The sequence below is a fragment of the Acinetobacter sp. V91_7 genome, from assembly GCF_031799075.1.
GTDB classification, from domain to species: domain Bacteria; phylum Pseudomonadota; class Gammaproteobacteria; order Pseudomonadales; family Moraxellaceae; genus Acinetobacter; species Acinetobacter calcoaceticus.
In genome coordinates this window covers 115,003-158,927 of record NZ_JAVQNT010000030.1, presented here as the reverse complement: position 1 = coordinate 158,927, position 43,925 = coordinate 115,003, and the positions used below count along the sequence as shown (strand labels likewise).

Below are 43,925 nucleotides of genomic sequence, written 5' to 3'. Positions count from 1 at the left end.
CGCTTGCGGTGCGTTGTTGGCTCGCCAAGGCAAACTGGTCCTGATCTGCACGATTCACGTTGAACTGTTCAGCCACGTTTTCTGCAGTCTGGGGCATGGTGTCTACACCATACAATTCTTTAAGTTTTGGGTTAATGAAACGCCAGCCCATGGTGGTGTCTTCAATCTTCTGGCTACGGCCAAAAGCACTGTCTGACTTACCCATCACATAGGGTGCACGGCTCATGCTTTCTACACCACCTGCAATCACCAAGTTTGCTTCACCTGCTTTAATGGCACGAGCAGCAATGGCAATCGCATCGAGTGATGAACCACAGAGACGGTTAATAGTGGTTGCTGGTACTTGATACGGTAAACCTGCAAGCAGTGCTGACATACGACCGACATTGCGGTTGTCTTCACCGGCTTGGTTGGCACAGCCATAAATCACATCATCGACCTGTTCCCAATCTACATTCGGGTTACGCTGCATGAGGGCTTTAATCGGCACAGAGCCAAGGTCATCGGCACGGACAGGAGCAAGGCCACCGGCATAACGGCCAAATGGGGTACGGATTGCATCGATGATATAAGCGTTTTTTAATGTCATTTCCTACTTCCTTACCCTTGTGTCGCATCAATCAAAGTTGCACCAGTCAAAGCCTGTAACTCATCAAAGCTAAGACCTTCCACTTTCTCAATCACTTTCAAACCATCTTTGGTCACATCAATCACGCAAAGATCGGTGTAAATACGGTCCACACAGTGCTTACCCGTTACCGGATAGCTCAGCTCAGCTACAATCTTCGGTTCACCTTGCTTGGTCACATGATCTGTGGTGATAAATACTTTTTTAGCACCTACAGCTAAATCCATCGCGCCACCAACGGCAGGAATCGCATTTGGCGCACCCGTGTGCCAGTTCGCCAAGTCACCATTCGCTGCAACCTGAAATGCACCAAGCACGGCAATATCAAGGTGACCACCACGCATCATGGCAAATGAGTCGCCATGGTGGAAAAAGCTGCCGCCTTCAAGCATGGTCACAAATTCTTTACCTGCATTAATCAGTTCAGGGTCTTCTTCACCTTCCGCTGGTGGTGGGCCAAAAGCCAATAAACCATTTTCAGAATGAAGAAAAATATCTTTGTCATTAGGTAAATAGCTTGCAATCTTGGTAGGTAAACCAATACCTAAGTTCACATAGGCACCATCTGGTATGTCCTGTGCCACACGTTTTGCAATCTGGTCACGGCTGAGTTTCTGGTAGCTCATGTTATTTCTCCTTATTGCTTATTGTGCGGGCTGTACTTGAACAACATGCTGTACAAAAATACCTGGGGTAATAATGTGCTCTGGATCTAATCCACCTAGCTCAACCACCTCTGAAACCTGAACAATGGTGACATCCGCAGCCATGGCCATAATCGGACCAAAGTTACGTGCAGATTTACGGTAAACCAGATTGCCCCAGCGGTCGCCCTTGTAGGCTTTAATCAAGGCAAAGTCAGCCTTGATTGGATATTCGAGTACGTAATCTTTGCCATCAATCTCGCGAGTTTCTTTGCCTTCAGCTAAAAGTGTTCCAAAGCCTGTTGGGGTAAACACAGCCCCAAGTCCCATACCAGCTGCCTGAATACGGCAAGCCAGATTACCTTGCGGAACTACTTCAAGCTCGACCTTTCCAGCACGGTATAGCTCATCAAACACATAAGAGTCTGACTGACGTGGGAAAGAACAGATGACTTTTTTAACTGAACCAGCCTTAAGCAGTTTAGCCAGACCATAATCGCCATTACCGGCATTGTTGCTAACAATAGTCAGGCCTTTAACACCGAGTTCAATCAGTCCGTCAATGAGTTCAGCGGGTTGTCCTGCGGTACCAAAACCACCAATCAGGATGGTGGCACCATCTTTAATCTGCGATAGAACCTCGCTAAGAGAGGACTTACTTTTGTCAATCATTAGACAACTCCATTGTGCTCATTGAAGAAGAGATAGGTAAGAGAGTTAGGCACACTGAGGCGAGAAGAATAGATAAATTTTTCACTCAATCCCGAGTGTTTCCCTTAGATTTCCCTTTTAAACATTCTTGATAATTTTTATAATTTGATCTAGTTATCCCACTATGGTTTTGTTCGGTATAAGTGAAATTTGTTCGATGATCGAACATTATCTAAGATAGTTGTATAATCCTGATAAATCGTAAAACTTATCAATGTAAAAGAATATGAGTTGTTATAAATAGATATGTAGAAAAATTTGCTTAGACGATTTAATCATCCAAGCAATTTAGAAAACAATAGAATTAAGATTGAGATTGGAGAATCAAACGAGCAAGTTCTAAATCATCGGGATAGGTAATTTTTATATTATCAGAACGCCCCATCACGACCTGTACAGTTTCACCCATATATTCAAGTGCACTTGCTTCATCTGTAATAGTGACGTTATTTTCTAAAGCATGTTCAATTGCTTTTTTGAGTTTACCGATTTTAGTAATTTGAGGAGTTTGAGCTTGCCATAATGCATCTCGGCTTACTGTTTTATCAATATGATCGCCTGTCTTAACTTGCTTTAAAGTATCACGAACAGGAATTGCTAAAATAGCACTATTATTTGATTCAATTGCCTTTGCCACAAGTGCATTTAAACAATCAATTGTTACACAAGGTCGAGCTGCATCATGCACAAGGACCCAATCATTTTCATCGGCAAAATTTAAAAGATGATTTAACGCATTTAATACCGAATGAACTCGCTCAGCCCCACCAGTGCAAAAATGCGCCTTATCTATATTTTGAAATGCGAGAGTCTGAGCAAAGGTATCTTGTGTACCAATAGCCAAAACATAACCATTTAACGGAAGTTGACTTATACGCCGAATAGTGTGTTCTAAAACAGTCCTATCCTGAATATATTGATACTGCTTCAATTCAGTTTTAGAAAATCGACTTCCTGATCCTGCAGCTGGTATAACTGCCCATAATTTAGTCTGGGATATCTGGGGATGCAGGTGTCTCATTCGTTTCCAAATCAACTTTAGCGTTCGGGTCAATATAAATAGGCTTGTAATGGGTACTGATTGTACTCATTTGAACAAATGTCTCGTGAGGTTTAACTAAACCAAGATCAAGGCGAGCATGTTCTTCTATTGCTTCTGTACCATTTTTCAGGTCAAAAACCTCTGCTGCCAAAATACGGTTTCGTTCTTTAAGCTCTTCATTTACCTCAGCTTGTTGCTGAATTTGTTGCATGAGAGCTTGATGAGGGATATAGCCACCCTCACCTAACCAAAATTGATATTGCAGTATAGCTACTAAAACAATAACTAGTAGCAATATCAGTTTGCTTGAAGTGGATCGAAATACTTCTAACATATCATTAAGATTTTTAATTAAAAACTTTCGTTAAGAGTTTGTATTGTATAGTAATTAACAAACAACATGCGCAATTCCTGCAAAAATTTAAGCAAAATTATTAATGGGCATATTACTTTAATTGACCATTGTGACATGTTTCATTTTGTCAAAAATGAATGGAATTTGAAAGGGAAATAATATTTATAAGTACAATTGCTTATAAATCAATCTATGCACCTAAACACCAGTCTAAGTATGATGAAAGTATGCTGAGTAAATATAGAAAAGCCCTCATTAAAGGGCTCTTATAAATCGACTGCTTATGAGAGTCTAAATCAGAAATTATAACGAACACTCAACGTTGCATTTCGTGGTGTTCCCCAATTCATTGAGTTAGCACCAATACCCTCATAATATTTCTCATCAAAAATATTATCGATATTAAATTGAAGTTTGATATTTTTATCTACTTGATAGCCAAGCATCGCACTTGCTAAAACATAAGCATCCTGCTCAATACGGGAGCTTCCGCTACCTGTATAGTATTTACTCTTATAATTTAAGCCAAGTCCTGCACTCCATTGATCAAGTTTGTACTTAACAAATAGATTCGAGGTTGTTCGAGAATTTGTCGTATTAACCTTTGTGCCTTTTGCATCTTTTGCTTCAAAATTAGCAATACCAAAGTTAATACCCCAATTGTCGTTAATCTCGCCATCAGCTTCAAACTCAAAACCTTTACTTTCAACCCCATCTACAGCTCGATAGGCCTGCTCTGTAGTTTGTGTACCATTGCGAATAATGAACCTGTCAGGTATGAGTTCAGCAAAATTAGACTGCTCGATCCGGAATACTGATAATGCTGTATTTAAACGCCCTCCAAACCATTCGCTCTTTAAGCCAGCCTCATAACTCTTACCTGTAATCGGATCTATATATTGATCATTTATATCTTTACGTTCTTGAGGTTTGAAAATTTCTGTATAACTCGCGTATACAGAATGATCTTGGGCAAAATCATAAATAGCTCCAATATATGGTGCTAATTCATTGTTAAATTCACGGTTACCTTTATCATTTTCTGATTCATATTTCCAATTTGATAAGCGTGCCCCTGCAATAATTTTTAAAGGATCAAAAATTTGAAATTTTCCGGCAATATATGCGGCAGTTTGTGTAGTTTCATTGAGTGCATTTTTACCATTTAATACTACTGGTTGAAGCAACTCTTGAGCCATATCATTATAGTTAAGTGGTTCACCTAAATATTTTTCAATGTCTTGGTTTGTGTTAGATCCACCAAAAATATCTTTTGTCTTTTCATTCTTATTCCAAGATCCACCAATAATGATTTCTTGTGGACGATTAAATAACGTAAATGGTGCATTGATAAAAACATCAATATTGTTTTCCTCATTTGCAGCTTTTGCACCATATACTGAGACATTATCCTTCTTCTTGTCCTCTTCATTTTTTAATGGACTTGTATTGGTTGCCTTGTCTACTTTTCCAGCTGTATACAACAACATAGAAGCTGTATCTTCTTTACGGAAGGTATAAGCAATATTTAAATTAACGTCATTAAATAAATTCTGCTTTAAGTTCGCAAATACTGCCGTTGTATTTACATCCCAATAAGTCCAAGGTGCACTTATAGTTAAGTTCCTAGAAAAATTGGTCCGAGTCCCATCAGTATAAAAAGCCGGTGTGCCGCCCCAACGAATACCATCACGATGTAACTCTTGATAAGTAGCACCAAGTGACATGCTTGTTTTGTCACTCAAGTCATAATCAACTGCACCATAAAATACATTCCGCTCTTTCTCATAAAAATCCATAAATGATTTTTCATCAGAATGCTTCACAAACATACGGCCACGTAATGATCCATCTGCATTAAGCGGTGTGGAAACATCCGCTGAGCTACTCCAAGAATTCCATGAGCCTAAAGATGTGCTGACATTACCAGTGAGTTCTTTTGAGTTTGCATGTTTTCGAATCATGTTCAGCGCCATCGCTGGATTCCCCGCACCTGTGGTTAGACCACTGGCCCCCTTAACTACTTCGACACGATCATAAATATCTAAATCAAGGTCCCCTGTACCTAAATTAATCGTACTCGGCATTCCATCTATTAAGTAATAATCCACCTCAAAACCACGTGCATAAACTTTTTGGCGCTCATCAGTACGTGAGGTCGAAACACCCGTAATATTGTTCATTAAATCTTGAAAGGAATCGATTTTTCGATCATCTAAATACTCACGGGTTAAAACTTTCACCGATTGAGGAGTTTCACGAAGAGATAAATTTAGTTTTGTAGAAGTATTTGAACTTTTTGCTGTATAGCTTCCAGAACCTTCAGTAACAACCGGATTTTCTTGTTCTGCTTGTACTTTTATCGTTGCTAAAGTGGCTGTTTCGGTTTGTTCTGCATGAACAAATGAAGGTACCGTTAAAGCCATAGAAAGTACTAAAGGGTGAACTTTAAATGCTTTTCTAAAGGGTGGATTGTACATAAGAAAATTCCATAATAACTAATGTGCTGAACCATATTTTTAGCCTTCCACTACCTTGTTCCTTGTTACACAGTAGTAAAAGTTCGGCACAAAAATTAACACGAATGATAATTGTTATCAACTTTAAGTTAATAATTATTCTTATTTGTTTAATATGATTTACTAATCAATATTGCATAAATCACAGAATCGCTATCCACCCAAAACTCTGAATTTCTAACAAATTAGACACACATCCTGTTGACCAATAAAACTCAAACTATGATGCTTATATTATTGATTTAAAATATATAAAATAACTTTTAAATTAATATTGACTATGGAACTGCTCAAGAACAAGAGAAATAAAAAACTACACAGTATTTTCTTTTATATTTTATTATTCTTCATAAATCTCATAAAAGAGAATAAAGGTATAAACTGTAGTGCATAAAATTTTAGCATTTTCTTTAGCAAGCTTAGGTTTAAGCGCTTGTAATAACCCTACTGATGATAGCCCTTCAAAAATACTTAATATGGAGAGTAATCAGACACAACATACATCAGCTACCCCCTATATATTTGAATATAATGATATTGTATACACACTAAAAGCTGGACAAGATCCAAATACTGCCCATTTAAAATTTAAAAACTTATTAAAAAAAATTCCCTCTAGCGATAATAATTTAGATATTTTAAAAACCAAACGCAAGGTACTTATTCACTTAGGTTGCCTTAAAGGAGCATATAGAGTTACCGAAAAAATTCTAAATAAAACAGATAGTTCACAACTACAAGAGATGCAATGCATTTTCTTAAGAAAAATGAAAAAAGATGCTCATGAAATAAAAGAATGTTATGAAAAAACGGCCCATAGCTATTTAGACGAAATAAATTTAATTCCCAAGGCAGCTGTACGATATCAATATGTATTGTGGGGACATTATGCAGCAATGTTCCATGCCGGCCATATAGAATATAGAGATAAACTTCAAGAAATTATTGATTATCACAACATTGAAGATCACAAAAAAACATATCAACAAATGTATGAAAATATACTGAATGCCAGTGCTTTTCAAAAACGTTTAGATGCCATTCCGTATAGCCCGAATTGTCAGTAAAGCATATTAATGGATGTTAAGCCACCATGCTCCTCAAAATTTTGGCTTGCTCGTAATAGAACCTAAATAATTGAGATTAAAAATAAAACAGCATAAGCAAAATCTTCTGTATCATTCATAGCTAAATAAATTTTTCACAATTAACTCTAAACAAAGAAAAACTTTCTAATAAATTTTATATTTCTAAATATAAAATTTATGAAGACTAAATAATTAATCATCATAGATAAGATCATTTTCATCAACATTGATATAATCTGGCTGGGGATCTTTATCAAATTGTACAGCACATATTTTAACCTTGCCTAAAATTTTTGCTTTCCCCACCCTATGCATACCATCCATTATTCTACCCTGTGAACACATTATTATTGGATAGGCCAAATCTGCTTCTTGAATTAATAGCATATGATTAATAATATCTTGAGTAGTAGGATGAGAATCCGGATACCAATACGGTTCATCTAATTCTTTTATTTCTGATAGTAAAATTTCTTTTACTTTAAGATTTTTAGTTAATGCTACTAAATTATCCACATCCCAAATATAAGTATCATTTTCAATTTTTCTAAAATGATATTGTTTTCTCATGATATAAAAGTCCTCATAAAATGAAAATAATATTAAAACAAATTATATGTCTATTAATATTAGATATTATAAAAATGAAGTGCCGTAATTCCTAGCCAATATAGAAAAATAAATTTAAAACTAAAATTCTAATAAATAGCATTTTTATCCTATTTGACAACTTCAACAATCATTCTGTCTTGCTATTTATCTACAATTAAAACCCACGCTATATATTTATTCTAATGCATAGTTTGAAAATGAAATTTATACAAAATCACAGAGAGTTCGAATTTTTAACCAATAACTACTTAAAAAGTATATTTTTTCTATTTTTAATTTGCTAAGAATTTTATAAAGATTTCTTTCACCTATTAGAAAGGAGAAAAAATGGATTTTTTTAATATTTTCATAGGTGACACGACTTGGACCTTTATTTTGGAAATTTTGGTTCGATGTTTCGTCATGTTCATCATTATTATTAGTTTTTTAAGACTATCAGGTAAACGAGGTATTCGCCAACTCTCTCTTTTTGAACTCGCAATTATTTTATGTTTAGGTTCGGCGGCGGGTGATCCCATGTTTACCAAGGACTTACCTATAGTACATGCTTTAGTCGCATTTATCGTTATTCTTTTTCTCTACCGTCTTGTAACTTGGGCCATGGTGAAGCATAAGAAAATTGAAGATCTATTGGAAGGAAAAGCACTTTGTGTGGTCAAAGATGGACTTTTAGTCTACAAAGATTTCCAGAAACAATCATATTCACATGATGAGTTTTTCTCAGAGATGCGACAACAAAATGTTGAACATTTAGGTCAAGTGAGAACAGCTTTACTGGAATCCGACGGCATCCTTAGCTTACTGTACTATGAAGACGAAGAAGTAAAATGGGGATTACCACTATTCCCCGATGCTTATTGCAAAGCTGACATACTTAAAATCAATACTTTTTATTCATGTATGAAATGTGGTGAAACTAAAATTCTCAATAAAATTGATCAAGAGTGTTCTCGTTGCAAACATCATAGTTGGGCTGAGTCTTTAAAAACCCGTCGACTAGGATAGTAAAAGAACTGAGTATTATAAATATCAAAAATGAGTTTTTTGAAAATGCCGTAGTTATTAGATTTTTGCATTTTTTGAGGTGTAATAAAAGAATCACTAGAAAATGAAAAAGTAACTCATCTTTTAAGCATTAAAAAAGGTGCTATTTCCTATTAAAAATAGAAAAATAGCACCCTAAAATGTTAAAAAACTAATTTTAACTTTTTATTTAAAGATTAGTTTAAACCTTTAAACTCAGCTTTACCGCGGTAAGCAGCTTTACCGCGGTAAGCAGCTTTAGTCAATTCTTCAATACGAAGTAATTGGTTGTACTTAGAAACACGGTCAGAACGGCAAAGTGAACCAGTCTTAATTTGGCCAGCCGCTGTACCTACTGCCAAGTCAGCAATAGTTGAATCTTCTGTTTCACCAGAACGGTGAGAAATTACAGTCGTATAACCATTTTCTTTAGCAAGGTAGATTGCATCTAGAGTTTCAGTCAACGTACCAATTTGGTTGTACTTGATTAAGATAGAGTTACCTACTTTCTCATTAATACCACGTTGTAAAATCTTAGGGTTTGTAACGAACAAGTCATCACCTACCAATTGGATTTTGTCGCCAAGGATAGACGTCAAGTAAGACCAACCTTCCCAATCTGATTCATCTAAACCATCTTCAATTGAGATAATTGGATACTGGTTTACAAGACCCGCTAAATAGTCAGAGAACTGGTTGCTTGTAAATGCTTTATTGCCTTCACCTGCAAGGATGTATTGACCATTTTTGTAGAATTCTGAAGATGCACAGTCAAGCGCCAACATAATGTCAGAACCAGCTTTGTAACCAGTTTGACCAATAGCTTCAAGAATAACAGTGATTGCTTCTTCGTTTGAACGCAAGTTTGGTGCAAAACCACCTTCATCACCCACAGCAGTGTTTAAACCTTTTTTGTTTAAAACTGATTTTAGAGAGTGGAAGATTTCAGCACCTGCACGTAATGCTTCAGCAAATGAAGTGAAGCCTACAGGCTCAATCATAAACTCTTGAATATCAACATTGTTGTCTGCATGCGAACCACCATTGATGATGTTCATCATTGGTACAGGCATAGTCAAAATTGTTTGACCACGTAAGTCAGCGATGTATTGGAAAAGAGGAATTTTCTTTTCATCAGCAGCAGCGCGTGCAGCAGCCAATGACACAGCCAAAGTTGCATTTGCACCCAATTTTTCTTTGTTTTCAGTACCATCAAGTTCGATCATCGTATTATCGATGTCTTTTTGTTCAAATACTGATTTGCCCACTAAAGCGTCACGGATAATCGTGTTTACGTTGTTAACCGCAGTTTTAACACCTTTACCTAAGTAACGCGATTTATCACCGTCACGTAGTTCTAGAGCTTCACGAGAACCAGTTGAAGCACCAGATGGTGCACATGCACGACCAACAACCCCAGATTCTAAAATTACGTCTGCTTCGATGGTTGGGTTACCACGAGAGTCCAAAATTTCACGTGCACGGATGTCAACGATTTGGCTCATGAACAATTCCTCTGTTAAATGAATATGGGCTGCGATTAAAGCAGCGTAAGTGAGTAAAAACTCAATGGGTGTCTAACTTTTTGAATCCTTTAACCAAAGTATCCAATTCTTTTATTTGTGCCAAGAATGGCTCAAGCTGCGACATGCGTAATGCACAAGGTCCATCGCATTTTGCATGTTCTGGGTCTGGATGACCTTCCAAGAACAATCCAGCCAAGCCTGTTGCCATTCCAGCGCGTGCTAAAGTTGTAATTTGAGCACGACGACCACCTGCCGAGTCAGCACGACCACCAGGAGTTTGCAACGCATGTGTTACATCGAAGAAAACAGGAACATTCATTTCTTTCATGATGTCAAAGCCAAGCATGTCTACAACAAGGTTGTTATAGCCAAATGCTGAACCGCGCTCACAAAGAATTAGTTTATCGTTTCCTGCTTCTAAACATTTATTCAGGATATGACGCATTTCATGAGGTGCCAAAAACTGAGCTTTCTTAATGTTAATAATAGCTTGTGTTTTTGCCATCGCTTCAACAAGATCAGTTTGGCGACTTAAGAAAGCCGGTAACTGAATAATATCAGCTACTTCTGCAACTGCTTCAGCTTGGTGTGGCTCATGAACATCGGTAATGATAGGAACATTAAAATGTTTTTTAATATCGCCTAACCATTCAATACCTTTTTCAAGTCCAGGACCACGGAATGAATGTAGACTAGAACGATTTGCTTTATCGAAACTCGCTTTAAATACATAAGGAATATCTAAGCGTTTGCAAATATCAACATAAGTTTCTGCAATTTCGAAAGCTAAATCTTTTGATTCAAGTACGTTCATTCCGCCAAATAATACAAATGGCAAATGATTTGCCATTTGTATATCGCCTAAACGTACAACTTCTTGTGGTTTTAATTGTGACATTTAAACTTTCCCAGTTTATTTAAAATCGCATTATTTACTTTTTTGATGCTGTGTTTTCGCAGCGTCAATAAAACTAGCAAATAATGGATGTCCATCACGTGGTGAACTTGTAAATTCCGGGTGGAATTGTACAGCAATAAACCAAGGATGTTCAGGAATTTCTACAGTTTCAACCAAATGTTGTGCTGAAGAATAGCCTGAAATCTTCATACCAGCTTGTTCAATCGACTCAATGAAACGGTTATTCATTTCATAACGGTGACGATGACGCTCAGTAATTTCTGCTTTACCATAAACTTCACGTGTTTTAGTGCCTTCAACCAATTCAGATTTTTGCGCACCCAAACGCATAGTTCCGCCTAAATCAGACTCTACGCTGCGTTGTTGTAACTCTCCACGCTCATCTAACCATTCAGTAATTAAACCAATCAATGGATACTTCGTAGAACGGTTAAACTCTGTAGAAGATGCTTCTGGCATTGCTGCAACATGACGTGCATATTCGATTACAGCCAATTGCATGCCCAAACAAATACCCAAGAATGGAACTTTGTTTTCACGTGCATATTGAATAGCTTTCATTTTGCCTTCAGTACCACGCTCACCAAAGCCACCTGGGACTAAGATTGCGTCAGCAGTTTGCAAAATAGAAACGTCTTGGCTCTCAAGCTCTTCAGCATTAACATAGTCAATCTGTACTTTCACACGGTTTTTGATGCCTGCATGTAACAATGCTTCATTAACAGATTTATAAGCATCTGGTAATTCAACATATTTACCAACCATAGCTACACGTAAAGTGTATTCTGGGTTAAGTAATGCTTCTACTACATTGTCCCAATCTTCTAGGTTTGCTTCTGGAAGATCATTAAATCCAAAACGTTCACAGATCAAGTCATCAACGTTTTGTTCATAGAAAGTACGTGGAATTTGATAAATCGTTTTCGCATCTTTACATACCACAACGGCACGCGCTTCCACGTTAGTGAACAATGCAATTTTGCGTTTAGTATCAACATCTACATCATATTCAGTACGGCAGATTAAGATATCTGGCTGAATACCAATTGAAAGTAATTCTTTCACTGAATGTTGAGTTGGCTTGGTTTTTAACTCAGCCGCAGATTTGATATATGGCAACAAAGTTAAATGCATCAGCATGGTACGTTTATGACCAAGCTCAACCATTAACTGACGGACTGATTCCATAAATGGAAGTGATTCGATATCACCAACCGTACCACCAATCTCAACAATTGCAACGTCGTAACCTTCACCTGCGCGAAGTACGCGTTCTTTAATATTGTCAGTAATATGTGGAATAACTTGAACCGTACCACCTAAGTAGTCACCACGACGTTCTTTATTTAGAACATCTTGATATACACGACCACTTGTAAAGTTATTCAGTTTGGTCATTTTCGCACGACGTAAGAAACGTTCGTAATAACCCAAGTCTAGATCAGTTTCGGCACCATCCTCTGTGACAAAAACTTCACCATGTTGGAAAGGACTCATTGTCCCCGGATCGACATTAATGTAAGGATCCATTTTAACCATTGTGACTTTTAAGCCACGGGCTTCCAAAAGTGCAGCAACTGAAGCAGCAGAAATACCTTTACCTAGCGATGAAACCACACCACCAGTAACAAAAATAAAATGGGTCATTAAGTTTCTCGTACAATCAAGCCGAAATCGGCCTACAATGTTGGGCAATTTTACTTTACTCTGCCCCTATAAAGCAAAGTCAAACCGCATCAATTCAAAGATCATTAAACAACTGGTTATTCTATCAGCATTTTTAATAAAAAATTAGGTCCATCTCACATGATTTTTTCATTCTCTTTTGCTGTTATAATGCCAGTTCCTCAATTAAATGTTGTTTAGGACAATGGCAAATAAAAAACTTTTAATCTGTGCTGCAATTGCAGCTGGACTATTGTTAACCGCATGTGTCAAAAAAGAAACACCAGAAGAAGAGCAAGAAAAGGTTGAAACTGCTGTTTCAGAACCTAAGCCTGCTGAACCTGCAAAATTTGAGTCTTTAGAAAGCGTTAAAACTGAAGAAGCTCAAACGCAGGAACCAACGCAAGTTGAAGTTCATCACGAAGAAACAGCGAATACCACAACTGAAATTCGCCGTGAAACTCGTCCTGCCCAATCTGATCAAAGTTCACAAACAACAGCTTCTGAGCAACCTAAAGCAGAACCAAAACCGGAACCTAAGCCTGAGCCAAAACCAGAGCCTAAGCCTGAGAAAGCTCAATCAAAACCGGCTAAACCAGCTGAACCATCTCAAACTGAAGATGATGCTGTTGCCGCTGCGATTGCTGCTGCTACACCAGCGCTTAAAAACTAAGTTCCCGTATGAATATGCCCAAATTGAACAGTTGATTTGGGCTTTTTAAATATTATTAAAATTATCAATTCAATAATCAGCTCTACCTTTCTCTTTCTAATTTGTCTTTAAAGTTTTCCTAGATATCAATTTAGGACAATCTACTTATTCCCTCTGAAAAAGCATTGACGTTACTCACGCTGAGATGTAGCTTTTTAACAAGTTCCTTTTTGGAACCTTAATTAAAAGAAGATTGGAGCTTAAAATGACTACTGTATCAAATCGCGTACCCGCCTCATTTCCAGTCCGTCGTATGGACTATAATTTTGAAAATACACCTCGTTACTGGTGTAATAATGAACCCTCTCTTACCCATTATTTTACAGGCTTATCTACATTGTTCCCTGAGGGTGAATCATATTTTGTTCGTTCAGTTCGAGCGTTACGTGCCAAAGCAAAATCAAATGAAATTCTAGATCGCGAAATCAGCGCATTTATTGGTCAAGAAGCAATGCATTCAAAAGAGCATCATGCTTTTCATCTCAGCGCCCAACAGCATGGCCTTGACCCTGAATCTTTGGAAAAAGCAACTGGTATCGTTTTAAAAAGTATTGAAAAAGTTTTTAGTAAAAAATGGAATTTGCTCGTAACAGTTGGCTTAGAACACTATACCGCGGTACTTGTGGTTAACATGATGCAGTCTGTTAATGAACTGATGACAGACTCAACAATCCGTAATTTATGGTTATGGCACAGCATTGAAGAGACAGAACATAAAGCTGTCGCTTTTGATCTTTATCAACACTTATATGGAAGTGGACTGAGCGCCTATCTCCCTCGTATTACAGTCTTTACTTTAAGTTTATTTTTAATTACAGGCTTCACAACAATTTATCAATTCGTTCTTATGAAACGAGATCACCAACTTCTAAATTTCAACTCTTGGCGTAATTTCTTTAGTTTTGCTAACAAACAATATAGAACATTAATCCCTAAATTTTTTGACTATTATCGCTTTGATTTCCACCCTAACCAAACAGATGAAAAAGACCTCGTTTCTAGTACCAAAATCAAAATTGGACTGAAAGATCCAAAATTGCTTTTATCTTGACCTGATAAAATCATAAAGCCCATTCAATAGATGGGCTTTATTTAATTTATTACAGCAACACCGTCATTGTTTATGATTAACCATAAAATAATTCGCCATTAATTTGGCAGCCCAAGAGGTACTTTTCCAACCCTCGTAAAAACCACAATGACTTCCCTTTTTAGTGGTTACAACTGCAATATTACTCATTTGCTGAATAGTTTCTTTATAAGGCTCTAAATTTTTAATAGAACATACCGGATCATCTTCAGCATTAAGAATCATTAATGGAATTTTGACATTTTCAAATACATAAATTGGATTAATTGCCTGACAATAACTTTGATAATCCTGAAAGCCAGCCATTTCAAAGTATTCTTTTTCAAACTCTTCCAGACTAGTCGTCGCTAGAACTTTTTCTAAAGAAGAAATCTGGTTCCAAGTACTTTGATAAGGATGAATAAAATATTTGAATAACTTTTTAGTCATCATTTTGCTATAAAAGGGATGAACATTTTTAAAGCCAATCTCAGTGTTATAGCCGGGACACATTGCAAAAGCAGCTTTAAATGGTGTGTCAGTGCCTTGCTCTCCCAAATAACGAACTAACAATCCTGTGCCAGCAGAGGAGCCGACAGCGTACAGATCTGATTCAGGAAACAAATTTTGAATATGCGTAAGCTGCTCTTTAAGGTCACTTGTTGATCCAAAAAGAGAAATCTGTGGTACAGGCATAGGTAAACCAGCATGCCCACGGCGTAAACATAGTGCTATTCTCCACCCCGTATAGTGATGTAAATCTTTCACCAGTTCACGCATACTTTCAGGCGTACCTGTAATGGTATGCATGATGACAACTGTAGGAGTAGATTTTGGAAGATTATAGCCATACCATGCGATTGCAGTTACACCACCATCTTTCATGGTGAGCTGATCAATACGGTCATATTCAAGCTTGATGGTTTTTTTTCTAATAATATCGAAATATAAAAGATGAACATGATTGTTACTTAACCATGGCGTAGGACGATATTTTTGCTTAAGTTGGGGCAATTTATCCAAAACATCTTTAATTTTCCCTTGTGGGTCATAATAGACTTTTGGCTGTTCAGCACCGAGTACCGAATCAAACAATTCTGAACCGAAAGCTTTAATTTTATTTAAAGTAGATATGCCCATATCCAATCACGACCTCTGATTATGAGTTAAATGATTGCCGCACTAATGCTGCAACCTGCTGCCCCCAAATTGCATAAATTTCTTTGCTTGGATGAAAACCATCACTTGCCATAGGCAAATTCATCGCTTGAAAACTTTCAATATCATATTGAATGAATCTGAATTGGTTTTGTGATTCTAACCATTTATATAATGCCTGATTCATTTGCTCCGCATATTTTCCAAATAACCAAGCCAATGGATTCGGCAAAGCTGGAAAATGTTGCATTGGCGGCACACCAGATACGATAATGAGTTTAGGTTGAAAACGCGTCTGTATTTGCTGAAATAATTGCTTTTGTTGTTTTAACCATAGATTTGCTGAGGTTAGTTTTGTCACATCATTAACACCTATAGACGTGACTACAACATCATAATTTTGATGCTCTAAATGCTGTAGAGCTTGAAAAACCTGCTTGGTTGTATCGCCTGTTTTTGCATGAAGTTTCCAGCATAAAGAATACTCATCTTGCAACTCAGAAATAATTGCGCCAGATAAAGCATCTTTTTGTGTTTCAACTCCAACACCTGCCGCTGCAGAATCACCTAAAATAAGCAATGACAAAGGTCTTCCGTGTCCACACAGACCTTCACGCTCGCCAATGGCCTCTAATAGACGTGGTGTATTCTTACGAACCTTTGCCCCTTGTATAAATAATACAGGCAATAAGACTAATGTTGAAAGTTTTAACCACATTCTAATGACCTCAATAATATTACTTAGGCTATTTGCTAAAATTATTGCGGTTGAAACTTGGTGATTCTTTCACCCATTTGTTCAGCTAGAGCCGCTAAACCACTCATTGGACGAATCATTACCTCAAAATCAATAATTTTGCCTTGCTCATTAAAACGTATCATATCAATACCTTTTAATGACTTGCCGCTTACATTTGCACTGAACTCAAGTACCACATTTTCGCCATCTTCCGTATAAAACTCACGATGATAAGTAAAGTCTTGGAATACCTGAATAACATTGCTCAGAATGAAAAAAACGACTTGCCTTCCTTCATAAGGTTTATGGGCAACAGGAGAACGAAAAATGACTTCATCGGCTAATAAATCATTTAGATCGGACAAGTTACCTGTCTGAATCATGTGATGCCATTTTTCTAAAGACTGTTTTGTTGTTTCAAGTGCCATTGTTATTTTTCCTTTAATTTACTTAATGAAATTATGGGCATTTCCTTTTCAAAGAAATGCCCATATAGATTTATAATGTCGCTGCTAATTCAGCACCTTGTCGTATAGCGCGTTTTGCATCTAGCTCTCCGGCTTCTTTAGCTCCACCAATTAAATGAACATTTTTTCCGTCTTCTTTTAGTTGCTCATACATTGCAGTGAAAGATTCTTGGCCCGCACAAATCACAACATGATCAACTTCAAGTACACTCGGTTTTCCATCTACTGTTATATGAAGACCTTGATCATCAACTTTGTCGTATTGAACCCCGGCAAGCATTTTGACTTGACGATTTTTCAGACCTGTACGGTGAATCCAGCCAGTAGTTTTACCTAACCCCCCCCCTACAGCAGCTGCTTTACGTTGCAGTAAATAAATTTCTCGTTCCGAATCTTCAACTTTTGGCTGCTTTAATCCGCCAACATGCTCATATTGAGTATCAATTCCCCATTCAGCATAGAACTTTTCTGGGTTTAAGCTGCCACTTTCACCTTCGTGAGTAAGATATTCCGCCGTATCAAAACCAATACCACCCGCCCCAATAATAGCTACACGCTGCCCCACAGGCACACGCTCTCTTAGAACTTGTAAGTAGCTCAATACTTTAGGATGATCAATACCTTCAAATTGTAATTGACGAGGAGTTACCCCTGTTGCAACCACAATTTCATCAAAATTTGCTTGGCTCAATTCTTCATAAGTTGCTTTATGATTTAATACGAGCTCAATATTTGGTCGCAATTCAATTTGACGGCCAAAGTAACGTAAGGTTTCATAGAACTCTTCTTTTCCAGGAACAGTCTTTGCAATATTAAACTGACCACCAATTTGATGACTTGCCTCAAAAACTTTGACTTTATGCCCGCGATCAGCTGCATATACTGCAAAACTTAAACCTGCTGGACCCGCACCAATAACAGCAATATTCTTTTGAATCTGTGCTTCTTTAAAGATAAGTTCAGTTTCATAACATGCGCGAGGGTTCACTAAACACGTTGCGATTTTCATTGAAAAAATATGATCTAAACACGCTTGGTTACACCCAATACATGTATTAATTTCATCACTACGACCTTGGCTTGCTTTTAAAACAAACTCAGCATCAGCTAACATTGGACGCGCCATGGACACCATATCGGCATGACCCGAAGCCAACACATGCTCAGCCATTTCTGGGGTATTAATTCGGTTGGAAGTAATCAAAGGAATAGATACTTCACCTTTGAGTTTTTCTGTGACCCACGTAAACGCAGCACGAGGTACTTTCGTTGCAATGGTTGGAATACGTGCTTCATGCCAGCCAATGCCTGTATTAATAATAGTTGCGCCTGCTTTTTCAATTTCTTTTGCAAGCTGAATCACTTCATCAAAACTTGAACCACCTTCCACTAAATCAAGCATCGATAGACGATAAATAATGATAAAATTTTCACCAACCAAAGCACGCGTACGTTTTACAATCTCAATGGGAAAACGAATACGGTTTTCGTAACTACCGCCCCATTCATCATCACGGTGATTAGTACGAGCAGCAATAAACTCATTAATTAAATAACCTTCAGAGCCCATGATTTCCACACCATCATAACCAGCATACTGAGCAAGTTTGGCGCAGTTTGCAAAGTCATCAATGGTCTGTTCTACTTCTGCAGAACTTAAAGCTTTGGGCTTAATCGGGTTAATTGGTGCTTGAATTGCTGAAGGCGCAACGTTATTTGCCTGATAAGAATAACGCCCAGTATGTAAAATCTGCATAGCGATTTTACCGCCAGCTTCATGCACAGCTTGGGTAATCACTTTATGTTTCTCAGCTTCTTCAACTGTATCTAGTTTAGTACCGTGGCTAAATACAACACCATCATCATTTGGAGAAACACCGCCAGTTACGATCAATCCAACATCACCTTTTGCGCGCTCAGCATAAAATGCTGCCATACGCTCATATCCCTGCGGTGCTTCTTCTAACCCAATATGCATAGACCCCATAAGCACACGGTTTTTTAAAGTAGTAAAGCCCAAATCAAGTGGCTTTAATAAATGTGGATAAGCTGACATATTTTCTCCTTTGGCTAGCAATTAGCTTGCTAATGCAACTTGTTGCATTAATTTATAATCAAATTTTGACTTTTATGCAACATGTTGCATAATCTCATCAGTCACACTTTACTTTTGCTTACAAACGGATTGCCATGTCACTTCCTCATGTTTTATTGACCAGCCTGCTTGAACGACCAAGCACAGGGTTCGAACTTGCCCGCCGCTTTGACCGTTCAATGGGCTTTTTCTGGAATGCCACACACCAGCAAATTTATCGTGAACTCAACAACATGCTCAAAAAAGGTTGGGTTTCAACATTAGAAAATGAAATGGAAAATAGTCGAAAAAAGACCTATCAAGTTGAACAACTGGGACGTATTGAGCTAGCTTCATGGATGACGCAACAAAGTGAACCTGCGCAGCTTCGAGATGATTTAATGGTTAGATTGCGTGCTGAAGCACAATTGAGCAATAATCAGATATTACCTGAACTGTTACGACACCTTGGCCTACATCAGGAAAAGCTGAAACTTTATCAAAGTATTTATGACAAAGATTTTAAAGACAGCAATGATCTAAATGACCGTGTGTTATACATCCATAAAATGATCTTAGAACTTGGAATTACAATGGAAAGTGAATGGATCAAATGGTTGGAACAAGTCATCCCTCAATTAAAACGCTTTGCCCAACATAGCGTATCCGGAGAATAGCCATGCCATATTACACCATGCCCGATCGGGAAAATTTATTTGTACGTCGTGTTGGTCGTGGTGAACCAGTTTTGGTTTTATCTGGTCTTGGTATGCAAAGTTGGCAATGGCTACCTTTTATTTATGCAAACCGTAAAGATTATGAGTTTATTATTCCAGATTGGCGTGGGTTTGGCGGTTCAAAAAATTGTGCAATACCTGAGCAAGATGCGATATCAAGCCATTGGCAAGACGTTGCTCATTTAATAGAACAATTAAAACTCGATAATTTTATCTTGATGGGTTATTCAATGGGCGCCACGACGGCCATGCATGGTATGAAACATGCTCATCTCGCACAGCAACTAAAAGCTTATTTGCATATCGACCAAACACCCAAAATATCTGTAGATTCAACATGGGAATATGGTTTATTTGGTTCTCATCATACTCAGTTCAAACAATTACTAAATGATATCTATCAATTATTATCAAAGCACAAAAATGCCAAATATCTTTATGAATTATCACTTCCAGATCGACAGGAATTGGTTCGCCTTTGGGTAGATTCTATTGATTTGCAAAGTAGTAATCCATTTAGCCCTTTAGTTTTTAAAACAGCGCTAAAACAACCGTTTCTACAAAAATATTTATTACCTATTCAGCGTTTAGATTATTTATTTTGGTATGTGGAAAATTATCTTTATCACAATGAAGATTATCGTGAAGCTATCCAGCAATTAGAGTGTCCAACAACTTTCTTTATTGGTCGTAATTCGACGCTTTATCCAGAAACTGGGCAGACACTTATTGCACAGAGTGTCGAGCATGCAAAAGCAATATATTTTGAGCGCTCAGGCCATACACCGTTATTGACCGAGCCGAAAAAATTTGGCCATGAAATCACAACATTTTTATCAGAATTAAAACATGCTTCTTAAAAAATAAAGGGATCTGTTCGCAGATCCCTTTTTAAATGTGCAAAACATTAAGCTGAATGAGCTAACTCTTTTGCTTTTAATTGCTCTGAAACACTTAACAAAAGTCGCTCTGTTTTTTCCCATCCCAAGCAACCATCAGTTACTGACTGCCCATAAGTCATATCACAAGAAATCTTTTGGCTACCATCAACCAAATGACTTTCAATCATGACACCCTTTACTTGTGTTTTTAAACGTTCAGCAACGATTTGCTGTAAAACTTCTGGCTGACGTAACGGATCTTTACTGCTATTACCATGACTACAGTCAATCACTAATGCAGGAAGATTTTGTTTGTGTTTTTCTCGTATCGCCTGAATTGAAGCTAAATCATAATTTGGCCCATGATTCGCTCCGCGCAAAATCAAGTGTGGTAAGAGATTACCAGCGCTCTGAATCACTGAAGGTAAGCCTTGTTGATTCATTCCTAAAAATTGATGTTCATTTTGTGCTGACTGAATCGCATCTAATGCAATCTGAATTGAGCCATCAGTACCATTCTTGAAACCAATACTGTATGGCATGTGGCTTGAGATTTCACGATGAATTTGAGACTCACTTGTACGAGCACCAATTGCCCCCCAAGCCAATAAATCATCAAAATAACCAGTTGCCATTGGACTTAAAATTTCACTCGCAATTGGCAAACCCTTTTCAATAATTTGTAAGTAAAGTTCGCGAGACTTCTCTAAACCAAGTTGTAAATTTGATGAACCATCTAAATTTGGATCATACATAAAACCCTTCCAACCGACAGTTGTACGCGGTTTTTCAATGTATGCACGCATCACGATAAAAATTTGATCTTTTACTTTTTCTTGTAATTTTTGCAATCTTTCAGCGTATTCAAGTACTGCAACCGGATCATGAATGGAACAAGGCCCTGTAATTACCATTAACCGATGATCTTTGCCGATAAGAATATTTTGAATAGTTTGACGGTGTTCGGCAATTTGACGCACGAAAGAGTGTGCAAGCGGATATTTTGCTTTTAACTGGACAGGTAAACTAACTGGAGTTTCTTTTGTATTGCTTTGTGTCAATAAAGTATTTAGGGCATTCATTGGTTTTTCCTTGGGACTGCAATCTATTCAGTCCGATCATTTATTTGAGCGTTTTGGATCTATTCGTTGGTAAAGGCAAGCAAAAGTAAAACCAATAAAAGTTGCTAAAGTATGAATAAGTCATGTTGTTCATTTTAAGTTCCTCGATTCAAAAAGATAAAGCATAAAAAAACCTGATCGGGGTTGCCGATCAGGTATTAACTGTGATGGGCAACTTTCTCATGCCCGAATACGCTCAGGCAACTATCTAAATTGCCAAAAATAATAATATGCGTTAGTGTTCACAGATAGATTTAACATCTTTATCTCAAATATAAAAAAATGTTCCTTAAATCTAAAATACGCATTGTTGAGGGCTTTGACAAGTCTTTTTTTTGAAAAAAACCTCTTATTTTCACGCTTAAGATTTGATTCGCTCATTGTCTTAACGAATCAGCCCTTGCGGTTGCAAAATAATTAAGCCAGCTCCACAAAGCACGATTACACCACCTAATATATCCCATCTTGTTAATCCGACCTGATCAACAAAGCGCAACCACATTAACGCAGTAAAAATATAAATACCACCATATGCAGCATAAATGCGCCCTGAAGCCGCTGGATGTAGGGTCAGCAGCCATACAAAGACAGCCAAACTTAAAACTGTAGGTAACCACAGCCAAGCCGACCTACCTTCTCTTAAAATCAGATAAGGGAAATAACAACCCAGAATTTCAGCAATTGCTGTAATAATAAATAACCCGAATACACTCAGTATTCGGGTTATAGCAAGACTATCAATTAACATGAGTTATGCTGGTTCTGCCGTATGATGATCTTCAAACACTTCAAGTTTTAAGCCAACAGCTTTGCCATCTTCATTTTTCACTGATACAGCCACATTACCACCATGATCTGCCAGTTCACCAAACAAAATCATTTCAGCTAATGGTTTCTTCAAGTGTTCTTGAATCAGGCGTTGCATTGGACGTGCACCCATTAAGCGGTCATAACCGTTTGTTGCCAACCAATCACGAGCACTTTGATCGACATCAAGTACAACTTGTTTGTCATCTAGTTGAGCTTGTAACTCTGTCAAGAATTTATCAACCACAGACTCAATAACAGTTGTTGGTAATGACTTGAATTGAATAACACTATCTAGACGGTTACGGAACTCTGGTGAGAAAGCACGTTTCATTGCTTCTTGGTTATCAGAACTATGATCTTGTTCAGTAAAACCAATACTCGCGCGAGAAATACTCTCTGCTCCCACATTCGTAGTCAGGACAATAATAACGTTTCTAAAGTCTGACTTACGTCCGTTGTTATCCGTTAAAGCACCATGATCCATGATTTGTAGCAAGAGATTAAACACATCAGGATGTGCTTTCTCAATTTCATCTAGCAACAAAACACAGTGTGGATTTTTATGGATCGCATCAGTTAACAGCCCGCCTTGGTCATAACCCACATAACCCGGAGGTGCACCAATCAATCGTGAAACTGCATGACGTTCCATATATTCAGACATATCGAAACGCACCAGCTCAACACCTAACAACTTCGCTAGTTGTTTAGTGACTTCGGTTTTACCAACACCTGTTGGGCCGGCAAAAACAAAACTACCTACTGGCTTATCTGGTGATTTCAATCCAGCACGAGATAACTTGATCGCTGAGCCTAACGCTGTAATCGCTTCATCCTGACCAAACACAACACGTTTTAAATCACGCTCAAGATTTTCAAGCACTGACTTATCATCTTTAGAAACAGTTTTTGGTGGAATACGAGCGATCTTAGAAACGATATCCTCGATATTCTCTACAGTAATCAAACTATCATCACTTTCCGCCTTCAAACGACGCTGAGCACCAGCTTCGTCAATCACATCAATTGCCTTATCTGGCAAGAAACGATCATTAATGAATTTAGCAGAAAGCTCTACAGCTGATACCAATGCTTTATCGTCATATTGTACGTGGTGAAAATCTTCAAATTTAGATTTTAAGCCACGCAAAATATCAATTGTTTCAGAAATACTTGGCTCATTGACATCAATTTTCTGGAAACGACGTGATAACGCATGGTCTTTTTCAAAAACCTGACGATATTCTTGGAACGTCGTTGAACCGATACAACGCAAAGTACCATTTGCCAAAGCTGGCTTGATGAGATTCGAAGCATCCATTGTGCTGCCCATACTTGAGCCTGCGCCAATGATCATGTGAATTTCATCAATGAATAAAATCGCATTTGGATTTTTCTTCAAAGCATTAAGCAATTGTTTTAAACGTTTTTCAAAGTCACCTCGATATTTGGTCCCAGCAACTAATGCACCAATATCTAAACTATAAACTTCAGCCTGACTCAAAGGTTTAGGCGCCTTACCATTCACAATTAACCATGCCAAACCTTCAGCAATCGAGGTTTTACCAACGCCCGGATCACCTACGAGTAATGGATTATTTTTGCGACGGCGGCACAGAATTTGTGCTGTACGCTCAATTTCTTTTTCACGGCCAATAAGTGGATCAGTTTTGCCTTTTTGCGCTTCAACATTTAAGTTCAGCGTATAAAGCTCTAATGGCCCTGCATTGCCCGTACTCGTTTCACCCTCAATATCTTCAACTTCTTCTTCAACTTGCACTTCATCCTTACGTGTCCCATGAGACAAGTATTGAGTCAATGTCAATCGATTGATTTGATGACGTTTAAGCAAATACACAGCAAAAGAATCACGCTCTGAATACATTGCGACCAAAACATCCGCACCTTCAACAGTACGATCGCCGCCACTTGATTGCACATGGAAAATAGCACGTTGCAAAATGCGGTCGAAACTTTCTGTTGGATGAGGCGCCTGCTCGCTATTTTCGCCAAGCTTAGGAGTATGTTGTTCTACATATTCTTCTAATTCTTTACGTAAAGAAACTATATCAGCCCCACATGCTTTTAATGCATTCACGGCCGAATCGTTGTCGAGTAGTGCTAATAATAAATGTTCAACTGTAAGAAACTCATGTCTCTTTTGACGAGCCATGCTAACAGCCAAACGTAATGATACTTCTAATTGACGACTGAGCATGTAACCCCCTTATGCTTTAGGCTCAATCTGGCAAAGTAATGGATGACCTTGCGATCGAGCGTAATTATTAACAAGGTTTGCTTTGGTTTCCGCGATGTCTCTTGGATATACCCCAGCAATACCTTTACCTTCATAGTGTACTGTTAGCATTACTTGAGTTGCTTGGTCAAGATTCATTGCAAAGTATTGTTGTAAAATTTCAATTACAAAGTCCATTGGCGTGTAATCGTCATTCATTAATACGACTGCATATAACGGTGGACGCTTGAGTTCAGGAGGTGCTGTTTGTACAACAACCTCTCCGTCATGATCTTCGTTTTGCGAATCACTTAAGCGTGGATGGAAGTGCCAATCGACATAACCAGACTGCTGAAAAGAAGCCTTAATATCTTTTAAGTTTGTTTGACGCTTATTTGTTCGCATAGGATGTTACTATTGTGAATTTGCTTCAGCTTGAGGAATTTCTGCCACAAAAGCAGAAGATGTTTCGACAGGTTTACCACGCTGCCAACTAAAACGTTTAATAACTGGTGTATCAGAACCGCCTGTTAAACGTACCTCAATAAATTGAGGCGTAAAACCTTTAGGCATAGTCCAACGACCTGTTAAACGCTCAAAGTCAGTAAAGTTAAAGTTTTTAGCTTCAAGTGGCACAACCAAAACTTCTGTATCTTTAATGAGTCTTATCTCAATCGATCCTGAAGCACGGCGCTTGCTTGGGCTCACCTGCACTAAATCTAACTGATATTCATAAGCATTTTCAGGCAGAGGTTTGATCGCCAAATTTTGAATCGTTAAGCTTAAGCCACCGCGCTGCCTCAAGATATCACGGTAGATATTACTCATACCTTCTTGCTGCGTTTTATCAGCATTGGCCTGATTAAGGGCTTCAAACAGATCATTTGCATTTGTTACAGCAACATCACGCTCTTGTACCGCAGCATTCAGGCTTTTATTAACCGCATCTAAAGCTGTTTTTTGCTTTTGCACCACTTCAACTAATTGCTCTGCATCTGCATCGTAACCTACAACAGTTAGACCTTGACGGTGACCAATTGTGTAGCCGAGCGCAAGACAACCACTCATTAAAATAGCCGCACCAATAAACAAAGGTTTATTGGTATTTAAAAATTTTTTCTTTTGCAACGAACTTTCTGCTGAAGTCGTCTGTCCAGAGTTTTGCATCGTCATCTCAGTGTTTAAGATCAGAGTCAAGACACACATTTAAATCGAAATTTAAATGTGTGTGAAGCAAAAAAGAGTTTTTTATGGTAATAAACCAATTCCTTGTAAGCCTTCATCTTCATCAAAGCCGAACATAAGGTTCATATTTTGTACAGCTTGACCAGATGCACCCTTCACAAGGTTATCTTGTACCGCAAGAATAATAAGTTTATTCGGCTGCGACTTATATAAAGCAATACGAAGCTCATTCGCACCGCGCACACTACGTGTTTCAGGCGAACTGTTAGCAGGCATCACATCAACAAATTTTTCATTTGCATAAAAGTGCTCATACAATGCCTGAATATCCGTTTGTTTTCCAGCTTCTGTCAAATCGACATAAATTGTGCTGAGCATACCGCGAATCATTGGAACTAAATGAGGAACAAACAAGAGCCCATCAAAACCACCTTTTTGCCCAGCAATATTTTCTAATGCTTCAACAATTTCTGGATGGTGGCGGTGCCCCGCTACCCCATAAGCCTTGAAGTTATCAGCATTTTCACTATAGATCATGCCTAAGCTTGCTTTACGTCCAGCTCCTGAAACGCCTGACTTCGCATCAATAATAATATTTTTTGTTTCAATCAATGCTTGTGCTGATTTCAAAAGTGGAGCCAAGCCCAATTGAACGGTAGTCGGGTAGCAACCAGGGTTACCAATCACTTGCGCCTGTTTAATTTTTTCGCGGTTTAATTCAGCTAAACCATATACTGAGTTTTCCAGAACGTCTGGGCAAGCATGTTCCATGCCATACCATTTCACAAACTGCTCAAGATTTTGTAAACGAAAATCAGCAGCTAAATCAATAACTTTAGTACCAGCTGCAATCAATTCTTTTGCATGCTGCATAGCAACACCATGAGGAGTCGCAAAAAATACAACATCACACTTTTTTAAATCATCAATATTTAAATCAGAAAATTGAAGATCAGTATGTCCACGTAAATTAGGGAACATATCTGCAACTGGTTTGCCCGCTTCTGTACGTGAAGTAAGAACTCGAACCTGCGCTTTAGGATGTCGTAATAAAATACGTAATAGTTCAACGCCTGTATAACCCGTTCCACCAACAATTCCGACAGAAATCACGTGCATTACCTCAATTTTTGAATCTATACTTGCGCAGTAGTATGACAGGATGTCCAAGCTTACAAAACCATTTCATGCTTGGTAATTTTAATTTTTTTAATTTTAGCGACAATTAGATAGAACTTATTGAACTGTCATAACTAAACAAATATCAGCAAATAAATACCAGATTTAATTGGAGAGCTAGGATGCTTCATCAATCAAAAGAAACAAAATTACACACTTACCTTGGCTTGAGCACATTAATTTTAAGTGCTGCACTTGTAGGTTGCGGAGGTGGAAGCAGTAGTAGTGGCAACTCACCAAGCACTCCAACACCCGTTGATCCTACTCCAGAGGCAACGACTGATGTTACTCTTAAATCTCCTGTAGAAATGCGTGTAATTCAACTCAAAGTATATGACAACACCACTAACTCTGTTTTGGTAGATACTTCAATTACAAGTTTAAACAGCTTTAATGTCAAAATTCCTACCGCTAAATTGAATCGTTTATATCGTGTAGAAATTACGACTCAAAATTCATCTCAAGTATTTGATCCAATTACGTCAACATACCAAAATTTCTCTGGTATTTATCATGCATTTATTACACCAAATAGTCTAAGTGGCAGAACTCTATTCATAAGTCCAAGTAGTGAAGCGATTTACCAACGCGCTGTTATACGTTCAGGACAACTTCCTCAAGAGACGATTGACCCAACACGCATTGAGCAATTGCATGTGGATTTAGCTTCTCAAGACGTTTATAGATCTCTTCTTAATGCATTCAAAGATGCCGACATTCCAAGTTTAAGTCCAGCCAACTCCCTGATGCAGTACTCCTCTACAAAACCTAGTACGTATGTGGATAGTTATCTTAGCTTTGGCTACTTACAACATTGGTCAACTTTTCATAGCGGAGTAACCACATACCAAGAACTTGTTAAAAGTTTGGCAACCGATTTAAAAGATGGCTTTTTAGATGGGAAAAAACTTCATGGGGATCAAACAACCTTTACCCCTCTTTTCACATCTGCTCCAGATAATATTGATCCAGTTAAAAATACACTGTTAGATATTGCAGCTAATCAAAAAGCAACACGCGATAATTTTGCAACTAATCTAAAAGTATCTACTTTGCAATTAGCTAAGGCTAATTCACAGGAGTTATTGGATCAAACAGGCTATAATCTACTCGACAAGAAACTATATTCAGGAGTCGTACCTGCCGGAAATACAATTGACTTTTTCCGTATAGATGGGGCTGGTGATTATCGTCGTGCTGTAGGTTTTAGCGGTATTACAGCGACCTGTAACGGTTCTGCATATCCTTGCAAACAAGGTTTGACTAGCATTAATCTGTCCGACCCCAAACTACCAGCTACAGACTATTTAGTAGGTCACTATGAAGACACTGCAACAGGTTGCCAACTTAATTTCCGTGCGAATGGTCAAATCGAACTTATTAAAGGATCACAGACTTATCGCTCTGCTTTAAGCGCCGATAGTACAGATAATTTATTGCAAACAGATGCTACAAGCTCAAGTTATTTACTCAACTCAAGTTCAGCCGAACCAAATAACTCAACGCAGCAATATAACTTTATACAATTATCGATTAAAGCAAATAAAATTGTGAGTGCCAAAGCAGGTCTAGATAGCCGAAAAGCACCAGATAACTTACAAACACCACAATTAGAATGTAGTTTTAGTTAATTTGAGACATACCACCATGCAGGCAATGGATTTGATTTAAGTTGTCTGCGGTGTCTTTGAAAATATGGATCGTATTTTTCAACTTCTGCCCAAAATGCAGGGCTATGATCAAAATGTTTAGTATGAGCTAACTCATGAATAGCGACATAGCGAGCAATCTCATGTGGCATGAGCACCAAACCTGCATGCAGCATAATATTATGCTGACTACTACAGCTTCCCCAACGAGTTTTGGGACGGCGGATTGAACATTCGCTGTAATTTAGACGAGTTTGCTCACTTAAATAGTTTAAAAGCTTTGGTAATTCTTGTTTTGCAAAAGCAATAACTGCACTTTGCAACGCCAAATATGGCTGCGTATCTTTAATAAATAGACAGTTATTTTCCCAATCAAATTGGAAAACACGATGTTGCTTTTGAACAACAACTTGAAATGGTTGCTCTTTATTAAAAAAATAAATTTCTGAAGGAATTTCAAGCGAATTAGATTGAACGTGTTGTTGCTTATTCCACGTTTCGATCAACCATTGCTCAGATTGTGCTAAAAAAAGCTGAATTTGATTCTTACTGCAAAACAAAGGAACTGTCAGGCGTATTGAAGCTGGCTCGACACGTAAGCGCAATTTTCTTGCCCTTACGTGTCGAACAATTTTAATTTCTGGCATTTTTGCAGACATTACTGTGCTGTGCGCTCTTCAATACCATTATTTGTTGCAACAATTGCAATCGTTGCTGGGTTTAAAGCGAAAATACCATTAGTCACAACACCTGGAATGTTATTAATGGTTTTTTCTACATCAATCGCATTTAAAATATTAAGATTAAATACATCCAAAATCACATTACCGTTATCTGTTACGACCCCTTCGCGATAAACCGGATCACCACCTAAAGCAACTAGTTTACGAGCAACTGCCGAACGAGCCATTGGAATGACTTCAACTGGTAAAGGGAAATCACGGCCAAGTTGATCAACCCACTTTGAATCATCAACAATACATACAAACTTTTTAGCAATTGAAGCAACAATTTTTTCACGTGTTAATGCAGCACCACCGCCTTTAATCATATGCATATGGCGGTCAATTTCATCTGCACCATCAACATAGGCATCTAAACCACCAACATGGTTCATATCTACAACTTCGATACCTAATTTTTTAAGACGATCAGCAGTTGCCTGAGAACTTGCCACAGCAGCTTCTAACTGTAATTCAGGCAATAAATCAATTAGAAAGTTTACTGTACTTCCAGTCCCCACCCCCAAAATGCCACCTTTGGGTAAGTGTTTTAAAGCAGCTTTCGCAGCAGCTTGTTTCTTTTCATCTTGGGTTGCGTATAGACTCATGACATCACTCAACTATTTTTTGACATTTATGCACCAATAATCGGCGCAAATGCACAGGGGTTTGCTACAATAACTTCCTATTTTAAACTGTTATAGGGAAGATGAACATGCTGTCTCGTGTGGTACGACAAATTTTACAAGCAACGGTTTATGATGTTGCAATTGAAACACCTCTCGAAGCAGCTCCACGAATTAGTCAAAAATTAAATAATATTATTCGCTTTAAACGTGAAGATTTACAGCCTGTTTTTTCTTTTAAATTACGCGGTGCCTATAACCGTATTAGCCAACTACCTAAAGAACAACTCGAACGTGGGGTAATTTGTGCATCTGCTGGTAACCATGCTCAAGGCGTAGCATTGTCAGGTCAACGTTTAGGAATTCCAGCAATTATTGTTATGCCAAGCACAACTCCGGACATTAAAGTTCAAGCAGTTAAACGCTTGGGTGGTCAAGTTGTGTTACATGGCGATAGTTTTGATATAGCAAATAAATATGCGCAACAACGTGCCGAAGTTGAAGGCCTTGTATTTATTCCACCTTATGACGATGAACTTGTCATTGCTGGTCAAGGTACTATTGCAAATGAAATCTTACGTCAATGGCGTGATGTAGAATATGTGTTTGTTGCTGTAGGTGGTGGTGGCCTTATTTCAGGCGTAGCAGCTTACCTTGGTGAAGTTGCACCTCACGTGAAAATTATTGGCGTTGAATATGAAGAATCTGCATGCTTAAAAGCAGCCTTAGAAGCAAATGAACGCGTAATCTTGCCACATGTAGGCTTGTTTGCAGATGGTACTGCCGTTGCACAAATTGGTGCTTTACCATTTGATATTATTCGTCTGCGTAAGTCTGATAATTCTGGTCCAATTGTTGACCCTGATATTGTGACTGTAAACACAGATGAAATCTGTGCTGCCATTAAAGATACATTTGATGAAAACCGCAGTATTGTTGAGCCTTCAGGTGCGATGGCCCTCGCTGGTATCAAAAAATATATTACCGAACATAAAATCAGCAATAAAAATATTGTGTCGATTGTATGTGGCGCCAACATGAATTTTGACCGTCTACGTTATATTGCTGAGCGTACCGAGTTAGGCGAACAGCGTGAAGCCATTTATGCGGTGACATTACCAGAAGAAAAAGGTGCATTCTTAGGCTTCTGTCGCGCTTTACAAGGCCGTAATATTACCGAGTTTAACTACCGAGCAAACAATACAGAAGAAGCACAAGTCTTTGTTGGTATTAGCTTAAAAGGTGGTGACGCTGAGCGCCATGAAATTTTAGAACAATTGAAGCAACAAAATTATGTGGTAGATGATCTATCTGATGATGAAGTTGCCAAGTTACACATTCGTTATTTGATTGGCGGTCATGCAAATCTGGACGATGAAAGATTGTTCCGCGTTGAATTCCCTGAACGTCCAGGCGCCCTCTTAACCTTCTTAACTCGTTTAGGCCCAACCCATAATATTACGCTATTCCATTATCGTAATCATGGTGCAGCAGAAGGACGTGTGTTAGTCGGCTTACAAGCGACCGATGCGAAACAAAATCCTGATGGGTTAATTGAAACTCTTGAGCAGATTAGTTATCCGTATGCAGAAATTACGAATAATGTTGGCTACAAACGTTTCTTGAAATAATCTTCGATTTTGATGAATAAGCCGACAAATTTGTCGGCTTATTCTTATAATTATTTTAATCTTCCCATCATATTTACATTGCCTCTCTTTATCTCAAAGAAAATATCCTTAAAAATAAACGTCTAATCAGGAAACAAGGACCAACATGGCACAGTTTGCAGTCATTGGCTTAGGGAGTTTCGGAGCAACTGTTGCTCAAGAGCTCACAAAATTAAATCATGATGTTATTGGCATTGATACGGTAAAAAAGAATGTTGAAAATCTTGCCAACGTTTTAACTCATGCCGTCATTGCCGATGCGACCGACGAACATGTACTTGATGAACTTAATATTCAAAATTGTGATGCAGTTGTGGTCGCAATTGGTGAAGATATTGAAGCAAGTATCTTATGTGTACTGAATTTAAAAAATTTAGGTATGGACAAAGTTTGGGTAAAAGCAAAAACCAAAGCACATCACACCATTTTGTCGCATCTCAATATCAATAAAATTATTCATCCTGAAGAAGATATGGGGGTACGCGTTGCTCAAGCCCTAAACTATCCAATGGTGAGTCGTTATATGTCCCTCGACGATGACCACTACATTATTAAAATTGAAATTCCTGAAAAACTTAATGGCATTAACTTATATGGCATTATGCAGCAAGCACCACAGGTCAAAACATTGCTCGTAAAAAGACAGCAGCAAATTTTGTTTGAGACGGAAGAAAATTTCACCTTGCAAACTCATGATATTCTTATTTTAGAAGGTCATTTACCGCAGTTAAAGAAACTTTCTAATTGCTTCATATAAGAAACGAAATCTAGAATATGTCTATATATCCCAAGCCCCATAAAACATTAAATTTAAGTCCTCCTTCACTCTTGGCACTGGGGTTTCTGGGCTTTATTATTTTTGGCACGTTATTACTAAAACTGCCGTTTGCCAATACAGGTCATGTGAGCTGGATGGATGCGCTCTTTACAGCAACCTCAGCAGTCACAATTACGGGCTTATCTGTTTTAAATATTCATGAGTCTTTTACCCTGTTCGGGCAAACTATCATTTTGTTGCTGATTCAATCTGGTGGTTTGGGTTTCATGACTTTTGCCATATTAGCGGCACTGAGCTTGTCACCCAAAGTTGGCCTTAAACAACAAATGATGGCGCAAGATAGTCTCGGACAAACGAGCCTGTCAAAGGTTACTTTTGTTGCTAAGGGAGTTGTCACTTATACCCTTATTTTTGAGCTTATTGGTACAATTATTCTCACTATTGCTTTTACACCGACTTTCGGCTTTGCACGTGGATTGTACTATGCGATTTTTTACAGTATCTCCTCATTTAACAATGCTGGTTTTTCATTATTTTCCAATAGTTTAATAAGCTTTCAAAGTAACTACCTTATTTGTATAACTGTTAGCATACTTTATACATTAGGCGGGTTGGGCTTTTTGGTTCTCATGGACATTAAGCAAAATAAAAAATGGAAAAAACTCACGCCGAATAGCAAGCTAATTCTTACCACTATTACAGTGATTAACATTATTGCCTTTATTTTAGTTTGGGCTTTAGAAGCTCAAAACCCTCATACCCTAGGAATGCTCAGTATTGGTGATCAAGCATTAAATGCTTGGTTTCAAGCCACTGTTCCACGCTCGTCAGGATTTAATACCATTGATACAGGAGCAATGACCAACAGCAGCTCCTTACTCATGATGTTACTTATGTTTATTGGTGGCGGTTCACTCAGTACAGCGGGTGGGATTAAAGTTGGAACCTTTGTAATTTTAGTGCTCAGTGTTATTTCATTTTTACGGCGCACAGATGAAATTCGAATATTTAATCATTCAGTCTCACATGAAACGACCTATAAGGCATTAGCAGTCACTGCAATTACGAGCATACTCATTTTCATGGGGTTCTTTATTATTTTGCTTTTAGAGCCTAAAGCAGACTTTATGAACTTGTTGTTTGAGGTTGTTTCCGCAGCGTGTACTGTGGGGCTTTCTCGCGGAATCACGCCAGAACTACATAATGGTAGTTTATTCATTTTAAGTTTGTTGATGTTTGCCGGGCGACTCGGCCCATTAACACTGGCTTATTTAATTGCCACTCCGAAAAAAAGTCGACTCAAACACCCTCAAGCCAATATTCAAATTGGATAATAAAAATGCCGCTATAAAAGCGGCATTTTTGCAAGTAAAGACTTAATACCAATTCATGAGTGAAACACCCAAGCCCGCGTAAGTTGCTCGATGGTTATAGTCAATTAAACTTTCACCATAACCATTAAACAACTGGAAGTGTCCACGCAGTTTGCCACTGATTGGAAAAGCCCAATCAAATTGAACAGCACCATGAGAATCATCACCACCTTTTAAAGAGTGACGCAGCATTAAAGAGAAGTCATTTTCCTTCCACTTATAAAATGCTGTTAAATCCCCACGACCGATGTAATTTTCCATATCAGGGTTATTATCATCTTTGCTGTCTTCTTCAATGCGCACCCACGGACGAAGCATTAAAGCAAAGTTACCGCGCTCGAATCCCACATTAAAGATTACGCGGTTCCAGCTACGAGATAATGGATCTGAACGGCCATTTGATTGGTGGTTTAAAGTAACCCCAAGTAAACGACCATCTAGACCAAGCAGTTCATAGTTGGTTCTAAACATTAAACTAGCTTCAGGCTCATAATTCGTTTCGCGGAAAGGACGAGACTCTTCAGCATTGAATGTCTGCCAACGTGAAGATTGTGTATAACCTACCCACAAATCACCATTGTTGCCAAAAATATTTTCCCAAGCTTTGGTCTTTAAAGAAATCTGAAATTTACTTTCTGTCGATTTCAGATTTTGATCTTCTGTCACCGTATTATTGGGATTTGGGCTGTGTGGGAACTCATTTTTATCACTGGTCCAGAATACTGGTAACAAATAGACCGGTTGATAAGCACGGATATTCCAAACTCCTAGTTTACTCTCTTCAGACAACTCCCAACGTTGATCTAGTAAAGAAGTAGTAGGTTTAAGTTTTGGTGCTTTACCAATTATTTTGATATTACTCACTGTATCTACCACCTTCTCTTTAAAGGTTTCAGGTGGAACAGCAGGTGCATCAATTTTTTTAACAGGCTCTGGTACAGCCGCAGCTTGAATAACTGGTAAAGCTGCTGGTTTAAATACAGAGTCATAACAAGCCAGACGATCGGCATTCGAAGCAAGAGCAACACATGCATCTACTGTCGCAGGGGTTACAGGTGCCAAGGTATCAGCATATGTCACAGACGCACACAAACAGCTAAGCACGATTCCCATGCTTAGCTGTAAAGATGTGCGTTCAAATTGTCTGAACGCCATGTTCATCTCCAATTTTTATTTTAATTAACTTGTTGAATGGTAAAACCTAATTGCTGCAATTCATCGCGTTTTGCAAATGGCGCAACTACAGCTTTTACAGGAGTTTGCTCAACCAAATATTGACGAGCAACACGTTGTAAATCCTCTAATGTTACATGCAGCAAGCGTTCACGTAAGGTACGGCGGAAAGTTGGTGTTCTTGCATGCAACAATGCATAACATGCAGTAATCGCCTCACCCGCTGGTGAACCTGGTTTATCCATACTTGCAACAAGTCCAAGAATCGCTTCTTCAAGCTGATGAGGCTGTTGTTCCACATTTAATAACCATTGCACACTTGCTTCAAAGTCTTTAAATGTTTCTGCTAAACGTGGGTCACGGTAACTATAGAAACGGAATGAACATGCATTCCCATCATAACTTGCTCCGCCACCATAAGCACCGCCTTTTTCACGAATGGCACTGTGTAAGAACCCATTACGTAAATAAGCTGCCAATACCATTAAGGGAGCCGCATCTGGATGCGATACATCGACAGCCTGATAAGCAGAAGCACAGAACTGAACATTTGCCTGAATTAACCATGCTTCATGATTATTATCATTTGCTTGTTCTACGTGGGTTAACTCTGTTGTAGTTGTATCAACGTTTAGTTTATCCCAAACATTTTGGATTTCTTCAACCAAACGCTCAGACTGATGTTCTTCACATACAAGCAAGAACTGTTTAGGCGCTTGCAATAATTTACGATGAATACGTTTTAATTCTGAGATTAGCTCATCATAAGCTGCATCATCTTGGGTAATTTTAGCAACAAGCTCACCCAACCAGTTTAATGCACCTAAACCAGTGTTTTGATAATCACGTTGAGCCAAGGCACTCATATTACGTGATGCAATTTGCATTGCATAACTATGACCTGCACCAGACAAACGAGACTGCCAACGTGTTTTACGTTGTTGCAATAACTCAATAATGCGCTCTTTCTCATCAAAACGAAGCTGTTCAAATGCTAACTTTAATAAATGAATTGCATCATTTTTTTGAGTCAACGATTTAGTCGTTAACGTTAACCAAGCACTAATTTTATCTTTATCATCGACTTTACTACGTAAAGAAGCGCCCATTCCCAAACCACCACTTACAGCTGTTTGTAAGTTTTGAAGCTCAAGATAGTCATACTCACCTGCACCCACTTCGCCCATCAAGATAGAAAGCAAATTGAAATAAGGTGACATTACAATATCTTCAGGAATTTGAATGAGTACTTGTTGATAGTAAATGCCATTCGTACCAGCATGATACAAATTCAATGGCGTATCCATGCGATTGCAAAGAATCTCGCGCAATTGCCCCTGCACAATATGCAAGTCAGCAGGTACATCTTCCAAGCCTACTTTTGGTAATAGTTCAAGGTTATCTGGAGTATCCTGACGCTCCTCTAAAGCCTTGGTGTTAGCGATAATTTCAGCCTTATCAGCATCTGTTAATTTTTCACCAATAGCAGCTAAACGTGCTTTTTCTGCCTCTTGCTCTTTTACAGACTTAGTTGGGTCTGGAATTAGAGTCATCTGTACGCGATGAGGATTATCAAGCAAATGTGTTTGAATCAGATTTGATAACCACATTGGGTCTTTCAATTCTTCTTTAACTTGTGCAATCGCGCTGTCAACATCCCAAATTTGAATTGGGTCATTATGGTGAATCGCACCACTTAAGCCATTTAGAATTAGACTTAAACCATATGGTGTACCATCACCATTGATTTCACGTTGATGTAATTCAATTTGATGTAAAATTGCATCGACTAAATCGCTATCAATTGGTTTTGCAGCGACATCACTTAAAATATTTAAAACGCCATCTTTAAAGGTTTCAGCATGTTCAGGATTTGAACCTTGAACACCACAATAGAAAGTCATTTCAAAGTTACTGTCGTCTACACCCATTAGTGGACCAGTGGATTGAGCATATCCACACGTTTCTAGGTAATGGCGCAGTGGTGAAGCTGAATTTTCTAATAAAATTCCTTCAACTAAACGCATTCCCAAACGCAATTTAACATCGTTTGCTTCAGGTAATAACCAAGATAAAATATGATAAGTTTTATCTTTTAAATCATCACTATCAACGCCATAATTTTCTGTTACTTCAATTGGCGCAGCTAAACGTTTTTCAGGCTTAGAATATAAAGTTGTACCCGCAGAAAACTTATTTAGAGCTAGTTTTTCAAATTGCTCTTGTAACTCATAAGCTGTTTGATTCCCGAAAGTCATAAACACCGCATTACTTGGATGGTAATGAGTTTTATAAAACTCGACTAACTGCTCATACGTTAAATCAGGAATATCTTTCGGATCGCCACCTGAATTGTAATGATAGGTCGTTTCAGGAAATAAATGATGAGCCAACTGGTGATAAAGTTGGTCAGACGGTGCACTCATCGCACCCTTCATTTCATTAAAGACCACACCTTTATAAACAGGTTGCCCATTTTCTAGTTCAATGCGAATACCTTCTTGAGCAAAATCAAGCGGATTCAAGTTGGCAGCAAATGCTGCATCAAGATAAACAGAAAGTAAGTTTTGGAAATCTTTTTTATTTTGAGTAGCAAATGGATATGCGGTCCAATCTGCTGCTGTAAATGCGTTCATGAACGTATTTAAAGAACGGCGAATCATTAAAAAGAACGGGTCACGTACCGGAAACTTTTCAGATCCACACAAAGCGGTATGTTCTAAAATATGTGCCGTACCTTTAGAGTCCATAGGTTGTGTTCTAAAAGCAACAAGAAATACATTTTCATCATAGTCAGTTGCCAAGTGATAATGCACCGCACCTGTGACTTTATGCTTATATTCAGACACTAAAATATCTAATGCTTCTACATGGTGCTGACGTAGCAACTGAAACGCAGGGTGAACAGTTTGAGAAATGGTTTCAGTGACATCTACAGTCATGTGATCTCCTAACATATCGGATAAGTGAATAAGTCTCATTATAGCCTGAGTCAGCTTGAGATTGGCGAACAAAAGCCAAGTAAAATACTATGTTTTTGTTGAGTATTAGTTTTCATTGGCATGGCTTTGATATCAAGCACATAGCCATGAATGTTTATCCTAACAGAACAAAAGCTTTTAATTCTATGTATATGACAGACATTGAATAAAAAAGCTTATCAATTTTATCTCAATAACCTATCCTCTGATCTAAAGAATATTCAAACAACAATATTTCTCCAGTTATATTTGAATTAACTGAATTTTATTCAACAAACTACAGCAAATCCAAGCAATGGTGTAAACTTAGCTACCTGATTTTTTTTATTTGTGACAACACATATGGCAACTGTAGATCTTTTTGCAATTGGTAATGCATTAATCGACCAAGAATTTAAAGTGTCTGATGATTTTCTTAATCAACAAGGCCTGCAAAAAGGCACAATGCAGTTGTCCGATGGTGACACTCAGTCTGCTCTATATGCAGAGTTAAAACAGCATCAAGACTACAAAGGTCAAGCAAGTGGTGGTTCTGCTGCAAATACAACTGTAGCTTTTAGTGCATTAGGTGGAAGCGCTTTTTATGGTTGCCGTGTTGGTCATGACGATTTAGGTGCGATCTACCTACAAGGTCTAAATGAAGCTGGCATCCAGACCACACCAAAATCGATCAGTGAAGGTGTAACTGGCACATGTATGGTGTTAATTAGCCCTGACTCTGAACGTACGATGCACACCTATTTGGGTATTACGGCTGAACTGTCTCAAGAACAAATCGACTTTGAACCCTTAAAAACAGCAAAATGGCTTTATATTGAAGGTTATCTTTCTACAAGTGAAACGGCTCGTAAAGCTGTAAAACAAGCAAGAGAAATTGCAAAAGCAAATGGCGTTAAAATTGCCCTCTCTCTTTCAGATCCTGCCATGGTGCAATACGCTCGTGAAGGCTTGGAAGAACTTATGGATGATGGCGTAGACTTACTATTTTGTAATGAGCAAGAAGCCTTAATGTATACCAATACAACGTCTGTAGAAGATGCTCTTGCTCAATTACGTTTTAAAAATCATACCGTAGTCATTACACAAAGTGCCAAAGGTGCTTTAGTTTCTAACCCAACTCAACATTTCCATGTTGCGGGACGCCACGTAGAAGCAGTGGATACAAATGGTGCGGGCGATGCATTTGCAGGCGCATTCCTTTATGCCCTAAACCATCACCAAGATTTGAATGCTGCGGCTCAGTTAGCCATCTTAATTTCGAGTGAAGTAGTCTCTCAATTCGGACCACGTTTAGCTGTAAATGATTATGCTAAACTTCTTGAAAATTTTCAGAAGGAATGTGCTTGAAATGGAAAGGATCTGTATGACAGAAGAAGTTCCTGAGCGTGAAGCTAGAGCTTTTGACACTTTACAAGGAACTACTATTTTCGTTACGCAACGTGACGGCGCATTCTATGCTTATCAGAATTTATGCCCTCACCTACAAACTGAGCTTGAATATTTAGAAAATCAATTTCTCGATCAAGACCAAGAATACATCCAGTGCTCTACTCATGGTGCTTTATTTACTGTGGAAACAGGTGAATGTATTTCAGGACCATGTTTAGGTGATTTTTTAAATAAAGTTGAGCTTAAAGTACATTCAGATGGCGGTATCTATATCGTAGACTGAAGCAAGCTATAAACATTAGAGTTTCTGCCATGGCTGATTTCTTTTTCAATTATTATCTTATGCCATTTCACTTAAGTGTAGTGGCTTTGATATTACTCAGCGTGGTAGAAACCATTGGTATGTATATTGGACTCCGTCCAAGTCAGTTACTTAAAAAAATTGCGCCGGATTGGCTTTCTAACTCACCACTACTTAATGTTAAATTTTCTAAAGCTCTAATTTTCGTTTTTTTACTCATCAACTTCAGTTATGCAGGTTACTTTTTACAACTCTCTTTCTTTGCAATACAGCATTATTTTATTTCACCATTTTATTTAATCGTCCCAGCACTTGTGATCGCAATCTTTTTTACTGTATTCATGATTCACTGCCTTGACCAAGTGATTAAGCCAAAGCTTACACATACCAACTATAACCTTTTAGGGCGGTTAGCGACTATTTCCAGTGGTAATGCCAGACCAGGTTTTTCTGCTCAAGCACGCGTACGTGATGAATTTGGTCAACTTCACTATGTTCAAGTAGAACCAGAATATGGTGAACTCGAATTATATTCCCAAGTCATTCTTGTCAAAGTGCATAAAAGCCATTATGTAGCCAAAAAAATCTCTATCTCAAACGATCTTTTCGCACCCGATTAATCCTTAATATTTCTTCTCATCCATTATTGCTTTTTTACAGGCTTTATTACGACCTTATTTTATTATTTTCTTTTTTAATTAATTATTTATTATCCCGACTATTTTAGTTAGAAATAAAATTAACAAATATTATATACAACCATTTTAGTCGGAATTAAATTTAAAACAAACTATTTTAATCAACTTAATAATTTTATTTACAAGTGTTTTAGTAGGAATTAATAATCAATTCAAACTATTTTAGTATAGTATTATTTTTAAAATATTAAATATTTGTTTTTTATAAATTAATTATTTAAATATCCATTTAAAATATATTTATTGTTTATTTTTATTATATTTTGATTAATAATAAAATTAATATCAAATGAGGTTTAATTAATGAGCCTTAATTTTCAAAATCTTAATAGTCGTTTAATTAAAGAAATCACCATTATTTTAATAATAAAAATAGTGCTTCTTTTAACGATTAAACATATTTGGTTTGATGCTCCCACCATCCCCAAAAATTTTGACAATCAGGTCGCCGAGCATATTGCTGGCGATAACATTTCCAACATTAAGGAGACACGTTGATGATTTCTGAAAGCGTGGTTGATCTTTCGCGGTTTCAATTTGCAATGACCGCAATGTATCACTTTCTTTTCGTCCCTTTAACTTTAGGTTTGGCATTTATCCTTGCCATCATGGAAACCACCTATGTCATTTCCGGTAAAGAAATTTACAAGGATATGACTAAATTTTGGGGAAAATTATTTGGTATTAACTTTGCTTTAGGGGTAACAACTGGCTTAACCATGGAGTTCCAGTTTGGAACGAACTGGGCTTATTACTCACATTATGTAGGTGATATTTTTGGTGCACCATTAGCAATTGAAGGCCTTATGGCATTCTTCCTTGAGTCGACATTTATTGGTTTGTTCTTCTTTGGATGGGACCGTTTAACTAAGGTTCAGCATCTAGGTGTAACATGGTTAGTTGCGCTCGGTTCTAATATGTCAGCGCTCTGGATTTTAGTAGCTAATGGGTGGATGCAAAACCCTGTAGGTGCTGCATTCAATTTTGAAACGATGCGTATGGAATTAGTCGATTTCGGCGCGCTTATCTTTAACCCCGTAGCTCAAGTTAAATTTGTACACACTGTATCAGCAGGCTATGTAACTGGTGCGATTTTCGTACTAGCTATCTCAAGCTACTACTTGCTTAAAAAACGTGATCTTCCTTTCGCTCGTCGTTCATTTGCAATTGCTGCGATTTTCGGTCTTGCATCTACACTTTCAGTGATTTTACTCGGTGATGAATCTGGCTATGAATTAGGGGATGTTCAAAAAACTAAACTGGCTGCAATTGAAGCTGAATGGGATACTCACCCTGCTCCAGCTCCATTTACTTTATTTGGTATACCGAACCATGAAGAAATGCGGACAGATTATGCAGTTAAAATTCCATATGCATTAGGTTTAATTGCAACCCGTTCAACAACCAAAGAAGTTACTGGTCTTAAAGATCTCATGCAGCAGCACGAAGTTCGTATTCGCAACGGTATGCTTGCCTATGCTGAACTTGAAAAACTACGTGCGGGTGATCGCTCACCAGAGTTATTAGCTTCGTTTGAAAAAAATCAAAAAGATTTAGGTTATGGCCTTCTTCTTAAAAAATATACACCAAATGTAGTTGATGCAAACGAGCAGCACATTCAAGCTGCTGTAAAAGATACTGTTCCAAATGTTACAGCTCTATTTTTCTCTTTCCGAGCAATGGTTGCCTCTGGTTTCTTGATGCTATTACTTTTCATTTTAGCAACTTGGGCTGTAGCAAAAAGAAATGCTGAAAATAAACCTTGGCTACTTAAATATTCATTGTTTGCTCTGCCACTTCCTTGGATCGCTGCGCAAACAGGTTGGTATGTAGCTGAGGGTGGTCGTCAACCTTGGTCTATTGGTGAAATCTTACCAACACACCTATCTACTTCTAGTTTAAGTAGTGGGGATGTATGGGGTTCGATTCTTGCACTAGCAGCGTTCTATACCGCACTTTTAATTATTGAAATGTACTTAATGATCAAGTTTGCTCGTCTAGGACCAAGCTCTCTGCACACTGGTAAATATCATTTTGAAAAGCAAGAACCAAAAGCAGCTGTTAATGGGGAGGCCTTATCATGATTGAATATGAACTATTAAAAATCATTTGGTGGGTGTTAGTTGGTGTACTTCTGATCGGCTTTGCTCTCACTGACGGTTTCGATATGGGTTCCATGGCTCTCATGCCTTTCGTTGGGAAAACCGATAACGAACGACGTGCGGCCATTAACACAATCGCTCCTCACTGGGATGGCAATCAGGTTTGGTTTATTACAGCAGGTGGTGCATTATTTGCTGCATGGCCAATGGTATATGCTGTGGCTTTCTCTGGTATGTATTGGGCACTACTACTGGTTTTATTCGCCCTTTTCTTACGACCAGTCGGCTTTGATTATCGTTCCAAACTTGAAAACACCAAATGGCGTAATTCTTGGGACTGGGGCCTATGCATTGGTGGTGCTGTTCCAGCGCTTGTGTTCGGTGTAGCCTTTGGTAATTTGTTTCTAGGCTTACCTTTTGGTCTAGATGACACTTTACGCTCTGAATATACTGGCAGCTTTTTTGCTCTTTTAAATCCGTTTGCATTAGTTTGCGGTATTGTCAGTCTTTCAATGCTCTGTGCCCATGGCGGTGCATGGCTCATGTTGCGTACAGACGATGCTTTAAAGCAACGCTCTGCAAAAGCAACCCAGATTATGGCAATGCTATTTTTAGCTTGTTTTCTTGTTATCGGAGTTTGGTTGTATTTTGGTCAGATACCCGGTTATAGCTATGCAGTAGCAATTGATCCAAATGCTGCACTCAACCCTTTAGCAAAAGAGGTAGTTACCAATAGCAACCCTGGTTGGATGAACAACTACAATACCTATCCAATTACTAAAGTTGCTCCAGTTCTTGCAATCTTAGGCGCAATCATTGCAATTATTGCAGCTTCAAAAGCAAAAGCAGGCTTAAGTTTCACTGGTACAAGTTTAATGATTGTAGGAGCAATTTTAACCGCAGGTTTTGCACTATTTCCATTCTTACTGCCATCTAGCATTAATCCCAATTCTAGCTTGACGATGTGGGATGCTGTCTCAAGCCACCTTACTTTAGGCGTTATGACTGTAGCTGCTGGCATTTTTGTACCACTCATTTTGATCTATACCAGTTGGTCTTATTACAAAATGTGGGGAGTGATTACCAACAAACACATCGAGTCAAACTCGCATAGCTTGTATTAAGGAGAAGAAAATGTGGTATTTCGCATGGATCCTTGGCATTTTAATGGCATGTTTTGCAGGTGTACTCAGTGCACTTTATATCGAGCACCATCAAAACTTAGATGAGGAATAAATCATGGCAAAAGCAATGACAGCATCAAATCATCGAAAAGTTCAAGCATTCGCAATGGCCCTTTCATTTCTGTTGGCATTGCCTCTTGCTGCAATTTTGCTGGTTTACCCTTCACTCATGTTAGATG

General features: G+C 38.1%; 42 protein-coding genes (1 of these 42 running past the window's edge). 18 read left to right on the top strand and 24 right to left on the bottom strand.

All coding sequences use genetic code 11. The features are described from left to right. The 6 genes from RMB03_RS06460 to RMB03_RS06435 form a co-directional block, all read right to left on the bottom strand. On the bottom strand, positions 1–589 hold a 589-nt coding region (locus tag RMB03_RS06460), incomplete at its 3' end, for a beta-ketoacyl synthase N-terminal-like domain-containing protein (RefSeq protein WP_311074757.1). A gap of 11 nt (positions 590–600) precedes the next feature. After that, positions 601–1,254 carry a 3-oxoacid CoA-transferase subunit B gene (locus RMB03_RS06455; protein ID WP_151743707.1) on the bottom strand — a complete coding sequence of 218 codons (654 nt, stop codon included), beginning with the start codon at positions 1,252–1,254 and terminating at the stop codon, positions 601–603. 18 nt (positions 1,255–1,272) lie between these two features. Continuing rightward, positions 1,273–1,944, bottom strand: a complete 672-nt coding sequence (locus tag RMB03_RS06450) for a 3-oxoacid CoA-transferase subunit A (protein WP_003652034.1) — start codon at positions 1,942–1,944, stop codon at positions 1,273–1,275. A 343-nt stretch (positions 1,945–2,287) separates the two neighbouring features. After that, entirely contained in the window at positions 2,288–3,004 is a 717-nt protein-coding gene (ispD, locus tag RMB03_RS06445) for a 2-C-methyl-D-erythritol 4-phosphate cytidylyltransferase (protein ID WP_311074753.1), read from the bottom strand. Then, positions 2,970–3,359 (bottom strand): cell division protein FtsB, encoded by a 390-nt coding sequence (ftsB, locus tag RMB03_RS06440; RefSeq protein ID WP_004643028.1) that lies wholly within the window; start codon positions 3,357–3,359, stop codon positions 2,970–2,972. The genes ispD and ftsB overlap by 35 nt, the downstream gene beginning before the upstream one ends. A 317-nt stretch (positions 3,360–3,676) precedes the next feature. Continuing rightward, positions 3,677–5,860, bottom strand: a complete 2,184-nt coding sequence (locus RMB03_RS06435; RefSeq protein ID WP_336622895.1) for a TonB-dependent siderophore receptor — start codon at positions 5,858–5,860, stop codon at positions 3,677–3,679. Positions 5,861–6,285: 425 nt separating this feature from the next. Between RMB03_RS06435 and RMB03_RS06430 the strand changes: the two genes are divergently transcribed. Continuing rightward, positions 6,286–6,966, top strand: a complete 681-nt coding sequence (locus RMB03_RS06430; RefSeq protein ID WP_311074751.1) for a hypothetical protein — start codon at positions 6,286–6,288, stop codon at positions 6,964–6,966. A gap of 213 nt (positions 6,967–7,179) precedes the next feature. Here RMB03_RS06430 and RMB03_RS06425 read toward each other — a convergent pair whose 3' ends face one another. Then, entirely contained in the window at positions 7,180–7,557 is a 378-nt protein-coding gene (locus RMB03_RS06425; protein WP_311074749.1) for a hypothetical protein, read from the bottom strand. Between the two features lie 369 nt (positions 7,558–7,926). Here RMB03_RS06425 and RMB03_RS06420 point away from each other — a divergent pair, with 369 nt between their 5' ends. Then, on the top strand, positions 7,927–8,604 hold the full coding sequence (locus RMB03_RS06420) for a YetF domain-containing protein (RefSeq protein ID WP_311074747.1): 678 nt from the start codon (positions 7,927–7,929) through the stop codon (positions 8,602–8,604). 215 nt (positions 8,605–8,819) lie between these two features. Here RMB03_RS06420 and eno read toward each other — a convergent pair whose 3' ends face one another. From eno to RMB03_RS06405, 3 genes are all read right to left on the bottom strand, one after another. Further along, a complete protein-coding gene (gene eno / locus RMB03_RS06415) occupies positions 8,820–10,127 on the bottom strand; it encodes a phosphopyruvate hydratase (RefSeq protein WP_311074746.1) in 1,308 nt (435 codons plus the stop codon). A 61-nt stretch (positions 10,128–10,188) separates the two neighbouring features. Further along, complete coding sequence (gene kdsA / locus RMB03_RS06410) at positions 10,189–11,046, bottom strand: 3-deoxy-8-phosphooctulonate synthase (RefSeq protein WP_003652054.1); 858 nt, start codon at positions 11,044–11,046, stop codon at positions 10,189–10,191. Between the two features lie 30 nt (positions 11,047–11,076). After that, entirely contained in the window at positions 11,077–12,714 is a 1,638-nt protein-coding gene (locus RMB03_RS06405; protein WP_005046707.1) for a CTP synthase, read from the bottom strand. 223 nt (positions 12,715–12,937) lie between these two features. Between RMB03_RS06405 and RMB03_RS06400 the strand changes: the two genes are divergently transcribed. Together RMB03_RS06400 and RMB03_RS06395 are read left to right on the top strand one after the other, a co-directional pair. Continuing rightward, positions 12,938–13,405: an internalin gene (locus RMB03_RS06400; RefSeq protein WP_311074743.1), complete on the top strand. Its 468-nt coding sequence runs from the start codon at positions 12,938–12,940 to the stop codon at positions 13,403–13,405. A 244-nt stretch (positions 13,406–13,649) separates the two neighbouring features. After that, positions 13,650–14,495, top strand: coding sequence for a metal-dependent hydrolase (locus RMB03_RS06395; RefSeq protein WP_311074741.1), 846 nt, complete (start codon positions 13,650–13,652; stop codon positions 14,493–14,495). 63 nt (positions 14,496–14,558) lie between these two features. On the opposite strand, the gene RMB03_RS06390 is transcribed toward RMB03_RS06395, so the two are convergent. The 4 genes from RMB03_RS06390 to RMB03_RS06375 form a co-directional block, all read right to left on the bottom strand. Further along, the gene (locus RMB03_RS06390) at positions 14,559–15,653 is read right to left on the bottom strand and encodes an alpha/beta fold hydrolase (RefSeq protein WP_311074739.1); all 1,095 of its coding nucleotides are present in this window, start codon (positions 15,651–15,653) and stop codon (positions 14,559–14,561) included. 19 nt (positions 15,654–15,672) lie between these two features. After that, entirely contained in the window at positions 15,673–16,389 is a 717-nt protein-coding gene (locus RMB03_RS06385) for an SGNH/GDSL hydrolase family protein (protein WP_311074738.1), read from the bottom strand. A gap of 41 nt (positions 16,390–16,430) precedes the next feature. Further along, positions 16,431–16,838, bottom strand: coding sequence for a nuclear transport factor 2 family protein (locus tag RMB03_RS06380; RefSeq protein WP_311074736.1), 408 nt, complete (start codon positions 16,836–16,838; stop codon positions 16,431–16,433). A 70-nt stretch (positions 16,839–16,908) separates the two neighbouring features. Beyond that, complete coding sequence (locus tag RMB03_RS06375) at positions 16,909–18,933, bottom strand: NADPH-dependent 2,4-dienoyl-CoA reductase (protein WP_311074734.1); 2,025 nt, start codon at positions 18,931–18,933, stop codon at positions 16,909–16,911. Positions 18,934–19,067: 134 nt separating this feature from the next. Between RMB03_RS06375 and RMB03_RS06370 the strand changes: the two genes are divergently transcribed. Continuing rightward, on the top strand, positions 19,068–19,628 hold the full coding sequence (locus tag RMB03_RS06370; RefSeq protein WP_005046691.1) for a PadR family transcriptional regulator: 561 nt from the start codon (positions 19,068–19,070) through the stop codon (positions 19,626–19,628). 2 nt (positions 19,629–19,630) lie between these two features. Then, the gene (locus tag RMB03_RS06365; RefSeq protein WP_311074730.1) at positions 19,631–20,548 is read left to right on the top strand and encodes an alpha/beta hydrolase; all 918 of its coding nucleotides are present in this window, start codon (positions 19,631–19,633) and stop codon (positions 20,546–20,548) included. 47 nt (positions 20,549–20,595) lie between these two features. Here RMB03_RS06365 and RMB03_RS06360 read toward each other — a convergent pair whose 3' ends face one another. The 6 genes from RMB03_RS06360 to argC form a co-directional block, all read right to left on the bottom strand. After that, complete coding sequence (locus RMB03_RS06360; protein WP_045431203.1) at positions 20,596–21,651, bottom strand: 3-deoxy-7-phosphoheptulonate synthase; 1,056 nt, start codon at positions 21,649–21,651, stop codon at positions 20,596–20,598. Positions 21,652–22,075: 424 nt separating this feature from the next. After that, positions 22,076–22,438, bottom strand: a complete 363-nt coding sequence (locus RMB03_RS06355) for a YnfA family protein (protein ID WP_311074726.1) — start codon at positions 22,436–22,438, stop codon at positions 22,076–22,078. 3 nt (positions 22,439–22,441) lie between these two features. Next, on the bottom strand, positions 22,442–24,718 hold the full coding sequence (gene clpA, locus RMB03_RS06350; protein ID WP_003652076.1) for an ATP-dependent Clp protease ATP-binding subunit ClpA: 2,277 nt from the start codon (positions 24,716–24,718) through the stop codon (positions 22,442–22,444). Positions 24,719–24,727: 9 nt separating this feature from the next. After that, a complete protein-coding gene (gene clpS, locus RMB03_RS06345; RefSeq protein WP_002121129.1) occupies positions 24,728–25,141 on the bottom strand; it encodes an ATP-dependent Clp protease adapter ClpS in 414 nt (137 codons plus the stop codon). A 9-nt stretch (positions 25,142–25,150) separates the two neighbouring features. Next, complete coding sequence (locus RMB03_RS06340; RefSeq protein WP_080027243.1) at positions 25,151–25,909, bottom strand: DUF6776 family protein; 759 nt, start codon at positions 25,907–25,909, stop codon at positions 25,151–25,153. Positions 25,910–25,984: 75 nt separating this feature from the next. After that, positions 25,985–27,040: an N-acetyl-gamma-glutamyl-phosphate reductase gene (gene argC / locus RMB03_RS06335; RefSeq protein WP_311074721.1), complete on the bottom strand. Its 1,056-nt coding sequence runs from the start codon at positions 27,038–27,040 to the stop codon at positions 25,985–25,987. Positions 27,041–27,222: 182 nt separating this feature from the next. On the opposite strand from argC, the gene RMB03_RS06330 reads away from it, so the two are divergent. After that, positions 27,223–28,731, top strand: a complete 1,509-nt coding sequence (locus tag RMB03_RS06330) for a hypothetical protein (RefSeq protein ID WP_311074720.1) — start codon at positions 27,223–27,225, stop codon at positions 28,729–28,731. Here RMB03_RS06330 and RMB03_RS06325 read toward each other — a convergent pair. Then, positions 28,728–29,408, bottom strand: a complete 681-nt coding sequence (locus RMB03_RS06325) for a SprT family zinc-dependent metalloprotease (protein WP_311074718.1) — start codon at positions 29,406–29,408, stop codon at positions 28,728–28,730. The genes RMB03_RS06330 and RMB03_RS06325 overlap by 4 nt on opposite strands. Next, positions 29,408–30,079: a ribose-5-phosphate isomerase RpiA gene (gene rpiA, locus RMB03_RS06320; RefSeq protein WP_003652085.1), complete on the bottom strand. Its 672-nt coding sequence runs from the start codon at positions 30,077–30,079 to the stop codon at positions 29,408–29,410. The genes RMB03_RS06325 and rpiA overlap by 1 nt, the downstream gene beginning before the upstream one ends. Before the next feature lie 101 nt (positions 30,080–30,180). Between rpiA and ilvA the strand changes: the two genes are divergently transcribed. The 3 genes from ilvA to RMB03_RS06305 all read left to right on the top strand — a co-directional run bounded on the left by ilvA (position 30,181) and on the right by RMB03_RS06305 (position 33,879). Then, positions 30,181–31,728: a threonine ammonia-lyase, biosynthetic gene (gene ilvA, locus RMB03_RS06315; RefSeq protein ID WP_170834049.1), complete on the top strand. Its 1,548-nt coding sequence runs from the start codon at positions 30,181–30,183 to the stop codon at positions 31,726–31,728. Between the two features lie 145 nt (positions 31,729–31,873). Beyond that, entirely contained in the window at positions 31,874–32,524 is a 651-nt protein-coding gene (locus RMB03_RS06310) for a TrkA family potassium uptake protein (RefSeq protein WP_017392252.1), read from the top strand. Between the two features lie 17 nt (positions 32,525–32,541). Further along, positions 32,542–33,879, top strand: a complete 1,338-nt coding sequence (locus tag RMB03_RS06305) for a TrkH family potassium uptake protein (protein WP_311074714.1) — start codon at positions 32,542–32,544, stop codon at positions 33,877–33,879. 42 nt (positions 33,880–33,921) lie between these two features. Here the strand turns inward: RMB03_RS06305 and RMB03_RS06300 are convergent, their stop codons facing one another. Both RMB03_RS06300 and RMB03_RS06295 read right to left on the bottom strand, forming a co-directional pair. Next, positions 33,922–35,073: a phospholipase A gene (locus RMB03_RS06300; protein WP_311074712.1), complete on the bottom strand. Its 1,152-nt coding sequence runs from the start codon at positions 35,071–35,073 to the stop codon at positions 33,922–33,924. A gap of 20 nt (positions 35,074–35,093) precedes the next feature. Beyond that, positions 35,094–38,033 carry an insulinase family protein gene (locus tag RMB03_RS06295; RefSeq protein ID WP_311074711.1) on the bottom strand — a complete coding sequence of 980 codons (2,940 nt, stop codon included), beginning with the start codon at positions 38,031–38,033 and terminating at the stop codon, positions 35,094–35,096. A 381-nt stretch (positions 38,034–38,414) separates the two neighbouring features. Here RMB03_RS06295 and RMB03_RS06290 point away from each other — a divergent pair, with 381 nt between their 5' ends. From RMB03_RS06290 to RMB03_RS06255, 8 genes are all read left to right on the top strand, one after another. Beyond that, on the top strand, positions 38,415–39,419 hold the full coding sequence (locus RMB03_RS06290; RefSeq protein ID WP_281830662.1) for an adenosine kinase: 1,005 nt from the start codon (positions 38,415–38,417) through the stop codon (positions 39,417–39,419). A gap of 16 nt (positions 39,420–39,435) precedes the next feature. After that, positions 39,436–39,744: a Rieske (2Fe-2S) protein gene (locus RMB03_RS06285; protein ID WP_003652095.1), complete on the top strand. Its 309-nt coding sequence runs from the start codon at positions 39,436–39,438 to the stop codon at positions 39,742–39,744. Between the two features lie 29 nt (positions 39,745–39,773). After that, positions 39,774–40,382: an OB-fold-containig protein gene (locus RMB03_RS06280; RefSeq protein ID WP_003652096.1), complete on the top strand. Its 609-nt coding sequence runs from the start codon at positions 39,774–39,776 to the stop codon at positions 40,380–40,382. 381 nt (positions 40,383–40,763) lie between these two features. Beyond that, entirely contained in the window at positions 40,764–40,958 is a 195-nt protein-coding gene (cydP, locus tag RMB03_RS06275; protein ID WP_003652097.1) for a cytochrome oxidase putative small subunit CydP, read from the top strand. Continuing rightward, positions 40,958–42,544 carry a cytochrome ubiquinol oxidase subunit I gene (locus tag RMB03_RS06270; protein ID WP_311074706.1) on the top strand — a complete coding sequence of 529 codons (1,587 nt, stop codon included), beginning with the start codon at positions 40,958–40,960 and terminating at the stop codon, positions 42,542–42,544. Before cydP ends, RMB03_RS06270 begins: the two co-directional genes overlap by 1 nt. Then, the gene (gene cydB / locus RMB03_RS06265; protein WP_311074705.1) at positions 42,541–43,686 is read left to right on the top strand and encodes a cytochrome d ubiquinol oxidase subunit II; all 1,146 of its coding nucleotides are present in this window, start codon (positions 42,541–42,543) and stop codon (positions 43,684–43,686) included. Before RMB03_RS06270 ends, cydB begins: the two co-directional genes overlap by 4 nt. A 10-nt stretch (positions 43,687–43,696) precedes the next feature. Then, positions 43,697–43,798, top strand: a complete 102-nt coding sequence (gene cydX, locus RMB03_RS06260) for a cytochrome bd-I oxidase subunit CydX (protein WP_000270276.1) — start codon at positions 43,697–43,699, stop codon at positions 43,796–43,798. Then, positions 43,799–43,925, top strand: the beginning of a protein-coding gene (locus RMB03_RS06255; protein WP_128814366.1) for a cyd operon YbgE family protein. It continues 173 nt past the right edge of the window; 127 of the gene's 300 nt are visible here — the first part of the coding sequence; it begins with the start codon at positions 43,799–43,801; the stop codon falls past the right edge of the window.

Bases quoted from the DNA above. Each gene is read 5' to 3' on its own strand.
- RMB03_RS06455 (WP_151743707.1), bottom strand. From the start codon at position 1,254: ATGAGCTACCAGAAACTCAGCCGTGACCAGATTGCAAAACGTGTGGCA.
- RMB03_RS06450 (WP_003652034.1), bottom strand. From the start codon at position 1,944: ATGATTGACAAAAGTAAGTCCTCTCTTAGCGAGGTTCTATCGCAGATT.
- ispD (WP_311074753.1), bottom strand. From the start codon at position 3,004: ATGAGACACCTGCATCCCCAGATATCCCAGACTAAATTATGGGCAGTT.
- ftsB (WP_004643028.1), bottom strand. From the start codon at position 3,359: ATGTTAGAAGTATTTCGATCCACTTCAAGCAAACTGATATTGCTACTA.
- RMB03_RS06435 (WP_336622895.1), bottom strand. From the start codon at position 5,860: ATGTACAATCCACCCTTTAGAAAAGCATTTAAAGTTCACCCTTTAGTA.
- RMB03_RS06425 (WP_311074749.1), bottom strand. From the start codon at position 7,557: ATGAGAAAACAATATCATTTTAGAAAAATTGAAAATGATACTTATATT.
- RMB03_RS06420 (WP_311074747.1), top strand. From the start codon at position 7,927: ATGGATTTTTTTAATATTTTCATAGGTGACACGACTTGGACCTTTATT.
- eno (WP_311074746.1), bottom strand. From the start codon at position 10,127: ATGAGCCAAATCGTTGACATCCGTGCACGTGAAATTTTGGACTCTCGT.
- kdsA (WP_003652054.1), bottom strand. From the start codon at position 11,046: ATGTCACAATTAAAACCACAAGAAGTTGTACGTTTAGGCGATATACAA.
- RMB03_RS06405 (WP_005046707.1), bottom strand. From the start codon at position 12,714: ATGACCCATTTTATTTTTGTTACTGGTGGTGTGGTTTCATCGCTAGGT.
- RMB03_RS06400 (WP_311074743.1), top strand. From the start codon at position 12,938: ATGGCAAATAAAAAACTTTTAATCTGTGCTGCAATTGCAGCTGGACTA.
- RMB03_RS06395 (WP_311074741.1), top strand. From the start codon at position 13,650: ATGACTACTGTATCAAATCGCGTACCCGCCTCATTTCCAGTCCGTCGT.
- RMB03_RS06390 (WP_311074739.1), bottom strand. From the start codon at position 15,653: ATGGGCATATCTACTTTAAATAAAATTAAAGCTTTCGGTTCAGAATTG.
- RMB03_RS06385 (WP_311074738.1), bottom strand. From the start codon at position 16,389: ATGTGGTTAAAACTTTCAACATTAGTCTTATTGCCTGTATTATTTATA.
- RMB03_RS06380 (WP_311074736.1), bottom strand. From the start codon at position 16,838: ATGGCACTTGAAACAACAAAACAGTCTTTAGAAAAATGGCATCACATG.
- RMB03_RS06375 (WP_311074734.1), bottom strand. From the start codon at position 18,933: ATGTCAGCTTATCCACATTTATTAAAGCCACTTGATTTGGGCTTTACT.
- RMB03_RS06370 (WP_005046691.1), top strand. From the start codon at position 19,068: ATGTCACTTCCTCATGTTTTATTGACCAGCCTGCTTGAACGACCAAGC.
- RMB03_RS06365 (WP_311074730.1), top strand. From the start codon at position 19,631: ATGCCATATTACACCATGCCCGATCGGGAAAATTTATTTGTACGTCGT.
- RMB03_RS06360 (WP_045431203.1), bottom strand. From the start codon at position 21,651: ATGAATGCCCTAAATACTTTATTGACACAAAGCAATACAAAAGAAACT.
- RMB03_RS06355 (WP_311074726.1), bottom strand. From the start codon at position 22,438: ATGTTAATTGATAGTCTTGCTATAACCCGAATACTGAGTGTATTCGGG.
- clpA (WP_003652076.1), bottom strand. From the start codon at position 24,718: ATGCTCAGTCGTCAATTAGAAGTATCATTACGTTTGGCTGTTAGCATG.
- clpS (WP_002121129.1), bottom strand. From the start codon at position 25,141: ATGCGAACAAATAAGCGTCAAACAAACTTAAAAGATATTAAGGCTTCT.
- RMB03_RS06340 (WP_080027243.1), bottom strand. From the start codon at position 25,909: ATGACGATGCAAAACTCTGGACAGACGACTTCAGCAGAAAGTTCGTTG.
- argC (WP_311074721.1), bottom strand. From the start codon at position 27,040: ATGCACGTGATTTCTGTCGGAATTGTTGGTGGAACGGGTTATACAGGC.
- RMB03_RS06330 (WP_311074720.1), top strand. From the start codon at position 27,223: ATGCTTCATCAATCAAAAGAAACAAAATTACACACTTACCTTGGCTTG.
- RMB03_RS06325 (WP_311074718.1), bottom strand. From the start codon at position 29,408: ATGTCTGCAAAAATGCCAGAAATTAAAATTGTTCGACACGTAAGGGCA.
- rpiA (WP_003652085.1), bottom strand. From the start codon at position 30,079: ATGAGTCTATACGCAACCCAAGATGAAAAGAAACAAGCTGCTGCGAAA.
- ilvA (WP_170834049.1), top strand. From the start codon at position 30,181: ATGAACATGCTGTCTCGTGTGGTACGACAAATTTTACAAGCAACGGTT.
- RMB03_RS06310 (WP_017392252.1), top strand. From the start codon at position 31,874: ATGGCACAGTTTGCAGTCATTGGCTTAGGGAGTTTCGGAGCAACTGTT.
- RMB03_RS06305 (WP_311074714.1), top strand. From the start codon at position 32,542: ATGTCTATATATCCCAAGCCCCATAAAACATTAAATTTAAGTCCTCCT.
- RMB03_RS06300 (WP_311074712.1), bottom strand. From the start codon at position 35,073: ATGGCGTTCAGACAATTTGAACGCACATCTTTACAGCTAAGCATGGGA.
- RMB03_RS06295 (WP_311074711.1), bottom strand. From the start codon at position 38,033: ATGACTGTAGATGTCACTGAAACCATTTCTCAAACTGTTCACCCTGCG.
- RMB03_RS06290 (WP_281830662.1), top strand. From the start codon at position 38,415: ATGGCAACTGTAGATCTTTTTGCAATTGGTAATGCATTAATCGACCAA.
- RMB03_RS06285 (WP_003652095.1), top strand. From the start codon at position 39,436: ATGACAGAAGAAGTTCCTGAGCGTGAAGCTAGAGCTTTTGACACTTTA.
- RMB03_RS06280 (WP_003652096.1), top strand. From the start codon at position 39,774: ATGGCTGATTTCTTTTTCAATTATTATCTTATGCCATTTCACTTAAGT.
- cydP (WP_003652097.1), top strand. From the start codon at position 40,764: ATGAGCCTTAATTTTCAAAATCTTAATAGTCGTTTAATTAAAGAAATC.
- RMB03_RS06270 (WP_311074706.1), top strand. From the start codon at position 40,958: ATGATTTCTGAAAGCGTGGTTGATCTTTCGCGGTTTCAATTTGCAATG.
- cydB (WP_311074705.1), top strand. From the start codon at position 42,541: ATGATTGAATATGAACTATTAAAAATCATTTGGTGGGTGTTAGTTGGT.
- cydX (WP_000270276.1), top strand. From the start codon at position 43,697: ATGTGGTATTTCGCATGGATCCTTGGCATTTTAATGGCATGTTTTGCA.